This window comes from Oceanobacillus damuensis (assembly GCF_001618145.1).
Lineage (GTDB): Bacteria > Bacillota > Bacilli > Bacillales > Amphibacillaceae > Oceanobacillus > Oceanobacillus damuensis.
The window spans coordinates 230,687-288,357 of record NZ_LQNF01000003.1; the positions used below are offsets into that span (position 1 = coordinate 230,687).

General features: G+C 39.0%; 51 protein-coding genes and 1 pseudogene (1 of these 52 cut by a window edge). All 52 read left to right on the top strand.

The annotated features are described in order from the left end of the window. A protein-coding gene (locus A4245_RS04650; RefSeq protein WP_067726135.1) for a TetR/AcrR family transcriptional regulator crosses the window boundary here: on the top strand, positions 1-98 show its 3' end. 466 nt of this gene lie to the left of the window's left edge; only the last 98 of its 564 coding nucleotides appear in the window; its start codon lies off the left edge, out of view; it ends in the stop codon at positions 96-98. Positions 99-223: 125 nt separating this feature from the next. Then, on the top strand, positions 224-1,291 hold the full coding sequence (locus tag A4245_RS04655) for a phosphotransferase family protein (RefSeq protein ID WP_067726137.1): 1,068 nt from the start codon (positions 224-226) through the stop codon (positions 1,289-1,291). 4 nt (positions 1,292-1,295) lie between these two features. Beyond that, positions 1,296-2,030, top strand: coding sequence for a 2-phosphosulfolactate phosphatase (locus tag A4245_RS04660; RefSeq protein WP_234402346.1), 735 nt, complete (start codon positions 1,296-1,298; stop codon positions 2,028-2,030). Between the two features lie 39 nt (positions 2,031-2,069). Further along, positions 2,070-3,044: a quinone oxidoreductase family protein gene (locus tag A4245_RS04665; protein ID WP_067726139.1), complete on the top strand. Its 975-nt coding sequence runs from the start codon at positions 2,070-2,072 to the stop codon at positions 3,042-3,044. Positions 3,045-3,075: 31 nt separating this feature from the next. Beyond that, positions 3,076-4,731: a long-chain-fatty-acid--CoA ligase gene (locus tag A4245_RS04670; RefSeq protein ID WP_067726141.1), complete on the top strand. Its 1,656-nt coding sequence runs from the start codon at positions 3,076-3,078 to the stop codon at positions 4,729-4,731. A gap of 90 nt (positions 4,732-4,821) precedes the next feature. Continuing rightward, on the top strand, positions 4,822-6,423 hold the full coding sequence (locus tag A4245_RS04675) for a long-chain-fatty-acid--CoA ligase (protein ID WP_067726143.1): 1,602 nt from the start codon (positions 4,822-4,824) through the stop codon (positions 6,421-6,423). 28 nt (positions 6,424-6,451) lie between these two features. Next, a complete protein-coding gene (locus A4245_RS04680; RefSeq protein ID WP_067726145.1) occupies positions 6,452-7,336 on the top strand; it encodes a 3-hydroxyacyl-CoA dehydrogenase family protein in 885 nt (294 codons plus the stop codon). Then, positions 7,333-8,112 (top strand): enoyl-CoA hydratase, encoded by a 780-nt coding sequence (locus tag A4245_RS04685; RefSeq protein ID WP_067726147.1) that lies wholly within the window; start codon positions 7,333-7,335, stop codon positions 8,110-8,112. Before A4245_RS04680 ends, A4245_RS04685 begins: the two co-directional genes overlap by 4 nt. 84 nt (positions 8,113-8,196) lie before the next feature. Beyond that, positions 8,197-9,750 carry an acyl-CoA carboxylase subunit beta gene (locus A4245_RS04690; protein ID WP_067726149.1) on the top strand — a complete coding sequence of 518 codons (1,554 nt, stop codon included), beginning with the start codon at positions 8,197-8,199 and terminating at the stop codon, positions 9,748-9,750. A 16-nt stretch (positions 9,751-9,766) separates the two neighbouring features. Next, complete coding sequence (locus A4245_RS04695) at positions 9,767-11,497, top strand: AMP-binding protein (protein ID WP_084268670.1); 1,731 nt, start codon at positions 9,767-9,769, stop codon at positions 11,495-11,497. Positions 11,498-11,512: 15 nt separating this feature from the next. Beyond that, complete coding sequence (locus tag A4245_RS04700; RefSeq protein WP_067726152.1) at positions 11,513-11,722, top strand: acetyl-CoA carboxylase biotin carboxyl carrier protein subunit; 210 nt, start codon at positions 11,513-11,515, stop codon at positions 11,720-11,722. A 48-nt stretch (positions 11,723-11,770) separates the two neighbouring features. Then, on the top strand, positions 11,771-13,423 hold the full coding sequence (locus A4245_RS04705; RefSeq protein ID WP_234402347.1) for an AMP-binding protein: 1,653 nt from the start codon (positions 11,771-11,773) through the stop codon (positions 13,421-13,423). 71 nt (positions 13,424-13,494) lie between these two features. Then, positions 13,495-15,033 (top strand): acyl-CoA carboxylase subunit beta, encoded by a 1,539-nt coding sequence (locus A4245_RS04710; protein ID WP_067726156.1) that lies wholly within the window; start codon positions 13,495-13,497, stop codon positions 15,031-15,033. Positions 15,034-15,162: 129 nt separating this feature from the next. Next, positions 15,163-16,143: an NADPH:quinone oxidoreductase family protein gene (locus A4245_RS04715; protein ID WP_067726158.1), complete on the top strand. Its 981-nt coding sequence runs from the start codon at positions 15,163-15,165 to the stop codon at positions 16,141-16,143. Between the two features lie 109 nt (positions 16,144-16,252). Beyond that, the gene (locus tag A4245_RS04720) at positions 16,253-17,845 is read left to right on the top strand and encodes a long-chain-fatty-acid--CoA ligase (RefSeq protein WP_234402348.1); all 1,593 of its coding nucleotides are present in this window, start codon (positions 16,253-16,255) and stop codon (positions 17,843-17,845) included. A 39-nt stretch (positions 17,846-17,884) separates the two neighbouring features. Then, a complete protein-coding gene (locus A4245_RS04725) occupies positions 17,885-18,628 on the top strand; it encodes an SDR family NAD(P)-dependent oxidoreductase (RefSeq protein WP_067726162.1) in 744 nt (247 codons plus the stop codon). A gap of 62 nt (positions 18,629-18,690) precedes the next feature. Further along, on the top strand, positions 18,691-19,131 hold the full coding sequence (locus tag A4245_RS04730) for a hypothetical protein (RefSeq protein WP_067726164.1): 441 nt from the start codon (positions 18,691-18,693) through the stop codon (positions 19,129-19,131). 31 nt (positions 19,132-19,162) lie between these two features. After that, positions 19,163-19,399, top strand: a complete 237-nt coding sequence (locus A4245_RS04735; RefSeq protein WP_067726166.1) for a hypothetical protein — start codon at positions 19,163-19,165, stop codon at positions 19,397-19,399. 2 nt (positions 19,400-19,401) lie between these two features. Further along, positions 19,402-20,907 (top strand): sodium:solute symporter family protein, encoded by a 1,506-nt coding sequence (locus A4245_RS04740; protein ID WP_067726168.1) that lies wholly within the window; start codon positions 19,402-19,404, stop codon positions 20,905-20,907. Between the two features lie 36 nt (positions 20,908-20,943). Continuing rightward, complete coding sequence (locus A4245_RS04745) at positions 20,944-21,807, top strand: branched-chain amino acid ABC transporter permease (RefSeq protein WP_067726170.1); 864 nt, start codon at positions 20,944-20,946, stop codon at positions 21,805-21,807. Continuing rightward, positions 21,807-22,811 (top strand): branched-chain amino acid ABC transporter permease, encoded by a 1,005-nt coding sequence (locus A4245_RS04750; RefSeq protein WP_067726172.1) that lies wholly within the window; start codon positions 21,807-21,809, stop codon positions 22,809-22,811. The genes A4245_RS04745 and A4245_RS04750 overlap by 1 nt, the downstream gene beginning before the upstream one ends. After that, complete coding sequence (locus A4245_RS04755; RefSeq protein WP_067726174.1) at positions 22,811-23,587, top strand: ABC transporter ATP-binding protein; 777 nt, start codon at positions 22,811-22,813, stop codon at positions 23,585-23,587. Before A4245_RS04750 ends, A4245_RS04755 begins: the two co-directional genes overlap by 1 nt. After that, entirely contained in the window at positions 23,568-24,287 is a 720-nt protein-coding gene (locus tag A4245_RS04760; RefSeq protein ID WP_067726176.1) for an ABC transporter ATP-binding protein, read from the top strand. The genes A4245_RS04755 and A4245_RS04760 overlap by 20 nt, the downstream gene beginning before the upstream one ends. Positions 24,288-24,322: 35 nt before the next feature. Next, a complete protein-coding gene (locus A4245_RS04765; protein WP_084268672.1) occupies positions 24,323-25,561 on the top strand; it encodes an ABC transporter substrate-binding protein in 1,239 nt (412 codons plus the stop codon). A gap of 100 nt (positions 25,562-25,661) precedes the next feature. Then, positions 25,662-26,891 carry an ABC transporter substrate-binding protein gene (locus tag A4245_RS04770; protein ID WP_067726178.1) on the top strand — a complete coding sequence of 410 codons (1,230 nt, stop codon included), beginning with the start codon at positions 25,662-25,664 and terminating at the stop codon, positions 26,889-26,891. Positions 26,892-27,040: 149 nt separating this feature from the next. Further along, entirely contained in the window at positions 27,041-28,216 is a 1,176-nt protein-coding gene (locus tag A4245_RS04775) for an acyl-CoA dehydrogenase family protein (protein WP_067726179.1), read from the top strand. Between the two features lie 21 nt (positions 28,217-28,237). Continuing rightward, entirely contained in the window at positions 28,238-29,002 is a 765-nt protein-coding gene (locus A4245_RS04780; RefSeq protein ID WP_067726181.1) for an SDR family oxidoreductase, read from the top strand. A gap of 32 nt (positions 29,003-29,034) precedes the next feature. Continuing rightward, a complete protein-coding gene (locus A4245_RS04785; protein ID WP_067726183.1) occupies positions 29,035-29,484 on the top strand; it encodes a MaoC family dehydratase N-terminal domain-containing protein in 450 nt (149 codons plus the stop codon). Continuing rightward, on the top strand, positions 29,481-29,885 hold the full coding sequence (locus A4245_RS04790; protein ID WP_067726185.1) for a MaoC/PaaZ C-terminal domain-containing protein: 405 nt from the start codon (positions 29,481-29,483) through the stop codon (positions 29,883-29,885). The genes A4245_RS04785 and A4245_RS04790 overlap by 4 nt, the downstream gene beginning before the upstream one ends. Before the next feature lie 102 nt (positions 29,886-29,987). Beyond that, entirely contained in the window at positions 29,988-31,157 is a 1,170-nt protein-coding gene (locus A4245_RS04795; RefSeq protein WP_067726186.1) for a thiolase family protein, read from the top strand. Between the two features lie 113 nt (positions 31,158-31,270). Continuing rightward, on the top strand, positions 31,271-31,690 hold the full coding sequence (locus A4245_RS04800) for an acyl-CoA thioesterase (RefSeq protein WP_067726188.1): 420 nt from the start codon (positions 31,271-31,273) through the stop codon (positions 31,688-31,690). A 53-nt stretch (positions 31,691-31,743) separates the two neighbouring features. Further along, positions 31,744-32,559, top strand: coding sequence for an enoyl-CoA hydratase/isomerase family protein (locus A4245_RS04805; RefSeq protein ID WP_067726190.1), 816 nt, complete (start codon positions 31,744-31,746; stop codon positions 32,557-32,559). A 76-nt stretch (positions 32,560-32,635) separates the two neighbouring features. Then, positions 32,636-33,811, top strand: a complete 1,176-nt coding sequence (locus A4245_RS04810; RefSeq protein WP_067726302.1) for an iron-containing alcohol dehydrogenase — start codon at positions 32,636-32,638, stop codon at positions 33,809-33,811. Between the two features lie 15 nt (positions 33,812-33,826). Continuing rightward, the gene (locus A4245_RS04815; RefSeq protein ID WP_067726192.1) at positions 33,827-34,225 is read left to right on the top strand and encodes an acyl-CoA thioesterase; all 399 of its coding nucleotides are present in this window, start codon (positions 33,827-33,829) and stop codon (positions 34,223-34,225) included. Positions 34,226-34,308: 83 nt separating this feature from the next. Continuing rightward, positions 34,309-35,136 (top strand): MBL fold metallo-hydrolase, encoded by an 828-nt coding sequence (locus A4245_RS04820; RefSeq protein ID WP_234402349.1) that lies wholly within the window; start codon positions 34,309-34,311, stop codon positions 35,134-35,136. Between the two features lie 404 nt (positions 35,137-35,540). Further along, the gene (locus A4245_RS04825) at positions 35,541-36,134 is read left to right on the top strand and encodes a TetR/AcrR family transcriptional regulator (protein WP_067726194.1); all 594 of its coding nucleotides are present in this window, start codon (positions 35,541-35,543) and stop codon (positions 36,132-36,134) included. Between the two features lie 21 nt (positions 36,135-36,155). Continuing rightward, entirely contained in the window at positions 36,156-36,923 is a 768-nt protein-coding gene (locus A4245_RS04830) for a 3-hydroxyacyl-CoA dehydrogenase (protein WP_067726196.1), read from the top strand. Between the two features lie 19 nt (positions 36,924-36,942). Next, positions 36,943-38,094 carry a thiolase family protein gene (locus tag A4245_RS04835; RefSeq protein WP_067726198.1) on the top strand — a complete coding sequence of 384 codons (1,152 nt, stop codon included), beginning with the start codon at positions 36,943-36,945 and terminating at the stop codon, positions 38,092-38,094. A gap of 25 nt (positions 38,095-38,119) precedes the next feature. Next, positions 38,120-39,256: a CaiB/BaiF CoA transferase family protein gene (locus A4245_RS04840; protein ID WP_067726200.1), complete on the top strand. Its 1,137-nt coding sequence runs from the start codon at positions 38,120-38,122 to the stop codon at positions 39,254-39,256. Positions 39,257-39,380: 124 nt separating this feature from the next. Next, positions 39,381-40,361, top strand: a complete 981-nt coding sequence (locus A4245_RS04845; RefSeq protein ID WP_067726202.1) for an NAD(P)H-dependent flavin oxidoreductase — start codon at positions 39,381-39,383, stop codon at positions 40,359-40,361. A 21-nt stretch (positions 40,362-40,382) separates the two neighbouring features. Then, on the top strand, positions 40,383-41,159 hold the full coding sequence (locus A4245_RS04850) for an enoyl-CoA hydratase/isomerase family protein (RefSeq protein ID WP_067726204.1): 777 nt from the start codon (positions 40,383-40,385) through the stop codon (positions 41,157-41,159). A 31-nt stretch (positions 41,160-41,190) separates the two neighbouring features. Then, positions 41,191-42,357, top strand: a complete 1,167-nt coding sequence (locus A4245_RS04855) for an acyl-CoA dehydrogenase family protein (protein ID WP_067726205.1) — start codon at positions 41,191-41,193, stop codon at positions 42,355-42,357. Positions 42,358-42,403: 46 nt separating this feature from the next. Beyond that, positions 42,404-43,677, top strand: a pseudogene (locus A4245_RS04860) (AMP-binding protein). A 75-nt stretch (positions 43,678-43,752) separates the two neighbouring features. Further along, positions 43,753-44,691 carry an MBL fold metallo-hydrolase gene (locus tag A4245_RS04865; protein WP_067726306.1) on the top strand — a complete coding sequence of 313 codons (939 nt, stop codon included), beginning with the start codon at positions 43,753-43,755 and terminating at the stop codon, positions 44,689-44,691. 776 nt (positions 44,692-45,467) lie between these two features. After that, positions 45,468-46,304, top strand: coding sequence for an aldo/keto reductase (locus A4245_RS04870; protein ID WP_067726207.1), 837 nt, complete (start codon positions 45,468-45,470; stop codon positions 46,302-46,304). Positions 46,305-46,424: 120 nt separating this feature from the next. Continuing rightward, positions 46,425-47,555 carry a zinc-dependent alcohol dehydrogenase gene (locus A4245_RS04875; RefSeq protein ID WP_067726308.1) on the top strand — a complete coding sequence of 377 codons (1,131 nt, stop codon included), beginning with the start codon at positions 46,425-46,427 and terminating at the stop codon, positions 47,553-47,555. Positions 47,556-47,739: 184 nt separating this feature from the next. Then, a complete protein-coding gene (locus A4245_RS04880; protein ID WP_084268673.1) occupies positions 47,740-50,031 on the top strand; it encodes an outer membrane protein assembly factor BamB family protein in 2,292 nt (763 codons plus the stop codon). Positions 50,032-50,222: 191 nt separating this feature from the next. Beyond that, positions 50,223-50,666 (top strand): hypothetical protein, encoded by a 444-nt coding sequence (locus A4245_RS04885; protein ID WP_067726209.1) that lies wholly within the window; start codon positions 50,223-50,225, stop codon positions 50,664-50,666. A gap of 348 nt (positions 50,667-51,014) precedes the next feature. Further along, the gene (locus A4245_RS04890; RefSeq protein ID WP_157087657.1) at positions 51,015-52,070 is read left to right on the top strand and encodes a TRAP transporter substrate-binding protein; all 1,056 of its coding nucleotides are present in this window, start codon (positions 51,015-51,017) and stop codon (positions 52,068-52,070) included. Between the two features lie 42 nt (positions 52,071-52,112). Continuing rightward, positions 52,113-54,023 (top strand): TRAP transporter large permease, encoded by a 1,911-nt coding sequence (locus A4245_RS04895; protein WP_084268674.1) that lies wholly within the window; start codon positions 52,113-52,115, stop codon positions 54,021-54,023. 527 nt (positions 54,024-54,550) lie between these two features. Continuing rightward, positions 54,551-55,741: an iron-containing alcohol dehydrogenase gene (locus A4245_RS04900; RefSeq protein WP_067726213.1), complete on the top strand. Its 1,191-nt coding sequence runs from the start codon at positions 54,551-54,553 to the stop codon at positions 55,739-55,741. Positions 55,742-55,879: 138 nt separating this feature from the next. Continuing rightward, the gene (xsc, locus tag A4245_RS04905) at positions 55,880-57,652 is read left to right on the top strand and encodes a sulfoacetaldehyde acetyltransferase (RefSeq protein WP_067726215.1); all 1,773 of its coding nucleotides are present in this window, start codon (positions 55,880-55,882) and stop codon (positions 57,650-57,652) included. Positions 57,653-57,671: the final 19 nt, after the last annotated feature.

Below are 57,671 nucleotides of genomic sequence, written 5' to 3' on the forward strand. Positions count from 1 at the left end.
ACTGGAGTTATAATTGGTATAACCCAGAAGGTGTTGTATCGCCGAGTGAATTGGCAAAAATTTATACAAATATGATTTTAAATGGAATAGAAAACTAGATTATTATCTATACATAGGTAATAGTCTGGTATAAAGTTTCTGAATAAACATAAAATACCTACCGGTTAGTATTAGGTTTTTATATGTTATTAAAAGTATTTGTTACCACGAGAGGAGAAATTTAATGAAGTCTTCTTTTAATGACACAATTCATGTTAGAAAAGGTGAAGAGTTAAATAAGGACACCCTATCGAAATTTATTCGTGAAAACCTTCCTCAAATTCCACGTGGTAATTTAGAAATTAAGCAATTTGGTGCAGGACATTCCAATTTAACCTATTTACTGAAAATTGGGACTTGGGAGGCGGTATTGCGCCGTCCTCCCCTTGGTCCAGTTGCTCCAAAAGCCCACGATATGGAAAGGGAATTTAGAGTTTTGAAAAATATTCATCCTTTATATTCTACAGCACCAGAACCATATATTTTTCTAGATAATAAATCAGTCGTTGGCAGTAGCTTTTTTATTATGGAACGAAGAAAAGGAATTATCATTGATACAGACTTCCCACCATCAGTCACTTATACACCAGAAATAGGACGTAAACTTTCCCAAATTATGGTGGATAAATTAGTCGAATTACATCAAATAGACTACTCCAAAACAGACCTATTGAATATTTCTAAGCCTAAAGGATTTATGGAACGCCAAGTGGCGGGATGGACAAAACGGTATTACCTTTCCAAAACAGATGAAATTACAGGGGTCGATGAGTTAACAAAGTGGCTTGAAGAAAATGCCTCAACCTCTGAGGAACCAGCAATTATTCATTATGATTATAAGTTCAACAATGCCATGTTCGCGGAGGACTGCGGTGAAATGGTAGGCCTCTTTGATTGGGAGATGACAACGGTAGGAGACCCTCTTGCAGATCTTGGAGCAGCTTTAGGATATTGGCTTGAAGCCAGTGACCCAGAACCATTAAAGAATGGATTTGGAAAAGCACCAGTAACTATTCGAGATGGATTTTTTACTAGAGAGGAATTTATGCAGGAATATGCAAAGAAGAGTGGGAGAGATTTGTCTAACATCCATTTCTATCTAACCTTTGCGTATTTCAAGCTTGCTGTTATTTGCCAACAGATTTATTACAGGTTTAAGAGAGGACAGACACAAGACCAGCGATTTGCAAATTTGAATTCGTATGTTGAGAGTTTGATTCATCATGCATTGAATTATAGCAAAGGTGTGTGACACATTGAAAATTCATCTTTTACTGAAGAAAGAAGAAATTGATTCCATACAGATGGACCAAAATAAGATTGCCGTTGTCTTTGATGTCCTGCTAGCAACATCAACCATTACCGCTTGTCTCAATTTTGGAGCAAAATGTGTTATTCCAGTTATGGATGAAAAAGAGGCATTGTTAGAGGCAAAAAAATATCTCCCTGAGGAAATTGCATTAGTAGGTGAATATAATGGTCTCACGATTGGTGGTTTCCATAATCCAGCACCATCTTTTCTTAAAGATCATGTGGGAGGGAAAACAGTAATCCTTTCTACAACCAATGGGACGGTAGCTATTCGTAAATCATCATCGGCGAAGAAGGTCTATGCTGCTTCATTATTAAATGGCGAGGCAGTTAGTGAACATATTGCCAAAACTATTTCTAACGAGACGATAATTGTTGTTTGTTCCGGATCATCCAATCAATTTTGTATGGAAGATTTTTATGGTGCAGGGTATTTCATAAAGAAATTTACTGAATTGGTGAACGGGGGAAACGTAGAGTTAACAGATAGTGCGCAAGCTTCTATGTTATTCTATGAAAGCTTTTCTAATAGTGCCTACCAGATACTTGACCATACAAGGGTTGGAAAAATGTTAAATGCTTATGAATTACAGGAAGATATTCGTTTTGTAAGCCAACAGGGGATTATGACAATGATACCCCAATTTATCGATGGGAAATCTATTGCAGCAGGAAATTAAGAACATGATTATTGGTCGATTTAAGGAGGAGAATATGTCATGAGAGCAGTACAATTTAAAGAATATGGCGGTCCAGAAGTATTGGAAATGATAAATCCTGAAATACCGAGTATTGCAGAAAATGAGGTATTAATCAGCATAAAGGCGATTGGTGTAAATTATGCCGATACAGCGAGACGGGAAGGCGTTTATGTTGTACCTACTCCTTTACCTTATATTCCTGGGTCAGAGATTGCTGGCGAAATTGTGGATATAGGCAATAAGGTAAGGGGCTTCAAAAAAGGTGATAGAGTGATGGCACTTATTGAATCTGGCGGTTATGCAGATTCTGCTGTGATAAAAGCTAATCAGATTATTCCCGTTCCAGATGGAGTTACATTTGAACATGCCGTGGCTCTTCCACTACAAGGTTTAAGCGCTTACCACATTCTTAAAACAATGGGGAGACTGAACAAAGGGGAAACAGTGCTTGTACATGCGGCAGCTGGTGGTGTTGGTTTATTAGCTGTCCAGCTTGCCAAGTTGTTTGGAGCTGGAAAGGTTATCGCAACAGCGAGTACAACAGAGAAGTTGCAATTAGCGAAAGAAATGGGAGCGGACGATTTGGTTAATTATACAGAAGAAGGTTGGGAGAATAAAATACGAGAAATTACACAAGGGACTGGTGTAAATGTAGCGCTCGAGATGGCAGGTGGAGATGTCTTTCACAAGACGATAAACTGTCTAGCTCCTTTTGGTCGACTCGTCATTTATGGAGTTGCCAGCGGAGTTATGCCGAAATTTTATCCCTCGAAACTGATGAAAAGAAACCAATCCGTTATTGGATTTTTTCTTCCTCAAATTATGAAAGACTCAGTATTATATCAAACGAGTTTGAAAAAATTACTGAAATTTGCGGAACAAGGTGAAATTAAGACAACAATAGGAGGAACTTTTCCTTTAGAGGAAGCGGCTCATGTTCATCAAATTTTGCAGGGCAGGAAAACGACAGGGAAACTTATCTTAACTCCATAGAATAATAAATTTATATAAAGGAGAGGAGACCATGAAAAATACAAATCATTTCGAATATTGGCCGTCGAGATTACCTAAAAATTTAACTGTTCCAGAAACTACATTATATGAAAATCTGGAAATGTCAGTTAGGAAATATCCAGATAAAATAGCTTTCCACTATTATGGAGCATCCTATTCCTACAAGGAGTTCTTTAATGAGGTGGAACATCTTGCTGGTTATTTAGAAAAAGAATTGGATATTAAGGAAAAAGACAAGATTTTACTGTTCATGCAGAATTCTCCTCAGTTTATTATTAGTTTTTTTGCTATTTTACGGCTAAGAGCGGTTGTTGTACCAATCAATCCGATGAGCGTGGCGAAAGACTTGGAGTTTTATGTAAAAGACTGTGGTATTAATCAAGCAATAGTAGGCCAGGAATTATTTGAAAAAGTCATTCCACTAAAGAAAGAGGATCTATTAAAAAATATTATAGTGGCGTCTTATTCCGAATATATTAATGAAAGAAATTCACTGCTTGACATGCCATCAGTAGTTTCTGAACCTGTTAAGAGATTTTCGGAAGGAATTCCATGGGAGGTTGCATTGAATAGGGCACATCTAGCTTCTGCATACAAAGGAAAGAGTGATGATATGGCCGTAATTCCTTATACATCAGGAACTACTGGCCTACCTAAAGGATGTGTACATACCAATAGTACTGTTCAAGCAAATACCGTAGGAACTTACCATTGGATGAATTTGACAGCGAATACAGTTACTTTAACAACTTTGCCACTATTCCATGTAACTGGATTAGTACACAGTACACTATCCCCGATTTATGCAGGAAGCACACTGGTCATCATGACTCGTTGGGACCGTGAGTATGCAGCAAATGCGATAGAGGAATTTAGATGTACTCATTGGATCAATATCAGTACGATGTTAATTGACTTTTTATCCAATCCGAATCTTGAAAACTACGATATTTCATCCCTTGAAGCAATAGGTGGTGGAGGGGCACCACTTCCAGCGGCTGTAGGTGAAGACTTGTATGAACGAATAGGACTTCACTTTATCGAGGGTTATGGTTTATCAGAGACAATATCTCAGACACATTTTAATCCCCCCGACCGGGCAAAATTGCAATGTCTCGGGATACCTTCCTTTGATGTGGATGCAAGAATAATTGATACTGCAACAGGAAAAGAACTAGGGGTAAATCAAGAAGGTGAACTTATTGTCAATGGACCTCAAGTTTTTAAAGAGTATTACCGGCGTGAAGAAGACAATGAAAATGCACATATTGAATTAGATGGAAAGAGGTTCTTTAAAACAGGTGATATCGTCAAAATGGATGAGGAAGGATATTTCTTCATTGTCGATCGTTTAAAGCGGATGATCAATGCATCTGGTTTTAAAGTTTGGCCTACAGAAGTTGAATCTATTTTATACAAACATCCAGCAGTTCAACAGGCGTGTGTAGTAAGTGCACCAGACAAAAAACGTGGAGAAACGGTTAAGGCGTTTATTATTTTAAATGATAATTATAAAGGCAAAGTTAAAGTTCAAGACATTATTGAATGGTCTAAGGATCAAATGGCTGCTTATAAATATCCAAGAATAGTAGAGTTTAGAGATAGCTTCCCAACAACGAGTAGTGGAAAAATCCTGTGGAGAGCACTACAGAAAAATCGACAGTAAGTGTAAGGTCAGTTATTTATCCTATGTTTTATCTTTAAATTTGGGCAATATGATACGATATCTCAAAACTTCTCTAGGGGAGGAATCGTAATGAGAAAATGGTTGGAGTATTATCCGGAACATATCTCTAAGGAAATAACTATTCCTGATATATCTTTAGCTGATATGTTAAGAGAAACAGTCTCAAAGTATGGGGACAACAAAGCACTCTATTTTTTTGGAAAGGAAACGACCTATAAAGAGCTTGGTAATCTTGTTAATGCATTTACATCGGCCCTTCAGCAAAAAGGAATAAAAAAAGGTGATCGAGCGGCTATCATGTTGCCCAACTGTCCGCAGTATGTGATTAGTTACTACGGGATACTACAAGCTGGCGGAATTGTTACTCAATTAAATCCTATGCTTGTCGGTAAAGAATTGGAATATATATTAAACGACTCGGGAGCAGAGACCATTGTTATATATGAACCACTATTACCTGTACTGAATCAAGTAATCGATAATACTTCCGTGAAAAATGTGATTAAGGTAAATCTCGAGGGGCCAGATACAACAGACGATTTTGCTACGGGATTCCAATCCTTTTTAAAAAATATTAATAATAAGCCGGTCAGAGTTGAAAGCAATCCTAGTGAAGATATAGCTATTCTACAGTATACAGGTGGAACAACAGGACGCTCAAAAGGAGTAATGTTAACGCATCGCAATCTTTTAGCAAATATTAAGCAGTCATATGAATTTTTTCAAGATGCTATTGATATGGGGAAAGAAAGGTTTCTAAGTGTTATTCCATTATTCCATGTTTATGGAATGAGCTCGTGTATGAATCTATCGATTTATACAGCTGCAATGAATATTTTATTGCCTAGATTTGATGTGGATGAGGTCCTTGAAACTATTAAATCAGTTCAGCCAACTTCATTCCCTGGTGTACCTACAATGTATATTGCACTAATTAATCATCCTAAGGTGAGTGAGTATGGTCTCGATAGTATAGAAATTTGTAATAGTGGAAGCGCACCGATGCCAGTTGAAATTATGCGAGCCTTTGAAGAAAAAACTGGAGCGAAAATAGCAGAAGGCTATGGACTTTCCGAAAGTTCACCGACAACACACTGTAATCCGTTATTTGCTGCTAGGAAACCAGGCAGTGTTGGAATTGGTGTACCAAGCACAGATTATAAGATTGTGGATTTAAGTACTGGCGATAACGAGCTTCCTCCTGGTGAGGTGGGAGAGATTATTATTAAAGGTCCTCAAATAATGAAGGGTTATTGGAATATGCCTGATGAATCCGCCCAAACATTACGAAATGGTTGGCTTTATACTGGCGATATTGCCTATATGGATGAAGATGGCTACCTTTATATCGTGGATCGAAAGAAAGATCTGATAATAGCAAGTGGCTATAATGTTTATCCACGGGATGTCGAGGAGGTATTATACGAGCATCCGTCTATTCAAGAAGCAGTAGTTGTCGGAGTGCCAGATTCCTACCGAGGGGAAACGGTTAAAGCAGTTATTGTCTTAAAAGAAGGAAGTACGTGTACAGAAGAAGAATTGATTAATTATTGTAGGAAAAATCTTTCTGCATACAAAGTACCCCGTATTATTGAGTTCAGAAAGGAACTTCCAAAGACTGGTGTTGGGAAAATCCTTAGGAGGAAAATTCGTGAAGAATCCTCTAAATAAATCATAGGATTGAGGGAGGAAAATAGTGATGAATATAGATCAAGTTCAAAAGGTTGCTGTTTTAGGAGCAGGGTCCATGGGGCATCAAATATCTATGCTCTGTGCCCTAGGAGGTTATGAGACTTACTTACAGGATATTGACGGAAAGGCATTGGATAAAGCCAAATCAACATTGGAAAGCCGCATGAATGAGTGGGTGAAAAAGAACAAAATTACAGAGGATGAAAAAAATACTGCTTTCTCAAGATTACAACTTACAACAGATTTAGAAACAGCAGTTAGTGAAGCAGATCTAGTGATTGAGGCAGTAGTGGAGAAACTAGATGTGAAAAGAGAAATCTTTTCTAAACTAGAGAAATTAGCACCGAAGCATGCAGTCTTAGCAACAAATAGTTCAACAATTGTAAATTCCAAAATTGCAGATGTAACAACAAGACCAGAGAAAGTGATAAATATGCACTTTTTCTTTCCGCCACTGGTCATGGATTGCGTAGAAATAGTTAAAAGTGATCAGACATCCGATGAAACAGCCCAGGTGGCTATGGCCTTTTGTGAGCGTCTTGATCGAACCGGAGTCTTACTAGAAAAGGAAATTTATGGATTTATAGCTAATCGTTTGCTATTTGCTCTTTCAAATGAAGCTATTTACTTATATGAGAATGGCTATGCAGATTTTAAGGATATAGATTTGATTGCCAAAAAGGCTTTAAGCCATCCACTTGGCCCATTTGAATTGGCAGACCTTTCTGGAATTGATGTTGGTTACTATGCAAATCTACAACTCTATGAGGAAACAGGGGATTCGAAAGATAAACCAGCTAGGTCAATTGAAGAAAAAGTAAAACAAGGTAATCTTGGAAGAAAAACCGGTAGAGGTTGGTATGATTATACAAAAGGAGCAGTGATGAAATGACGAACCTAGTTTCTTGGGAAAAAGATGACGGAATTGCAGTCATCACAATCGACAATCCCCCATTAAATGTGCTTAATCAGCAAGTACAAAAAGAACTAAAAGTAATTACGACAGAGATTAAGGAAGATAAAGAAGTGGTAAGTGTACTATTAAGAACTGCCGGCAATAAAGCCTTTATGGCAGGAGCAGATATTAAGGAATTTCCGCAGATGATGAATAACCCCAATATGAAAGAAGAAGTCATGTTTATGCATGGCGTTCTAAATGACTTGGATAATTTACCGAAACCAACGATTGCTGTTCTAGATGGTCTTACTTTCGGTGGGGGATTAGAGCTTGCATTAACTTGTGATATTCGTATTGCCGAAGAAGATACACGGCTGGGATTTCCTGAAATTAAGCTAGGTCTATTCCCGGGTGGAGCAGGAACGCAACGACTTCCGCGGCTTATTGGGGAGGCAAAAGCAAAAGAAATGATGTATATAGGTGATCCAATAACCTCAAAAGAAGCTGAAAGAATTGGGTTAGTAAACCATGTAGTAGAAAATGGGGCTTCCTTTGAAAAAGCTATGAAAATGGCCAAACAGATTGCGGCGATGTCACTACCCGCGCTATCACTAATTAAGGAGGCAGTGGATAGAGGACTTGAAATGGAATTAAGCAAAGGGATAGAAAATGAGGCTGCCCTTTTTGAAGAGGTATTCCAAACGGAGGATATTAAAGAAGGGGTAGCGGCATTTATCGAAAAAAGAAAGCCACAATTTAAACATAATTAAAATGAATAGTCTAGTAGGATGATAAAATTTCTTCTTACTAGGGTTTAATCACCTTCCACTTAGTACGGGAGAGGAGGAATAGATGTGAGCTGGCAACCAGAAATTAATGAGTTAAGAAAAAGGGAAAAGTTAGCAAAGGAAATGGGTGGGGAGAAAAACGTAGAAAAGCACCGATCTAGAGGGAAATTAACCGTACGGGAAAGAATTAATCATCTCTTAGATAAGAACACATTTCATGAGAAGGGTGCAATTGCTGGAAAAGCGGAATATCAGGGAAATGAATTAAAGAACTTTACTCCAGCTAACTTCTTAATAGGAACAGGAGAGATTGATGGAAGAAAAGTTGTCATCGGCGCTGATGATTTCACTGTTCGAGGCGGGGCAGCAGATGGGGCTATCAAGGAAAAGCAAATATATTCGGAACAATTAGCGCATGATTTACAATTACCAATGGTTAGGCTTGTAGACGGAACAGGTGGGGGCGGTAGCGTGACATTTCTTGAAACAGAGGGTCACACTTATGTCCCGGTTAATCCTGCTTGGGATTACGTTGTTAGAAACATGGGGAGAGTTCCCGTTGTTGGAGCATGTTTAGGTTCTGTTGCTGGTTTAGGGGCTGCACGAGTTACTGCTTCACATTTTTCCGTCATGGTCGAAGAAATATCTCAACTGTTTGTCGCGGGACCTCAAATTGTTAATTTTGGTGTTGGTCAAAACCTGACGAAAGAAGAACTTGGCGGTACACAAGTCCACCGTTCAAGTGGAGCAATTGATAATATTGTAAAAACAGAGGACGAAGCTTTTGAACATATTAGGAAGTTTTTAACCTATCTTCCAAGTAATGTATTTCAATTGCCACCTGTAAATGATACAAATGATGACCGTAATAGAAGAGAAGATGAGCTGATTTCAGTTATTCCTAAAAACCGAAGAACACCATATAAAATACGTCCTATTCTAAAAATGATTTTTGATAAGAATTCAATTTTTGAGATGGGGCGTTACTTCGGTGGCGGAACAGTAACTGGATTCGCACGCTTAGATGGCCATCCTGTTGGTTTCCTAGCAAATGATTCGTATGTGGCTGGTGGGGGATTAACCGTAGAAAGCTGTGAAAAAATAGAGCGTTTTGTAGATTTATGTGAAACATTCCATTTACCGATTGTTAACCTAGTTGATCAACCAGGAATTTCAATCGGTCTTGCGGCTGAGAAGAGAGGAACAATTCGGAAAGGAGTTCGTGCCATCTCAGCTATCTATCAGGCAACCGTACCCATGATTGAAATTATCATGAGAAGGGTGTTTGGAGTTGGTGGTGCTGGAATGATTAATGGTCATGGATTGCACTTCAGATATGCTTGGCCATCTGGTGATTGGGGTTCCTTACCAGTTGAAGGGGGTATACAGGTAGCTTATAAACGGAAATTAGAAGCAAGTGATAATCCTCAGGCATTACTGGAGGAGTTAGCGGAACAGATGGAGAGTGTCCGTTCTCCACTAAGGACAGCAGAAGCATTTGGTATAGAAGAAATTATTGACCCAAGGGATACAAGACCACTTTTATGTGATTGGGTTGACGATGCATATAACCTATTACCTCAGCATCTAGGACCATCAAGACATACTATGCGGCCTTAAGAAAGAGGGGATTATAGTGGAAATAAAGCGTTTTGAAGAAACATTGGGTACGGAAGAAGAACTAGTTACCAAAAAACTAGAAAGATGGGCGGAAGCAATTGGAGATAAAACGTTTATCTATTATGGCGAGGAAAATCAGTCTATTTCATATCGGACATTCAATCAACTAGCAAATGCCTTTGCAAATAATTTAATAAAAAAGGGAATTAAAAAAGGAGATCGTATTTCTCTTTTCTTAAGGAATCCACTTGTTACTACTATTGCCATGTTTGGTGTATGGAAAGCAGGGGCTGTCTATTGTCCAATTAACTTTAATTATAAAGGGAGATTACTATCCTATCAAATTAATGATACACAGCCGAGTATGTTCATTACAGAAAGACAGATGGTTCCATTGTTAAATGATGTTCATTCTAAGTTGTTCCCTTTATCTGTAGTTGTATATGATCCAAAGAAAGGAGATCATGATTATCAACCAGAGCTAAAGGATGTGGAGTTACATGGGAAACTTCCCTCCGTATCGTTTGATGATATGGTTTCTGGTAATACAAAGAATCCAGAAGTCACTCTAAAATACTACGATAATGCAAACATTATTTACACTTCTGGCACAACAGGTAATGCAAAAGGAGTCGTTCAATCTTATCGATGGATTCACGGTTATACGTATATGTTCCGAGTATTTAATAAGCAAGAAGATATAATCTATAATGATTTACCAATGTATCATGTTGGGGGTGCGTTTGCATTGGTTGCTAGAGCTGCTTTTCTAGGTTGTACCGTTGCACTTTGGGATAAATTTAGTTCTAATGATTTTTGGAAAAGAATAAAAGTAAGCAAGGCATCGAATGCAATACTCTTAGATATTATGATTCCTTGGCTTATGAATAAAGAACCTAGTGAAAATGATCATGTAAATACATTAACACGTGTCCATATGCAACCACTTCCTAAGTATCATCATGAAGTAGCGAAAAGATTTGGCATTAATTTTGTTTCAGCTGGTTATGGACAAACGGAAGCGGGAGTTGGATTTGTCGGAATTATAGACGAATTAGAAGAAGGCCAAGGGACACCTAAAGGCCTGTTCAAAGGATTTACAAGGAAAGAGACATTAAAAATTTCCAATAAACTAGGGATTCCTTTCCAGAAAGGGAACCAAGATTTGGCCAAAGGATATATGGGTAAAGCAACAACATTTTATGAGGCCGCAGTTGTAAATGATTATGATGAAGAATGTGGTCCGAATGAGACTGGTCAGCTTGTCTTAAGGCCTCGCTATCCACATCTCCAACTCAATGAATATTTCAATACACCTAGAGCAACCGTAAATGCATTTAAGAACTTGTGGTTTCATACAGGAGATGCAGGCTATAAAGATGAACAAGAGAATTATTATTTTGTAGACCGGATGAAAGATGTAATTCGACATAAAGGAGAGAACATCTCTTCTTATCAAGTTGAAGATATGGTGAATCAACATAAAGATGTGAATGTATGTGCTGCTTTTCCAGTATTAGCAGCGCAAGGGGATGAAGATGATATTGTTGTATATGCAGTTGCTAATTCTGATGATCTACAAGTAGAGGACTTAAAAAAATGGACACAGGAAACTATGCCAAAATTTATGTGGCCTAAATATATTAAATTAATATCAGAGTTACCTCGAACCCCTACAAATAAAGTTGAAAAGTACAAATTAAAAGAGATGTTTCAAAACGAATTAATTGAAAAATCTAATTACTAAGGGAGTAGTTCTATAATGGAGATTAAAGCGAATATGGCAGGAAGTGTTTGGAAGGTATTAGTTAGTGTTGGTGATGAAATCAGCGTAGAACAGGATGTGGTTATTTTAGAGTCAATGAAAATGGAAATACCGATTGGAGCAGAGCAAGGTGGCAGGGTAAGTGAGGTTAAGATAAATGAAGGTGATTTTGTTAACGAGGGTGATATTTTAATTGTTGTTGACTAATTTGATATGAAACAAATAGATACTAATTATTTAAGGGAGGAGAAAAACGTGAAAACAATATTAAGGAAAAGCTGGCCAAAAGACCTTCCAGAAAAATTGGAATACCGTTTAGGTGAAAAACCTCTTCATGAATATTTAATTCAAAATGCAAGAGAACATCCAGATGAGCCAGGATATATATATTATGGAAATAATATTTCTTGGAAGCAATTAGTGGGTTATACACGTCGTCTTGCTAGTTGTCTTAAAAGTCAAGGCATTGGTAAGGGTGATCGAGTAGCACTGTATATGCAAAATTGTCCCCAATATTTGATAGGCCATTATGCCATACAAATGCTTGGTGCTGCCGTTGTCCCGCTAAATCCAATGTATAAGGCATCGGAACTAGATTATTTTATTACTGAGGCTGAAATTAAAGCGGTAATAGCTGGGCAAGAACTTTATCAAAATATCGAGACTATTAAAGATCAAACTCCGTCTCTTCAATTAATAGTTACAACTAATTATGCTGATTTTCTTCCTGATAATTTAACTCTTCCTATACCTAATGAATTAAAGACCGAAAAGAAATATATAGATAGCACATTTGATATGGAAAGAATGATTTACTCTACTGACCCGTTAATGGAAATAGAAGAAATCGATATATGGAATGATGTTGGGCTAATGGTTTTTACTTCTGGAACTACAGGTAGACCAAAAGCTGCTATGTTAACATATGGAAATGCGTTATTCAAAACTGCTGCCACAGTGCACGGATATCGATTGGAACAAGAGGATAATACCATAGCTAGCGCACCACTATGCCATATTGCCGGAATGGTAATGGGGGTCAATATTCCTGTGTATAGAGCGCTATCCTGTGTTCTTCTTACTCGTTTTGATCCTGGAGCAGCTATTCAAGCAATAGAAGATTATAAAATCAACAAATTATATACCGTTGCAACAATGAATGCGGCTATATTAAATTACCCTGGTATTGAGAAAAGAGACCTGTCTTCACTTGAGTTGAATTTTGCAACGAGTTTCGGAATGAAGGTAGACGAAAAGTTAGCAAGTGATTGGAAAGAGCTAACAAACGGTTGTGTTTTACTTGAAGCATCATATGGTTTGACTGAAACACATACATGCGACACCTTTATGCCTATCCAACAAATTAAATTTGGTTCATGCGGTATAGTCACGTATGATACAGAGCTTCGAATTGTTAATCCAGAAACAGAAGAATCCCTTCATCCTGGAGAGCAAGGGGAAATTGTCGTAAAGAATCCGGGTGTTTTTAAGGGATATTTAAATAGACCTGAAGCAACGGCGGAAACATTACACAATGGATGGGTATTCACAGGTGATATTGGTTCTATAGATGAAGATGGGTATTTATATTTCCATGGACGTGTAAAGGAAATGATTAAATCATCTGGTTTTAGTGTGTTTCCAGAAGATGTTGAAGCACTAATGAGTGAACACGAAGCTATATCCCAAGTTGCCTGTATTGGTGTTCCTGATTCGAAAAGAGAGGAAAGTGTCAAAGCATTTATCGTATTGAAACCTCCATACAAAGGGAAGGTTAGCGAGGATGAAATGATAGATTGGGCAAAAGAAAAAATGGCTGCTTATAAATATCCGCGTTCAGTGGAATTTATCGATAGTCTTCCAGCAACAAGCTCTGGAAAAGTACTGAGGAGACTTTTGAAAGAATAGATTTAAGATGACAGATTATAATTTATTTTAATCTAATGTACGTAATAGTCTTACAAAAGAGGAGATCAATCATGGAAAAGGATATCCAAGAATTATTAAAAAGAAAAGAAATGGCGAAATTTGGGGGAGGAAAGAATAAAATTAAACACCTGCATGAGCTAGGCTTTTATACTGCTAGGGAGAGAATAGATAAATTAGTGGATCAAGGCTCATTTTTAGAACTAGGTTTACTAGCACACTCAGATGAAGAAGGACAAGAACATAAAAGTGCTGGTGATGGTATTGTTACCGGACTTGGGAAAGTTAATGGACGTCCAATTGTTGTGCAGGCTGCAGATAAAACAGTTTTTGCTGGTACAGAGGGAAGGGTATATTTTCGAAAAACGAAGGCATTACATGATTATGCCGTAAAACGTGGTATTCCCTTGATTAATTTAATGGAGGGCGGCGGATTGCGTATGCCTGATGGAATGGGATCAGATGGAATTAGTCAAGTATTATTTCCACAAGAACTACTACTACATTGTCGGCAAGTTCCAATGATCACCTCCATCCTAGGAGATAGCTTTGGTGGTCCAACCTGGACAGCGGTATCATCAGACTTTGTTACACAAGTGAAGGGAACAACAATGGCTGTTGCTGGACCTAGGATGCTCGAAGTAGCGACAGGAGAAAAAGTATCAAATGAAGAACTGGGTGGATGGAATATCCATGCGGAGTACACAGGGCAGGCGGATGAGTTTTCTGAGAGCGAAGAGGATTCGATTGAAAAAATAAAGAGATTCCTTGAATATATGCCGCAGCACGCAGGGGAGGAGCCGAATTATAAAGAAACTAACGACGACCCATATCGCAGATTAGATAAAGTTGTAAATATCGTGCCTACCCGAAGAAAACGTGCCTACGATATGAAAAGGGTCATTGAATTAATCGTGGATGATGGGGACTTTTTTGAGATGAAACCGACTTATGGAAAGGCTCTTATCACCGTTTTATCTAGAATAAATGGAAGAGTAGTTGGAATAGTTGCTAATCAACCCATGCATTTTGCAGGCGCTGCTGGTGCCAAGGAATGTGAAAAAGCAACCGATTTCATTTGTTTATGTGACTCCTATAATATTCCGTTAATTTTTTTTCATGATATACCAGGATTCCGTGTGTCGAGTGATGCTGAAAAGCTTAAAATGCCAACAAAGATCATGATGTGGAATCAGGCGTTAGCACAATCTACTGTACCTAAAATTTCCGTAGTCATTCGAAAAAGTATTGGTGCAGCTTATGGTAATATGTGTGGACCGACAATGGGAGCGGATTTTGTTGTGGCATGGCCGATAGCTGAAATTAACTTTACAGGACCAGAAGTAGGTATCAATGTGGTATATGGCCGGGAGTTGGAAAACACAGAAAATATTAAGGAAGAACGTTCGGAATTATTAAAATCATGGGGATTTGATAGTTCGCCATATAAAGCGGCTGGTAAGTATTTGATTGATGATGTTATTGATCCAAGAGATACAAGAAAGTTTTTAAGTCAAACTTTAGAATATGCTTGTGCTAAAAATGGATCAATGAGTGAGAAAAACCTAGCAAATTGGCCAACAGGATTTTAGAAAAATAAATAAAACATGTATTGAATATTCGGAAAATATATTATATAATAAATTTACCTAACATACCGTACGTTTAGTATTTTAATTTAACGAAAAGATAAAATGGTGAATTTTATGGGAGGAATAAAGATGCGTAGCTGGAAAGTGACAAAATTAGGTGATCCTAAAGATGTATTGGAATTATTAGAAACGGAGCGACCAGAAGTAAAAGAGAATGAAGTGTTGATAGAGGTAGAAGCATCCTCGCTCAATTTCTTTGACATTTTACTGTGTCAGGGAAAATATCAGGAAAAACCCCCACTTCCATTTACACCTGGTGCAGAAATAGCTGGGGTTATTCGTGAAGTAGGGGATAATTCTATACTCAAAGTGGGGCAACGTGTAATTGCAACACCTCCACTTCCAAATGGAGGGTTATCTGAGTTTGTCAGTGTGTCAGAGGATACTGTCTATGTTATTCCAGATTCGATGTCTGCAAGTGAAGCTGCTGGAATGTTTATTACTTACCAAACATCCTATTATGCTTTATTCTACCGAAGCAAACTTCAAAAAGGAGAAGTTCTTGTAGTACATGCAGGTGCTGGCGGAGTAGGTTCTGCTGCCATACAGTTGGGTAAAGCAAAAGGAGCAACGGTTATTGCGACAGCAGGAGGTCCAGAGAAAATCAAGGTTTGTAAGGAATTAGGGGCGGATGTTGTTATTGATTATACCTCTGAAGATTTTGTATCTGTTGTTAAGAAAGAAACAGATGGACGGGGTGCTGATGTCATTTATGATCCAGTAGGAGGAGATATATTTGACCGTTCTCGTAAATGTATTGCTTTTGATGGACGTATTTTAGTAATTGGCTTTGCAGGAGGTCGTATTCCAGAAGCACCTGTTAATCATGCATTAGTTAAAAATTATTCCATAGTTGGTGTTCACTGGGGGTTGTTTGCTAGAAAGAACCCAGAGGAAGTAATAAAGATTCATAACGAGTTAGTTAGACTTTATAAAGAAGGATCTGTTCGTCCGTTGATTTATAAAGAGTATTATTTCGATGGAGTTCCAGACGCACTAGAGGTACTTGCAGATCGGAAAACGTATGGAAAGCTAATTGCGATCCCTTAAAGGACATATATGAAAGCCTTATAAAAAGTCAATGAAAAGGTGGAGATGTAGTCTGAACTCTAAAGAGAAAATATGGTTAAAATCCTATCCTGATGATGTAGATCCCAATTTGGAGATTAAGGAGAGGTCTTTAACTGAATTATTAGATGATGCAGTTAAGAAATTTGGTGAAGCAATCTCTCTTCAATTTGAAAATCACTCTTGGACCTATAAAGAGGTTCAACAGGTATCTGAAAAGTTAGCGGGTTGCCTTTTTCAACAGGGTTTCAAGAAGGGTGACCGATTATCCATTATGTTACCGAATTGTGCTCAATACGTTTTTTCTGTCTTTGGTGTTATCAGGTTAGGCGGAATCGTAGTTCAGACAAATCCCATGTATGTGGAAAGAGAAATTGATTATCAATTGAAAGATACAGAAGCTGAGTTTATGATCTGTCATGACACGGTTTATGAACGAGTAAAAAGAGTTCAAGATCAAACCTTACTAAAGAAAATAATCGTTGTACAGTTCAACGATAAAAAAAATATAAAACTTGATGTGAATGATATGTACTTTGATGATTTTTTAGAAACGTATCATTCCCCTCCACCAAAAGTGGAAATAAACCCAAACGAAGATATTGCAGTTCTTCAATATACAGGCGGTACAACTGGAAGGTCAAAAGGTGTCATATTAACTCATCAAAACTTTGTTAATCAAGCGGAGCTAGTCAATGAGTTTCTATTAAAAGAATTTGAATATGACCAAGATGCACACCGAGTGGTTATAAGTTTTTTGCCATTATTTCACATCTTTGGACTGGCAAGTGTAACAATGACGGGCTATCTATTTGGATATAAGCAAATCATCCTTCCACGTTTCGAAACAGAATCCGTATTGAATTTAATTAAGAAGGAACAACCTATATTCTTTTTTGGGGTACCAACTATGTTTACCTCGATGCTTAATTTTCCTAATGTTGAATCGTATGGGATAGAACATATTAAGGTGTTCTTTTGCGGCAGCTCTCCTATGCCGTTGGAAACATATAATAGTTTTAAAAAATTAATGGGAAAGAAAGCATATCTTTCAGATGGATATGGATTATCTGAAATGACTTCTGGAACTATTAGCAATCCCCATTCAAAAATGAAAATAGGTAGTGTTGGAGTACCTTTGCCATTAACAGAGGCTAAAATTGTTATTGAAACAGATAACGGGTTGGAAGAAGCCTCTTACAAAACGGAGGGCGAGATTATTGTCAGGGGTCCTCAAATGATGAAAGGGTACTGGAATAATCCTGAGGAGACGGGGATAGCATTACGAAATGGATGGCTGCATACAGGGGATATAGGTTATATGGATCAAGATGGGTACTTTTATATCGTTGATCGTATGAAGGATATGATTATTGCGGGCGGTTATAATGTTTACCCGCGAGAAATCGAGGAAGTAATCTATCAAATTCGACAAGTAAACGAAGTAATCGTAATAGGTATACCCGATGAATATAGAGGAGAAACAGTAAAAGCCTATATTACATTAAAGGAAAATCAAATAATAAAGGAAGAAGAAATTATTACTTTCTGTCGTAGTAATTTAGCAGCTTACAAAGTTCCAAGATTTATAGAATTTAGGGAGAATCTTCCGAAGTCTAGTGTTGGAAAACTTTTAAAACGAAAACTTAGGAATGAAGAATTATCAAATAAAAATATAACCTAGGTAATAGTTATTAGTTCAATATTGGAAAGGGTGGATGACATGCGTTTAGAAAATAAAGTAGCAATTATTACTGGCGGAGGAGGGGATATCGGTAGAGAAACGGCTATTCGATTCACAAATGAGGGAGCAAAGGTAGTTGTCGCAGATATTAGAGAAGAAGCCGCCCAACAAACGGTAGCAATCATACAGGAAAGTGGGGGGGAAGCAGAATATATTCGTTGTGACATGACAAACCCGGAAGAAGTAAAGAATATGGTGGAAATGGCAATAGATACATTTGGTAAACTCGATATTTTCTTTAATAATGCAGGGGTGAATAGTGTTGAAAAGAAACTGCCTGATGTTTCTTTAGAAGAATGGGAAAAAGTGATGGACATAAATATAAAAGGTGTCTTTCTTGGAATGAAATACGCTATTCCGAAAATGAAGTCCGGTAGCTCTATTATTAATACTGCAAGCATTGCTGGAATTAAAGGGCAGAAGCTTGTATCTGCTTATTCCGCATCTAAAAGCGGTGTGATTACATTAACAAAAACTGCTGCAACCGAATTCGGGCGAAAGAATATACGAGTGAATGCAATAGCACCGGGAATAACGGATACAACCATGGTAGAGGATTGGAAGAAAACAGATAAGTGGCCCATACTTTCTACTGCGAATGCTTTAAGAAGGATTGGAAAACCAGAAGAAATAGCAAATGCTGTTGTATTTCTTGCATCAGATGAGGCATCTTTTATAACTGGGGAAACCCTTGTCATTGATGGTGGTACATTAAACCTTTAATAAACTCAACTGATTCTTAAATGGTTTTTAAATGGTTTAATGAAAGGAGAGAATTGAATTCAGTGTTAAACAAAAAATGGGAAGTATATGCAAATCTATCCCAAAATGAAGCTTTTCAAACATTTAAACAGATCTTAGAAAAACAGAGAATTCCTTTTGAAGTAGAAAAAGCTTCACCGAATTTTATGTATGATTCTAACAATGAACAGTATATTATTAAAACAGAAAATTTTGTAATTAATGTAATCTATGTTTCTGCTGATCCACTAACACGTATTTTCGCATCGTTGCTAGGGACAGCCAAAAACTTTAATGGCATTACTTTTTTATCAATTAGATATCACAAAAGAACTAGTGTAAAGCTAGTAACCGTTCTAAAGGAATTTGTTAGTATAAGCACTAATGTACCTTGGAATATTACAGCGTATCCACGTTTTAGATTTGCAGTATTGCTCCAATCTATTACAAAACTAAAGTGGAAGCGTTTTCTAGGTAATCACTAATAAAGTTTTACAAACATCGGAGGTTATAGTGATGGAAAAAAATAAGAACTGGTTTAAAATGCCAAAGAAAGACGCAATCTTTCTTATCGGTATTGTTTTATACGTACTTATGTTTTTTCTGCCTTGGACTTACGAAATTAAAATACTAGGTGTATCTCTACTTGCCTGGGGTGGGGCGTTACTATTCTTACTTGCTCCAATAACAGGAATTATATTAACCCTGGTAAATGCCCATACAGAAAATAACCAAGGAACTAGGGGGCTGTAATTTTGAGGGCTACTGAGATTTCAATAATTATTGTTTATATTTTATTGTGTATCTTGTTAGGTTTCTGGGCACAAAAGAAAATTTCTTCTTCTAATTCCGAAATAGATAATTATTATGCAGCAGGTAGAAATATAGGTACGGTAGCAAATTCGCTGGCAATCCTTGCAGCATTAGGAAGTGGCGGTTCTTTCATGGCAGGTCCAGGTTCAGTATGGCAACTAGGAATTCCTTTTTTATCCTGGATGACTGTAGGTTCTATTGTAGGTTTTGCCTTGGCAAGTATTTTGGTAGCAAAACCACTCAGAAATTCAAAAAAGGTTACGGTTACAGAGTTTCTCACTGACCGATATGATGGAAGTAAGGCGATTAAAATCGCCGTACCCATTGTCATTATAATGGGATCAGGGATGTATTTAATGTCCCAGATGAAGGCAGGGGGATTGATAACATCATATGTCACTGGCCTGTCCTATGAATGGGGATTGGTTATCATTGCCTTGGTATTTATTTTATACGTTTCCATGGGTGGAATGCTTGCGGTTACGTGGACCAATTTGGTTCAAGGGTTTTTAATGATTCTAATTACACTAACTTTACTTTGCGCTAGTCTAATCCATTTACCAACTGCATGGGGAGACTTTATTAAAGAAACTACCGTTCAAAACTCGAATCTAGGAACAGTGGGTTCAACCGTTCCAATAGCAGGCTATTTAGGAGCATTTGTTACTTGGGCAACAGCTGTATGTATAACCCCACATCTCGTAATGCGGATCTTTACTTCTACTAACGCCAGGTCTGCAAAATTATCACTTAATATTAGTATGTTAATCTACGGGATTTTAATGCTAGGACTAGTATTTTTTATAACCCCCTATATTGGAACGCTCGAAGAAACATTATTACAGAGTCATGCTTCAGATATGTGGTTATTATTAATAGCGGAGAGCTTTTTCGGACCAATTATGATGGGAATAATTGCTGCTGGAATCATGGCTGCTGTCATGTCATCAACTGATTCACTATTACTTGCTATTAGTAGTGCTGTGGCATATGACTTGTATAAAGGTGTTATTAATACAAAGGCCGATCAAAAGAAAACCTTGTGGGTGTCTATGGTCGTAACTTGGTTCATCGGACTTGTAGTAATGCTATTAACATTAAACCCCCCACAATATTTGGTGGTGCTTTATACAGGCGCAGTTGGTTTTATGGTAGCAGCGCTATTTAGTTCAATGGTCTTAGGTATTTGGTGGAAACATGCTAATGTACAAGGAGCCATTACTAGCATTTTGGTTGGCGGAATTAGTTTTTTAATTTCCTTTTTTATTTTTGATATGCCTTATAATTCGGAAATATTAATTGCACTTCCACTTTCATTTCTAACGATGATTACTGTCTCTTTTTATACGGAGAGACCATCAAAAGAAATACTGAAAAAAATGGAAAACTATCATTCTAATAAGGCCGAAGAAGGTATAAGTAATGAGAGTATAAAGAAAGTAACTTAATTTAAAAATAGGTATAAAAAAAAAGGAGGGAAAATAATGGATTTATTTCTCCAACAATTATTAAATGGGCTTTCAAATGGTAGCGTTTACAGTTTGGTGGCTTTAGGTTTGACAATGGTATTTGGTATTCTACACGTACCTAACTTCGCCCATGGGGCATTTTATATGATTGGTGCATACGTTTCTTTAACAATCATGTCGTTGTTTGGGATACCATACTGGATTGCAATGCTGATTTCTATGTTTGCAATCGCTTTACTTGCAGTTATTTCTGAGCGTCTGATCTATCATCCTTTAAGAAATGCTGCAGGGTTACATCAAATGATGGGTGCTATAGGGATTTTGTTGTTTTTAGTAGCCTTTGCACAAGTTGTATGGGGACCAAACTATCAGCAAATGTCTAGCCCATATAATGGAGCAATTAGTATTTTTGGAACAACATTTACACAGCAAAGAATAATTGTCATTATTGCGACCGTGATTATTATGCTTATCCTTCATTTCTTCCTGACAAAAACCATGATTGGTTCAGCAATCATAGCCATGGCACAGAATAGAGAAGGAGCCTACTTAGTTGGAATAAATGCCAATATGGTCGTCATGTTAACTTTTGCAATTTCAGGCATATTAGCTGCAGCTGCTGCTACACTTGCTTCACCTATCAATTTGGTTTTCCCAGGCATGGGTGATTTAGTTATTATGAAGGCCTTTGTTATTATCATTATCGGTGGAATGGGAAGTATTCCAGGAGCTATCATAGCTGGTTACCTTTTGGGAATTGTTGAGAGCTTTGGGGCAACTTATATTTCAGGTGATTATAAAGATGTTATAGCGTTTGCTTTACTCGTGATTATTTTGACCGTGAAACCAACAGGATTATTCACAAGGAGGGCATATTAATGAAAGGTTTTCTAACTAAAAGAAACGGTATATTGCTAGTTCTGATCATCGCTCTTTTATTACCTTTTATTGTGCCAAATGAATATGTGTTGCATGTGATGGCTCTAGTATGTATATGGTCAATCAGTGTCTATGGAATTAATATTTTTACAGGATTTACAGGGAATTTATCGCTCGCACATATTGGTTTTTTTGCAATTGGAGCATATACGCTTGGGATATTGACAGTGAAAGCTGATTGGAACTTTTGGCTAGCTCTACTTGCAGCGGGTGTCCTATCCATAGTTTTAGGAATACTAGTAGGACTAATCTCACTTCGAACAAGTGGACATTTTTTCACCATTTTTACGATGTGTGTTGGCTATATTATTTATTTAGTCATAGATAAATGGGATACTCTAACTGGTGGGGTGCGAGGGTTAATTGGAATCCCAAACCCATCACGAATTGGACCAATTACGTTTGATAGTTTGACATCCCATTATTATCTACTTCTATGTTTCTTAATTTTAACTATTTTTATTACGAAACGAATTGTTTCTTCTCTCCTAGGACGTACATTCATCGCCATTCGAAATAGTGAAGAACTTGCACAGACGATTGGAATTTCCACAAAGAAAAATCGGTTATTATCATTTGTTATCTCCTGTTTTTTTGCAGCATTTGCAGGGGCGTTATATGCATCTTTTGTTCGTTTTATTGGCCCTGAAGTTGGAGCGATTTTTCTCGGCTTCGAAATGCTAATCTATCTTGTTATAGGGGGCCTTGGAACCCTCACCGGGCCAGTTATTGGAACGATACTTATTGTAACGTTAACCCAGTCGTTGCAGTTTTTACAGGAATATAAAATGCTTATTTTCGGTCCTATTTTGCTGTTGATTGTTATCTTCTATCCCCAGGGAATTGCTGGTGCAATAAATAAATTAACCAACAAGTGGAAAGCAAAAAGGACAAAAGACAACAAAGTGAAAGAACAGCAAACGACTATTAAGGAGGTTGGATAATGGTCCTAGAAATTGGAAAGTTGACAAAAGCGTTTGGTGGATTAACTGCAGTAAATGGTGTTGATTTGAATGTGAAAGAAGGACATATTCAAGCTGTTATCGGCCCGAATGGAGCAGGGAAATCAACATTCTTTAATCTGATTAGTGGCTTTTATCCACCTACAGCAGGAATTATTACCTTTGACGGAAAAGATATAACCAAAATGCCACCTAATAAAATTGCTAAGCTTGGCATTGCAAGAACTTTTCAAACAACAAACCTTTTTGAAGATGCAACTGTTTTAGATAATGTCATTATTGGCAATCGCTTAAGAACTAAATCAGGCCTTTTTGATGCAATATTAAGAACAAAAAGGGAGAGGACAGAAGAAAAAGAAAGTATAGAGAAGGCTTATAAAGCTTTAGAATTTGTGGAGATAACTGATTTAGCAGACGAACCAATTGGAAGTATTACACAAGAACAGAAGAAAAGGGTTGCTTTTGCATTGGCACTTGCTACAGATCCTAAGCTTGTACTCTTGGATGAGCCTGCTGCGGGTATTAATCCGGGTGAAACAGATGGATTAGCTGCACTCATAAAAAAGATGACAGACAATGGGCTTACTGTATGTCTTATAGAACATAAGATGTCTATGATTATGTCACTAGCAGATCGGATTATGGTATTGAATCAAGGAAAAAGAATTGCTGAAGGAACACCTGAAGAAATACAGAATAATCCAGTTGTTATTGAAGCATATTTGGGGAGTGAAGAAAATGAGCCAATTAAAGTTTAAGATAACTGATATGTCTGTAAATTATGGACCTTTTACTGCTCTACAGGGTATTAATATAGATGTCAAACAGAGTGAACTAGTTGTTTTACTGGGGGCAAACGGCGCAGGGAAAAGTACCATCTTCCGTGCTATTAGCGGGTTGAACAAGCCAAGTAAGGGAGAAATTAAATTTAGTGAAAAAAAAGTAAATGGCATGTCACCAGATAAACTAGTTAAACTCGGAATTGTACAATGTGCAGAAGGAAGAAAACTATTTCCTGAGATGACTATATCTGAAAATCTTAGGATGGGAGGGTTTGTACATCGGAAAAACAAGAAAGAATTAAAGACAATGATGGAGCATGTTTATGAATTATTTCCAATTTTAAAAGACAAAAAAGACGATCACGCGGGTTCAATGAGTGGTGGTCAGCAGCAAATGCTAGCAATTGGAAGAGCATTAATGTCAAGGCCAAAATTACTTATGCTTGATGAACCATCTTTAGGTCTTGCTCCGTTAATTGTTAAGCAAATGTTTGAAATCATTCAACGAATTAATAAAGAGGGTACTACTATTTTACTAGCAGAACAAAATGCAAGTGCAGCTTTAAAAATTGCTGATAGGGGTTATGTTATTGAAAATGGCCAAATTGTTGTAACGGGTAGTAGTGATCAACTATTAAATAATGAAGAAATTCGTAAGGCTTATATTGGTGCATAAATAGTTTAAGTTTGAGTATTTAGGGAGGATATAAAATGGGAAAATTGAAAAGCCTTTTAATACTGGGAATACTACTGTTATTAACTATTGGTTTAATAGCCTGTGTCGATGTTTCATCAAGTGATCCTGCTGAGAGAGAAGCTAGTGAAACAGAGGAAGTAAATGCAGTGACTCCAGAAGTAAATGATGGAGAAGAAATAGTCCAAATTGGTTACAGTGGACCATTAAGTGGTGCTGCAGCACAATATGGGGCAAACGTAATAAATGGACTAGAAATGGCAGCAGATGAAATAAATGAAACAGGCTTTGAAGTCGGCGGGAAAACATATAAATTGGAAATTATTAAATTGGATGATAAATATTTACCGAATGAAACGGGTGTCAACGTGAAAAGAATGGTTTCCGAAAATGACCCAGTAGCTGTTTGGATCCCACACAGTGGAGGTGTTTTTGCAACACAAGTATTTAATGAACAAGATGATTTTATTATCATGGCTCAAACGAGTGAACCTAGAATGTACGAGCAAGGTAACGAATTAATGATAGGAGTTTCACCTCAATACAACATCTGGCCTGTAACATTTAGCGAATATATGTTAGCTAACTTTGGAGATAGGATGGCCCTTCTGCCAACTAATTCACAATACGGTAAAGATTGGTTAAACGTAATTAAGCCAGCTTGGGAGGAATTAGGTGGAGAAATTGTATATGAGAGTGAAATTGACTTCGCAAAAGAAACGGATTACTTTACGATTATGACGAATGCTTTAAACCAAAAACCTGATGTACTCTTTGTAGGAGGGCCTTCTGAACCAACAGCTCTTGTTATAAAGCAAGCAAAGGAATTAGGGTTCGAGGGTGGTTTTATGATCATGGATCAGGCGAAGATGGAAGAAATGTCAGGATTTCTAGGTGGCTATGATTTGCTTGAAGGCTCTATTGGTGCTCTTCCTATTGATCAGCAAATTAACAATCCAGCAAGTGTCGATTTTGTAAAAAAATATACAGAACGTTTTGATGAACAATTTGCTACGGCTGATTCTTCTTTAAGTTACCAAAGTTTGTATGTATTAGTAGAAGCTATGAAAGCGGCTGGTACAGTTGAGGATAAAAAGGCAATTATGGAAGCGGCGAATGAAGGTATTCAAAATTTGCCAGAGGAAAAAATGGTACTTCCTTTAAAAGAGATAAGTGATGTTGGAAGTCTTCAATGGGTATTTGATGCGGCAGCTGTTAAAGATGGGGAAGTTATCCCCGTCCCACTTGGAGAATAAGCAAGGAATACAATCATCCACTATACAGAGGAAATAATCTGTAGCTATAAGTTAGAATTTTAAAGTAACACTTTTAAATTAAGTTTCAAAGGAGGTAAAAATGAGGATTCTCAAAACTACTTATCTGAACGGGATTCTACTATTACTTGCTTTTGTATTAATAGCTTGTGTAGATGTATCGTCAACTGATTCAGTCGATGAGGAGAGTAAAGAAGCAGTAGAAAATGTAGAAACTCCAGAATTAAATGAAGGGGAAGAGACTGTCGAGATAGGTTATAGTGGCCCATTAAGTGGCCCAGCAGCTCAATATGGAATAAACGTAATGAATGGACTAGAAATGGCAGCTAACGAAATTAATAAAAATGGTTTTGAAGTCAATGGTACAACGTACAAACTTGAAATTGTTGCATTAGATGATAAATACTTACCAAATGAAACGGGGGTGAATGTGAAGAGAATGGTTTCTGAAAATGATCCTGTCGCAGTTTGGATCCCACACAGTGGGGGAGTTTTTGCTACTCAAGAGTTTAATGAACAAGATGATTTCATTATCATGGCCTATACGAGTGAACCAAGGCAGTATGAGCAAGGAAATCAGTTAATGATAGGCATCCCACCTCAATACAAAGTTTGGTCAGAACCATTTAGTCAATATGTAATGGATAATTTTGGTGGGAAAATGGCTCTTCTTCCTACAAACTCACAGTATGGTAAGGATTGGTCTGAATCAATCGTTCCTGTCTGGGAAGAAATGGGCGGGGAAATTGTCTATGAAACTGAAATTGATTTTGCAAAGGAAACCGATTATTTTACCATTATGACTAACGCATTAAACCAAAAACCAGATGTTCTTTTTGTAGGTGGCCCTTCAGAACCTACTGCGCTTGTTATAAAACAAGCGAAGGAATTAGGATTTGAAGGTGGATTTATGATTATGGATCAGGCGAAGTTAGAAGAAATGTCTGGATTTTTAGGAAGCTATGATTTGCTTAATGGCTCAATTGGCTCTCTTCCTATCGAAAACTTTGATAGTGATTCAAGTGATGCATTTGTAGAAACCTATAAAAATAATTATGGTGAACCGTATGCAACTTCTGAGTCTGCATTAAATTATCAGAGTGTATACGTTTTGGTAGAAGCAATGAAAGCTGCAGGTACAGTTAGTGACCGAAAAGCAATTATGGAAGCTGTGAATACAGGCATTAAAAATATGCCAGAGGATAAATTGGTCCTTCCACTTAAAGAAATAGACGAGGTTGGGAGTCTTCAATGGGAATTTGATGCTGGTATTGTTGAAGATGGAGAAGTTGAAATATATCCAGTAGAGTAACTATTTAGTCAATTTGTTAATTATTAAAGGAAAATTTAAACTAGTCTAGAATATATATAATGGAGAAGGGGTAAATTTTTCTTTAAATTTTATATTCAACATACTTACTAGTTAGTATGGAGCAATAAAAAAGAAGAGGAGTGGACCAAATGCATTTACGTCTAACAGATGAACAAAAAATGGTACAAGAAACAATCCGCAAGTTTGTAGAAAAAGAATTAATCCCTTTAGAAAATGAAGTTCTTCGTAATGAAAGAGAAGGAAAGCCGAGCCTATCTAAAGAAAAATTAAAAGAGCTTCAATTGAAAGCAAAAAAAGCTGGATTTTGGGGTATCAATACCCCTGCTGAATATGGTGGTGCAGATATTGGTCAAATGATGCTGGCAATTGTACAAATAGAAGTTTCAAAGACTTTTGTGCCGTTTCAATTTGGTGGAATTGCAGATAATATTCTATATTATGGAAATGAAGAACAGAAAAAGCAATATTTAATTCCTACAATTAATGGAGATAAAAAGTCGTGCTTTGCTATGACAGAGCCTGGAGCAGGATCTGATACAAGAGGAATAACAACGACTGCTGTGAAGGATGGAAATGAATGGGTAATAAATGGTGAAAAGACATTTATTACGGGTGGAAATGAAGCGGACTTTGTAATGGTTATGGCTGTGACAGATAAAGAAAAACATCAACGTACGGGAACAGATGGTGTTACATGCTTCATTGTTGATCGAGAGATGGGATGGAAATCAGAGTATATTCATACAATGGGAGAATGGGGTCCTGCAGGATTAGTATTTGATAATGTACGTGTTCCGGAGGAGAACATTCTGGGAGAAGTGGATGGCGGTTACCAGCTTGGCTTAGAATGGATTGGCTTTGCTAGATGGGTTGTTGGTGCTACTGCTGTAGGCGCAGCGGAACGACTACTTCAAATGGCAATTGATTATTCGAAAGAAAGGGAAACATTTGGTAGACCAATTGCTGACAGACAGGCAATTCAATGGCAAATTGCTGACTCGGCAGTTGAAATTGAAGCTGCGAAATGGCTTGTATTAAATGCGACATTTACTCTTGATCAAGGAGAAGATAACCGTCATTTAGCATCAATGGCAAAGCTATATGGAGCGAATATGGGTAATAATGTGGTAGATCGTGTTCTTCAGATACATGGTGGAATGGGGTATACAAGGGAACTACCAATTGAACGGTGGTATCGTGAAGCGAGATTATGGAGGATTTACGATGGTACGGATGAAATTCAACGTTTAATTATTTCTAGAAACCTATTAAAGGGTCATGTTAAAGTGGGCCAATTTATCTGAAAATGAGGGAGGAAATATTTTATGGCAGGTAGATTTGATGGAAGAGTTGCTTTTATTACAGGTGGAAGTCGAGGAATAGGTAGAGGGATTGCACAAGCATTTGCTGAAGAAGGGGCTAAGGTAGGAATCATTGATATTAATGAAGAGGCTTTAGTTAAGACGACTAGGGAATTAGAGGAACAAGGTTATGAAGTTTTTTCTAAAGTCGCAAATGTTGTTGATGCAGACGAAGTAGAGACTGCGATGAAAGAGTTTGTTACAACATTTGGTTCGCTTGATATCCTAGTCAATAATGCTGGAATCATTCGTGATAATTTATTATTTAAGATGACTGATAATGACTGGCAACAAGTAATGGATGTTCATCTGAAAGGAACATTTCATGCTTCTCGTGCAGCTCAAAAATATATGGTAGACAAAAATTATGGACGTATCATAAATATTTCATCTACATCTGCCTTAGGAAATCGTGGGCAGGCGAATTACGCAACAGCTAAAGCTGGGTTACAGGGATTGACTAAAACTCTTGCCATTGAACTTGGGAAATTTGGAATTACGGTAAATGCAGTAGCACCAGGATTTATTGAGACAGAAATGACGAAAGAAACGGCTGAACGAATCGGTATTTCCTTTGAAGAAATGGTGAAAATGAGCGTTGAAACAATTCCTGTGGCTAGAAGTGGAAAGCCTGCTGATATTGCGAATGCAGTAGCTTTTTTTGCAGATGAACGGTCTTCATTTGTCAATGGCCAGGTAATTTATGTGGCTGGCGGTCCAAAAGATTAAATCTATGAACTTGAAAAGGGAGAGGTGTGTATATGTTTAAAGATGCAATTGGAAAAAAGTCCAAAAAAGTCAAAAATACTGTTGAAAGAGGAGCAGTTAAAAAATTTGCAGAAGCCATTGGTGACGTACATCCTATTTTTGTTGATGAAGAATATGGCAATCAATCGAGATACGGTCGAAATATTGCACCGCCAACGTTTCCGCGAGTTTTCGATTACGGAGAGATAGAAGACTTTTACTTACCTAATATTGGACTTATTCACGGAGAGCAAATCTATCATTATGAAAGGCCAATACTGGTAGGTGAAGAGATTTATTGTTATACCGAAGTTGTTGATTATTATGAGAAAACAGGAAATATGGGGCTCCTTGGGTTTGTAATATTAAAAGGATATGGTGAGGATGCGGAAGGAAAAAACATATATACAGAAAAGCAATCTGCGATTATATCAGAGGCAGTAAGAAAGGAACTGGTCAGATGAATAGCATAGTTGATTTACAAATTGATGATTCGTTGGAAGAGATTACGCTTAACCCAGTTTCTAGAATTGATTTAATTAAATATGCAGGTGCGTCTGGGGATTTTAATCCTATTCATACAATCGATGCAGAAGCAACAAAAGCTGGACTACCAGGTATTATTGCTCATGGAATGTGGACAATGGGGAACTTGGCAAAATTGTTTACTCCTTATTTAGAAGAAGGATTTATTCAAGATTATAAGATTCGTTTTGCGGGGATGGTTTTTCTGGAAGATGTTATTACACTTAAAGCTAGATTACAGGAAGAGAATGAAGAATTACTTGATTTTACAGTAGCGGCAGTGAACCAAAATGGAAAAGAAGTAATTAAAGGGGCTATCACATTTAAAAAGTATGTATAAACCAAGCCCTACTGATTTTCTTATACTTGGTCACTTAGATATAAATCAACAGAGAAACTTTTATAGATTAAAAAGTAAAAAATCATAGAAGGAGAGTATGTAATGAAAAGGGATGCAGTTATCGTATCAGCTGTTCGAACGCCTATAGCAAGACAAGGAGGGGCTTTGGCAACTGTTCCAGCACATGTTTTTGGAGCGGAAGTAATTAAAGAAGCTGTTAAGCGGGCAGGTATTGATCCGCAATCCATCGATGATGTGATTTTTGGAAATGTACTGAGCGGTGGTGGGAACATTGCTAGGTTAACAGCCTTACAAACGGGATTATCAATAGAGTTACCTGGTCTTACAATTGATCGTCAGTGCGGTTCTGGAATTAATGCCATTAATTTAGCAGCACAAGCAATTAAAGCGGGTGATGGTGATATTTACATTGCTGGTGGTACAGAGAGTATGAGCCGTGCACCATATCTAATGGATCGTGCTGAAAGAGCATATAGTTCAATACCTCCAAAGTTTCGGGGATCTCAACTCTCACCAAAAGAAATAGGTGATCCACCAATGGGAATTACGGCAGAAAATTTGGCGAGCAAATATGAAATCAGCAGAGAAGAACAGGATGAGTTTTCACTAAGAAGCCAACAAAGAATGGTAACAGCGATGGAAGAAGGTCGCTTTGAAGAACAAATCGTACCAATAAGCGTTCCAGTTCGAAAAGGAGAACCGATTGTTTTTAAAGCCGATGAACATCCTCGTCCAGAGACGACAATCGAAGGGCTATCTAAATTGCAACCGGCTTTTCTAAAGGGTGGTACGGTAACAGCAGGGAGTAGTTCTGGATTAAATGATGCTGCGTCTGCCCTTGTGATTATGTCTAGGGAAAAAGCAGAAGAATTAGGTATTCAGCCATGGGCAACCATTCGCGCTTCAGCAGTTGCTGGTGTAGATCCTAATATTATGGGGATAGGTCCTGTACCTGCGACCAAGAAGGCTATAGAAAAGTCTGGTCTTAAACTAAATGAGATAGACATTATTGAACTAAATGAGGCCTTCGCTGCACAAGTAATTGCCTGTGATAGGGAGCTTAATCTAGATTCAGAAAAATTAAACGTCAATGGAGGTGCCATTTCACATGGTCATCCACTAGGTGCTACAGGAGCAATACTTGCAACAAAAGCAATCTATGAATTAAGACGTTCAAATGGGAAATATGCACTTATCACTGCCTGTATTGGTGGAGGACAGGGTATTGCAACGATTATCGAAGCGGAGTAGGTGTATTGATAGATAGGCATTAAAGAGATTATTCTATCCCACTTGAATATTAGAATACTGTTTTTCATTCAAGTGGGGTTTTTAGAAAATCAACTTAATATAAGGAGGTTACCATGACAACATCGTTTGATATAGAGGTATTTGTTCGATTCGCAGAAACAGATGCAGCTGGCCATATAAATAATACAAGTTATTTTTTATATCTCGAGGAAGCTCGGACAAAATTTTTCTATGAAGTAGGAATTGGGAAGACAAATAAACCTTCTATCATTAATTTCATTTTAGCTTCTACAAAGTGTGATTATGTATCACAAGCTTTTGCCGGTCAAATTTTAAAAGTTACAACTACTGTCACAAACATTGGTACAAAAAGTTTTACAGTTGATCATGTGATTACTACGGATATGGACCAAGTAGTTGCGCGTGCAACAGCTACACTAGTTTGCTTTAACTATGCTGAGCAACGAACAGAACCCATTCCAGATCTGATCCGGAATAATCTTGAAAAAAATTTTACCAAAATAAACGGATAGTATATCCATTTGGAGAGCTACCCTTAATTAGTATATTTAAAAGGAGAATGACAATGAGAAATAATCAAAGTGAAGATTTAATTATTACAAGAAATGAAGGTTTGATGCATCTTACCCTAAATCGACCGGATAGTTTAAATGCTTTTAGTCCAGAAATGATTATAGATCTAAAAAATGCGCTTAAACTGGCTAAAAATGACAAAACAATTCGTGTAGTCATCCTATCAGGTGCTGGACGTTCATTCAGTTCTGGCGGAGATGTGAAGACTATGGGGAAAAAAGAACCGTTAGAAGCTTATGATCATATTGGGGAATTAAATGAATTAATTTTATTGATGAGGGACTTAGAAAAGCCAATTATCGCGGCTGTACATGGATTTGCGGCAGGAGCTGGATTTAATTTGGCTTTAGCTTGTGATATTATACTGGCTGCAGAAAATAGTAAGTTTGCTTTAAGCTTCTCAAAAGTGGGATTAATATCCGATGGTGGAGGGCTATATTTCTTACCGAGGCTACTGGGCCCATATCGTGCTAAAGAGTTATTATTCAGTGCAGAGCCAATTACTGTTGAAGAAGCACATGCTTTAGGTATTGTTAACCATATCTATCCATTAGATGATTTTCAAGATAAGGTAGATGAATTTGCTAACAAATTAGCTTCAGGACCTTCCATTGCGTATGGATTTATAAAAAAGATTACTGATCAATCTTTTAATTCGACACTAGACGAAATTCTTGAACAGGAACGTATTACACAAGCAACCATCATTTCTACCGAAGATCATGAGGAAGGTGTACAGGCTTTCAAAGAAAAGCGACAACCTAATTTTGGTAAAACAATAGCGAAAAGCGTAAACACGAACCATTAAGAGAAAATTTTACCTCTACCCCTCTTTTTTGGAGGGGGTTTGTTTTAGCAATCTATAATGAAAGGAAATGTTATTGATGTACCAATTTATTTCCCCAATCAAAATCTATTACGGTGAAGAATCTTTAAATAACTTAGATAAGATTTTATTAGATTTAAAAGTTCAACATGTTTTCTTACTTACGGATCCAATATTAAAAAGTCTAGGTGTAATCACTCCTATACTTGAACGGTTGAGTAAATTAAATATAAAAGTCGAAATCTCTATAGATACAGAGCCAGAGCCGTCACTGCTGGTGGGGAATGTAATCTTAGAAAAGGTAAAAGAAAGTGAAGCAGAGATAGTTATTGGCATTGGTGGCGGGAGTACATTAGATTTGGCTAAAGCAGCATCGGTACTTGCAGACAATGAGGGAGTCATAGAAGATTATTTAAATTTGACTGGTGAAAGGAAATTAATTGGTAAAGGCTTGCCGAAGATTTTAATACCCACAACAGCCGGTACAGGATCTGAAGTAACGGATATTGCTGTATTTTCACTGGAAGATACGAAAGATGTTATTGCTCATGATTATTTGTTGGCGGATTATACAATCATTGATCCAGTCTTAACCTATACACTACCACCTAAAGTAACAGCAGCAAGTGGTATTGATGCGTTAACACATGCAATCGAGGCTTATACCTCGGCAAATGCAAGCCCATTAACCGACATTTTAGCATTAGATGCTATAGGAAGAATCACGAAACATATTCGAACTGCTGTAAGGGATAGTAGTGATAAAGAGGCAAGGGAACAAATGGCTTTTGGAAGTTTGCTAGCTGGTATGAGTTTTTATAATGCAGGTGTGGCAGGAGTACATGGACTGGCATATCCACTAGGTGGGTTATTTAAAATCCCCCACGGAGAATCAAATGCTGTTTTACTTGCTTATGTGTATGATTATATTTGGCCATCATGTTTAGTTAAGATAAAGGAAATAGCAGAGGCTTTTCAGCTTCCAACCGATGGAAAAACAAATAATGAGATAGCTATTACAGTAGTTAAAAGCTTAAGAGATTTGGTAAAGGATGTAGGACTACCGACAACGATCAAAGAATATAAAATCAATGAAGAGAATATTGACCGTTTAACAACTAATGCACTTAAACAAACAAGATTGTTGCAACGAAGTCCGGAAATTTTAAATTCACGAGCAATAAAAGGAATATACAGAAATGCTTATGAAGGGAAATTGACTAATCATAAATGAAAAGGAAGGATATATATGTTTAAAACTATCATAGAACCACGTGTTTCGGAAACGGATGGAGTAGGTCATATTAACAATACAATTGTTCCTGTCTGGTTAGAGGCAGGCAGGAATAAGATCTTTAAATTATTTAACCCGGACCACAGCTTTGAAGATTGGAAAATGATTATATTGAACACGAATATCGATTATGTCCATCAAATTTATTACGGAGAAAATGTGGAAATTCGGACAGGGGTAAAGAAGCTTGGAAATACAAGTTTACAACTATATGAAGAGATTTGGCAAAATAATATATTATGTGTAAAAGCTACAACAATTTATGTTAATTTTAATTTGCATAAGAAGGTTTCAGTACCTATTCCAAAAGTAATTAGAACAAAATTAGAAAAACACATCCACAATGTCAAATGATTTTCCAAGGGTATCTTAACTTTTCTTAATAAACAGAAATCTCTAAAGACTGAAAACTCGTAACAAAATAGTGAAGGGAATGAATGATCATTATTCAATTTCAAGAGATGGAAGATGTTACATGTGTCAAGACACAGGTGATTAGGTCTGATAGAAAAGGGAACCCCGTGTACCTTTTTTTAGTAGATGGGATGCTGATTGATACTGGACAACAAAGTCTTGAAAGTGAAATTATATCCTTTTATAAAGAACATCCAGAAAAGATAAAACTCGCTGCACTAACACATAGCCATGAGGATCACTCAGGGACAGCAGCATGGTTACAAGAAAAACTTGAGATTCCAATCTATGTTCATCCGAGTGGCATACAAGTTTGTCAAAAAAGGAGCCCCTACCCAAAATACCGGCAAGTCACTTGGGGGATTCGAAAAGAATTTAATCCTTTACCACTTGAAAATAAAATAAAGTCATTAAATACGGAGTGGGAAGTGATATACACACCAGGTCATGCGGATGACCATGTTGCTTTTTACCATGAGCAAACCGGTCGTATGTTTACTGGTGATCTTTTTGTTTCGCCGAAGACAAAAGTAATTATGGATACAGAATCGATCCCCATGACAATGGATTCAATAAGAAAACTTCTAACCTATGATTTTAAATCCATATATTGCTCACATGCAGGTTATTTTGAAAATGGTAAGAGAAAATTAAAACAAAAGCTAGAACATTTGGAGCGTTTATATAGTGAAGTGGAAATATTGTATCAGGAAGGCTATTCTATTGACGAAATAAATAAAAGCTTATTTCCAAAAGTATACCCAATTGTAGATTTTTCTAATGGTGAATGGGATTCACGACATATTGTATCGTCGATTATTTCAGAAATCAATAAAGAATCTTTTTTATAATTATGATAAAGAGTCTTTTTATTCCGCGATTCAAATTTGAATCATTAATCAATTATAAATACGAATATTTCAATCGAATTCTTCAATTGTTATTTAATTTAACTATAATTGCTGCTGTCCTACTGCAGGATTATTGTTTGGGGAACAATATCTCTAACAATATTAGTAATTTTCAAGGTTTATAATTAATCTAGTAGGTGGAAATTTACTACTTCTCTTCTTGTTATCCTAGCTCCATTATTGGGAATGGGGGAGCATACCATTTGAACACAGGTGATTCTTGCTGTATTTCAAGTGAATCTTATCTCCGAAATTTTTACCTCCCCTACTTGACATTCAAAAACCTACCCCATAGAATAAATGTAACCGATTTCAAAATAATGCGAAGATTAGGAGGTGTCCCCTTGTCTTTACGAGAAAAAAAGACAGCAAAGAAAAAAGAAGAGATTATTAGCACTGCAGTAAGCATCATAGCCGAAAAAGGCTACCAGCGAACGACAATGGAAGACATTGCCTCACGACTCCTCATGACAAAAGGATCCGTTTATTACTACTTCAAAGATAAACAGGATCTGCTTTTTCAAAGCCATCAATTGCTGCTCGAACGCAGTATTGAAAACATACATGACATCCAACAACTAGACATACCCATAACAGAAAAACTAAAGCAATCAATGATTGCGCATATTGATCATTTAATTAGCGAAAAATCAGGTTTCGAGTTAATGCTCAAGCCGGAGCAGTATTTTTCTGATTATCAATTGCAGGAGATTCAAAAGCTCCGGGAAGACTACAGTCGTTGTTTTGATCAGCTAATCGCTGAAGGTATCGGGACAGGTATTTTCGTATCATTGGATAAAAAAATCGTCCGCAATCTAGTTCTTGGGGCAATGAACTGGATTACTCAATGGTATTCATTGGATGGAAAACTTGGGAAAGAAGAGATGTCCGAAACGATTTCTGACTATTTAATGCGTATTCTTATCAAAAAAAAATGAAAAAGGATTAAGGTGAAATCTATGAATCTGGAAAACTGTATTGCGGTTATTACAGGCGGGGCTTCCGGACTGGGAGAAGCAACTGCCAGAAAGATTGTTGCCAGCGGGGGAAAAGCAGTATTGCTCGATCTGAACGAAGAAAGAGGGAATAGCATAGCTGAAGAGCTCGGTGAAAATGCAATCTACCTCAAAACCGATGTTACAGATGAACAAAGTGTAGAGCATACGCTTAATGAGGAAATTCATTCATTTGGCAAAATTAACACGGTCGTTAACTGTGCTGGTATTGCCATAGCAGAAAAGACTTACGGCAAAAAGGGCACCCACCAATTAACTTCCTTCTCCAAAGTAATCCAAATTAATTTAATCGGTACTTTCAATGTCATCCGTCTTGCAGCTGAAAAAATGGCCGCAAATGAACCGAATGCTAGTGAAGAGCGGGGCATAATCATCAATACAGCATCCGTCGCCGCCTTCGAAGGGCAAATTGGCCAGGTAGCATACAGTGCCTCCAAAGGCGGCGTTGCAGCCATGACCTTGCCGATTGCACGAGACCTTGCTCCACTAGGGATAAGGGTAATGGCCATCGCACCTGGTGTTTTTATGACACCGATGTTTGACACACTTCCGGAAAAAGCCCAGGAAGAATTAGGGAAGATGACACCATTTCCATCGAGGCTCGGTAAACCCGAGGAATATGCACAGTTAGTCCAAAGTATTATCGAAAACCCAATGCTTAATGGCGAGACAATTCGGCTTGATGGCGCAATTCGCATGCAGCCTAAATAATAAGGAAGGAAGTGTGTATATGAGAGAAGCGGTAATTGTTGAAGCAGTAAGGACGCCGGTAGGAAAACGAAATGGGGCATTGAGCGAAATCCGTGCGGAAGACTTGGCAGCTAAACCTTTGGAAGAAGTAATTAAGCGAGCGGGGATTTCGGCAGAGCTTGTTGAGGATGTCATTATGGGATGTGTAACGCAAACTGGGGAACAGGCTTTTGATATTGGCAGACAAGCGGCTTTGATTGCAGGATATCCCGTGGAAGTTCCGGGGACAACTATTGACCGGCAGTGCGGGTCAAGCCAGCAGGCAGTCCATTTTGCTGCACAGGCGATTATAAGCGGAGATATGGATGTGGTTGTTGCAGCTGGGATTGAAAATATGTCTCGTGTGCCAATGGGGTCAAATCAGCAGGGTGTAAAGCTGAGTAAGGCACTGACTACGAAATACGAAATCATTAATCAGGGACTCTCTGCGGATCGAATAGCCATTAAATGGGGAATCAGCAGGGAGGAAATGGATGCTTTCGCTATTCAAAGTCATGAGAAAGCGATTGTCGCGAGAAGCAATGGACATTTCGAAAAAGAAATAATGCCCTTGAATATCACGCGTGCTGATGGGACGCAAGCGATCATTAAAGAAGATGAAGGTCCCCGTGAGAATTCCTCCATGGAAAAGCTTGCAAGTCTAAAGCCTGCGTTTAAAGAGGATGGAACAATTACAGCGGGAAATGCGAGCCAAATCAGTGATGGAGCTGCAGCTATTCTTCTTATGTCACGCGAGAAAGCGGCAGAGCTCGGATTGAAACCGAGATTTCGGGTACTTGCAAGAACCGTGTTAGGGTCGGATCCGACGTTAATGCTGACAGGGCCAATTCCTGCAACAGAGAAAGTATTGAAGAAAGCAGGACTGAAACTTGATGATATCGATGTCTTCGAAGTAAATGAAGCATTTGCTTCGGTAGCAATTGCCTGGCTAAAAGAAACAGGTGCAGACCCGGATAAGCTCAATCCAAATGGTGGGGCAATCGCGCTCGGGCATCCCCTGGGTGCAAGCGGTGCGAGGCTGATGGTAACGATGATGCATGAGCTGGAGCGGACTGGTGGCCGGTATGGATTACAGACAATGTGTGAGGGGCATGGCATGGCCAATGCTACCATTGTCGAAAGATTGGACTGATCCATTCCGGAAAGGAGATACATCCATGCCATTACATTCAATTCGTGTGCTTGATCTTACCCGGTTACTCCCAGGTCCATACTGTACCATGATGCTTGCAGACTTTGGTGCGGAAGTGATCAAGGTGGAAGATCCTGTTGCAGGAGACTATTTAAGAGATTTCCAGCCGAAGACCGATGAGGACAGTGCATTTTTTCATTCTTTGAACAGAAACAAAAAAAGTATTTGTCTGGATTTGAAATCTGAAAAAGATCGAAAGCATTTTCTGATGCTCGTCGAAACTGCTGATGTAGTCGTTGAATCCTTCCGTCCTGGAGTCATGGAAAGGCTCGGTTTGGACTATGAAAACTTGAAAGACATCAATCCTGGAATCATCTATTGTGCGATAACTGGATACGGGCAAACAGGTCCGTACAAGGATAAACCTGGGCATGATATCAACTTTTTAAGTGATGCAGGCTTGCTGCATGTGATGGGAGAAAAAGATGGTAAGCCAGTGATTCCTGCAACGCAAATTGCAGATATCGGCGGCGGGGCTTATCCGGCCTTGACGGGTATCCTATTGGCATTGCTGGAACGTGGAAAATCAGGCAAAGGACAGTTTGTCGATGTTGCCATGCTTGATGGCGTTGTTTCCTGGATGCATATGCTTTTGCCAAGTTTTTTTGCTGGGCAAGATGTAAATCGCGGGGAAGAACTGCTCAATGGTGGATTTGCATGTTATCAAGTATACGAGACGAAAGATCAGCGGCACCTTTCAATGGGAGGAATCGAACCTAAATTCTGGGAAGCTTTTTGTGAAGGAATCGGGCGTACGGAGTTTATTCCTCTTTTGAATAAGCCGTTACATGTCCAAGAACAATTAATAGAACAAATCGGAGAAATTATTGCCGGCAAAACACTGGAAGAATGGCTGAAGATTTTTTCTGGAAAAGATGCATGTGTCTCCGCAGTTCAGACATTGGATGAGGCAGCAAAAGACCCTCAAATCATGGCAAGAGAAATGATTCAATCGGTTCAGCATCCACAATTGGGAAATATGAAACAGATTGGAATACCAATTAAGCTATCCGAATCACCAGGGAGAATTATAACGCATGCTCCAAAACGTGGGGAACATACGAATGAGATTCTTAGAGAAATTGGTGCAGTAAAAACTTAAAAGAAATTAATCCGTCAATAAATATCAGATTTTTTAAAATAGATAATCAGATAGGATTCTTAAAAACATTGATAAATAAGGTAGATTCTATTTTAAATCCAAGCCAAAAAGGAGTTTTAACCAAATGCAACTAAATGATCTAAAACGAAAGCTCACATTGCCCGTCATCATGGCGCCGATGTTTCTCATATCGAATCCGAAAATGGTAATCAGTGCTTGCGAATCCGGCATTATTGGTTCTTTTCCAGCTCTCAATGCCCGGACAAGGGAAACACTTGATGAGTGGATGGGTGAAATCAACACCGTGCTGGAACAAAAACGAATGGAAAACCCAGAAAGTGAGATTGCACCCTGGGCAATTAATTTTATAAGCCATAAATCAAATAAACGATTTTTTGAAGATCTGGAACTAATCCAAAAACATCAGCCTCCGGTTGTCATTACATCCCTGGGTGATCCAAGTCCTGTCGTTGAGATCGTCCATGAATATGGTGGGGTTGTGTTGTCGGATGTCATTAATACGAAATTTGCCAAAAAAGCATTGGAGAAAGGAAGCGATGGCCTCATTCTTGTTGCAAATGGTGCAGGTGGTCATGGAGGGACACTTAACCCGATTGCTTTTGTGCACGAAATAAGAAGCTTTTTCAATGGTCCGATAGTACTTGCAGGGGCGATGTCAAGGGGAGAGGATATTCTTGCGGCAGAGATTTTAGGGGCGGATTTTGCGTATATGGGTACACATTTCATCGCTGCAAAAGAGAGTGGAGCGAGTAAGGAATATATTGAAACGACCATTAAGTCAACCATTGATGACATTATCTACACGCCAGCATTTAGCGGCATTCCTGCCAATTACCTTATACCCAGTATCGTGAAGGCAGGTCTGGATCCCGACCATCTGCCTCAGAAAGGAAAGGTTGACTTTTCTGAGCTTGGAAACCCGGATATTCGTGCATGGAAGGATATATGGGGTGCAGGTCAGGGAGTCGGTGGAATCAAGAAATCCCAGTCTGTTGCAGAAATTACGAAAGAGCTGCTCGAACAGTATCGCACTGCACAGGGAAAAGTGGCAACAAAATATAAAGAGCTGACAAACAGCAAATAGATCAAAAAGTGAGGTGGCAGCATGTCGGAAGTTGTAAAGGTAAGAAAAGAAAATAAGATTGCCTATATTTCCATGAACAGGCCCGATAAGCGCAATGCACTATCCGTTGAGATGGCAAACCAACTATTGGATGCATTAAAAGATGCCAATCAGGATGAAGAGGTAAAAGCAATCATCCTTTCTGGAGAAGGAAAGGCTTTTTCTGCAGGCGGGGATTTGGAAACTTTGAACAGCCTGAACAATACAGCAGAAATTATGAAATATATGAAGCAGGCACTCGAGGTTATTCAGTCTATCAGAAAAAGCGATAAATATGTAATCAGTGCAGTCCATGGATTTGCGGCAGGAGCTGGATTCAGTATTGCGATTGCTGCTGACTTTGTCGTTGCTGAAACAAATGCAAAATTTGTCTGCAGCTTTACGAATGTAGGGATCATTCCTGATCTCGGACTTGTCAAGGCACTGTCGGAAAAACTGCCTTCAGCGATTGCCAAGGAATGGATTTCTTCCGGAAAACCAGTTTCCGCACAGGAGGCGTATGAAAGAGGTATCGTCAATAGAGTGATTGATGGTGACCTGTTGGAAGGAGCAGCAGATTTTGCCCAATTTATTGTGGATGGTCCACCACTGGCAAATCAGTTTGTAAAACAGTTGGTCAATCATTCTGATGAACTCACCTTTGATACGAATGATATGCAGGAAACTGCTGTACAGACGCTGCTTCTTCAAACGGAAGACAATCGAGAAGGAATCCGCGCATTTTTTGAGAAAAGAAAACCAGCTTTTAAAGGAAGGTAGACTACAACCTCAAACAGAAAGGAGGCGGGCAATGGCACAAGTAAAAAATACAACCGGGGATTCAGAAGAAATCGCGTTACTCAGAAAAAGTGTTCAGGAGTTTTGCAGAAAAGAAGTAGCTGATCACTATGCAGCATGGGAAAAACAAGGAAATATTCCAAGAGAAATGTGGAATAAGCTTGGGGAGCAAGGATTTTTATTGCCTGAAGTTCCGGAGCAACATGGCGGTCTGGCTACGAACTTTTTATATTCGACAACGATTATTGAGGAGTTCAGCAGACTTGGATTCAATTCTATTGCTGCAAATCTATCTGTTCATGATACGATTATTGCTCAGTATCTACTTAACTATGGAACGGAAAAGCAGAAAACGTATTACCTGCCTAAAATGGTTACAGGGGAACTTGTTGGGGCGATCGCAATGACGGAGCCCGCTGCGGGAAGTGATTTGCAGGGGATTAAAACAACCGCCATTTATAATGAAGCAACATCTTCTTATGTATTGAATGGATCGAAAACATTTATAACGAATGGCCAGCATTGTGATTTTGCCATCGTAGTTGCCAAAACAGATTTAGATGTAAAGCCTTCAAGGGGTACGACCTTGTTTCTCGTTGACGTTCCTGTTGAAGGGTTTGAACGTGGGACTAATTTAGAGAAAATAGGTCTGCATTCCTGTGATACCTCCGAGTTGTTTTTTGATGATGTACACGTCTATAAAAATGCCATTTTGGGAGAAAAAAACCAAGGCTTTAAAATTCTTATGAGCGAACTTCCGAGGGAAAGGCTGATTGTAGCAAACAGTGCAGTTGCATCGATGGAAGGCGTTTTGGAAAAGACCGTCCAATATGCAAAGGAGCGGGAACTTTTTGGTACGACGCTCGATACGTTTCAGAACACAAGATTTGTGCTGGCAGAGATGAAAACGAAGGCACGCGTGCATCGTTCTTTTGCAAATGAATGTACAGCGCTGTTGATCGCAGATGAGCTGGATTCAGTTACAGCAAGTATGGCGAAATTGAGTTGTACAGAGGCACAGGGCGAAGTGATAGACAAATGTCTGCAGCTTTTTGGCGGTTATGGCTATATGACGGAATATCCGGTAGCAAGAGCATATGCAGATGCAAGAGTACAGCGTATTTACGGGGGAACATCTGAAGTGATGAAACTGATCATCAGCAAGGATATGTTTTCCTAACCATAGCTAGTTGAAAACCTTCTATAAAATAAAAGGAGCTGGTAACATGTTTTCACCACTAACCCCCTTAGATTGGAAACGCCGTGCAATCAAATATTATCCAGAAAAAACGGCTGTCATTGATGGAGACAAGGAATTTACGTACAAAGAATTTGGTGATCGTACAGACAGGCTATCCGCTGCATTACTAGAAGCTGGTATCGAGCAAGGCGACCATGTGGCAGTCATGCTTCCGAATACACATTACATGCTCGAATGCTTTTATGGAATCTGTCAACTGGGGGCAGTCATGGTACCGTTGAATTACCGACTGACTGCAAAAGACCTGGAATATATTATCAATCACAGTGATGCAAAAATGTTGATTGTAGATGAGGAATTCACGAAACCAATCGAAGAAATTCAAAATAACCTATCACTCGATGAAATCATTGTAGTTCATGTAGATGGTCAGGAAACCTCGTTAACCGGTATAGAATACGAAAATTTTCTCGAAAAGGTTCCTGAAGATTATAAGCTTCCTGAGGTTGAATTTGATGAGAACGACCTTTTGACACTTAACTATACGAGTGGTACGACATCCAATCCGCCGGTTCACCACCAGCGGCAGCACTTATCGGAAAAGCACAGGATATTCTTGGGCTGAATATGATTCATGTTTACGGGCTGACGGAAACTTCACCTTTTATTTTATATAATGAATGGAAGAAAGAATTTGACTCCCAATCTGCCGAGGAACAGGCAACAATCAAGGCAAGACAAGGAATAGAACTTGCCTTTAATGGAGAGACAAAGGTCATCCACCAGGACGGGGAAGAGGTACGCTGGAATGGTGAGGAACTGGGGGAAATCATAACCCGCGGGAATGTTGTCATGAAGGGATATTATAAAGATCCTGATAAAACGAATGCCGCAATCAGGGATGGGTGGTTCTACACTGGGGATCTTGCAGTGACACATCCGGACGGGTTTATCGAAATACGCGACCGCGCAAAAGATTTGATCATTTCAGGCGGGGAAAATATTTCTTCTACAGAAGTAGAGGGGGTCCTGTACAAACATCCTGCTGTTTTAGAGGTTGCAGTCATTGCTATCCCCGATGAAAAATGGGGAGAGGTTCCGCTTGCTATCATTGTCCTCCATGCTGATGCGCAGCTTACCGAAGAGGAAGTTATTCGATACTGTCGTGACAATATGGCCCATTTTAAAGCACCAAAGGCGGTAACATTTGTGGAAGAACTTCCGAAAACAGCTACAGGTAAGCTGCAAAAATACCGTTTGCGTGAAATGTTCTGGGAAGGCTCAAAAAAGGTTAATTAGACAAAAGATATGCTGCGGCTTATAAGAACCAATCAGCATGCCTTTTTCAAAAAAAGAATTGGATGTGAATTTATCTTGCTGGATGAATACGGACTTAAAGTAGTTACGCTCGATCTCCCCTTCCGACTGAATCACGTTAACTGTTTCATTGCAGAAGGGGAAGATGGAGTACAGGTTATTGATGCTGGTCTTCATAATGAGCCTACAATCAGAAGATGGGAAAAAGAACTCGATGGAAAAAAGGTAACTGATATTCTGATTACCCACTACCATCCGGATCATTTTGGATATGCAGGTGCGTTGCAGGAAAAAACCGGTGCTAACGTTTGGATGACAAAAATCGATGCTGAAGCAGGGCTTGACGCTTGGCAAAACAAATTTTTAAATGAACTGACAGATAACTATCAACTGGCGGGTATTCCAGAAGATAAAGCAACTAAAATGATTTCCAATACAAGGGAGTTCGTGCCATTGGTTACACCATATCCAAAGGTGAATCATTATTTGGAGGAAGGTGATTTCATTCCAATTGGCAAGTACGAGTACGAGATCATCCATACTCCGGGTCATTCAGATGGATTGGTAACGTTCTATAACAAGGAAAAAGATATACTGCTTTCTACCGACCATATTCTTCCGAAAATAACACCGAATATTTCCTATTGGTTTCACGGTGAACCGAATCCATTGAAAAACTATCTGAACTCCTTGGACAAAATAAAAAAGCTGGATGCCGAACTCGTCGTACCATCTCATGGAAAGCCTTTTTATGGCGCAAACAAGCGGATTGAAGAGATAAAAGCACATCACAAGGAACGCCTGGAAGCACTGCTTGAAGGAATCAAAGGCGGCCGCACTGTCCATGAAGCTTCGGAAAAGCTGTTCAACAAAATCCTGACGATACATGAAATGCGATTTGCCATCGGAGAAACCCTTGCCCATTTGGAATACTTGCGCTTGGAAGGTCAATGTAAACGCGAACTGGTGGACGGGAAATATCGATATTTTACCTGATTTAACTTTCTTACCAATAAAATAAGTTCAAACGTTTAGCTGGTTGAAACTTAGAAAGCTACTAATAAACACTTTGCTAGATTGAAAAAATAAGGCTGGTTTTCGTAATTTTGTTGCCCTATGAGCGTCTCATTTTCTGTAAACTCCGAAGTAACTTAGTCTTATTCCCGGAGATATATGCTTCTCCCGCCGTCCGGGCTCGCTCTGGGCAGTCGCGCACCTTAGGGCACGGCCTCAGCCCCGAAGAGAAAACCACTCTTCTGGTCTTCGGAGACGTGCTTTTCTGCAGGACAAGGAACGCTTCGTCAGCGTCTGCACCTTCGTAAGAGAATTGGTTTATATTTTCGAGGAGTCGACTATCCGCCGCTCACCCGTACTGGTAAATTCGTATAATTAGATTTTGTTATTTAGTATGCAGTTTATTAACAGCAAACTTAACCAGCTCGGGGAAATACACGGAGACTCCAACGGGAGGAAAGGCATAGGTGAGACACTGAAATGCGTTAGCATGAAGGGGCTCACCAGCCGCCCGTGGAAAGCGCAGTGTATTTCCCCGAGCGGTCGTCGAAGCCACTTGTCTTAGCTTACGTCGCATTTTATATCAACTAGGATAAAAAAACAATAAAGTTATCTAAAAGAGCCCTGAGCTACTCAAGGCTCTTTTTTCAAGCCGATTGAAAATTTTTAATAGAACCCGCCTTTCAAACTCGGACATTCCTTTAAACACAGAACTCAAAGGTATATGATAGAAGAAAAATAACTTGGAGGAATCTCAAATGATCACACACCTGCAAGATACAGTCACACTGAACAACGGAATCAAAATGCCTGGATTCGGTCTTGGTGTTTACAAGGTTGAAAACGGCCAAACGGTTATAAATGCAGTTAAAACAGCAATTGAGCATGGGTACAGAAGTGTTGATACAGCTTCCTTTTATGATAATGAAGAAGGCGTTGGGCAAGGAATAAGGGAAACAGGCATCTCTCGCGAAGAGATTTTTATAACGTCAAAAGTATGGAATGAGGAACAGGGATACGAGAGCACGCTGAAAGCTTTTGACCGGAGTTTGGAGAAACTGGGTACAGATTATCTTGACCTGTATTTGATTCATTGGCCGGTTAAAGGTAAATATAAAGAAACATGGCGGGCGATGGAAGAGCTTTATGCGGATGGCAAGGTTCGTGCGATTGGTGTCAGTAATTTCCATCTGCATCATTTGCAGGATCTGATGCAGGACAGCAAGATTAAACCGGCCATCGATCAGGTAGAATACCATCCACATTTATCGCAGCCCGAGTTACGGGAGTTTTGTGAGATGGAAAATATTCAACTGGAAGCATGGTCACCATTAAAGCGAGGCAAGTTATTGGATGAGCCTACTTTAAGGAGGATTGCTGAAAAACACGGTAAATCTATTGCACAGGTTATCCTGCGCTGGGATATTCAGAACAATGTCGTAACGATTCCAAAGTCAGTTACAGATAAACGCATTATTGAAAATGCCGATATCTTTGATTTCATCCTGAAAGATGTGGAGATGGAAGAAATTAATTCGCTCAATATCAATGACCGCACAGGGACCAATCCGGACAGCTATGACTTGCAGGATTAATCAATTGAATGTTTTCACTCTATTTTGCAGCAGTGAGCATCCCAGAAAACGATGTACATGTTTTATTTTTCGAAACAAAGGGCAAAGAAAAGTAAAAATATGTTAAGGGATGTGAACATCATGCTAGCTGTAACAAACCAAGGAAAAAACAAAGTGGAAGTGAAAGACGTAAAGGCACCAAAGATCGAAAAAGATACAGATATGATCGTTAGGATAACTACGACTGCTATATGTGGTTCTGATTTGCATTTATATAGAAGCACGATACCACTCAGCAAAGATTATGTAATTGGTCATGAGCCAATGGGAATTGTTGAAGAAGTCGGGCCCGGGGTAAAAACAGTAAAAAAAGGGGATCGGGTTGTCATCCCTTTTAATGTAAGCTGCGGGGAATGCCACTTCTGTCAAAACCAGATGGAAAGTCAATGTGACAATGCCAATCCGCATCAAGACACGGGAGCATACTTCGGATACTCGGAAATGTTTGGAAATTACCCTGGCGGACAAGCAGAATACTTACGGGTACCATATGCTGACTTCACTTCCTTTGTCGTTCCGGAAAGCAGTGAACTTGACGATGAAAATCTGCTTTTCCTTTCAGATGTAGTGCCGACTGCATATTGGAGCGTGGAGAACAGCGGGGTAAAAAAAGGAGATACTGTCATCATCCTTGGTTCAGGTCCAATTGGTCTAATGACACAGAAATTTGCATGGCTTAAAGGAGCAAACCGTGTCATCGCGGTTGATCATAATGAACACCGCCTGTCACATGCGGAGAAAACGAATAAAGTGGAAACGTATAATTTTAAAGAATTTAAGGATATCGGAAAGCATCTTCATGAAATTACAAAAGGTGGAGCAGAAGTTGTGATTGACTGTGTAGGAATGGATGGAGATGTAACCGTGAAGGAGCATCTCAAAACGCTGACCGGTCAGGTTGGTTCCATTGATCCAATCATCACTGCAGCCCATTCGGTCAAAAAATTTGGTACAATCCAATTGACTGGTGTATATGGCTCACCGGCCACAGCATATCCACTGCAGTCGATCTTTTCACGAAACGTTACAGTGAAATCAGGTCAGGCACCAGTCATTCATTATATGCCAGAACTGTATAACATGGTTGAAGAAGGTGTATTCAATCCTACTGATATCATCACACACAGAGAAAGCCTGAGCAATGCGGCACATGCCTATGATATTTTTAATGCACAGGAAGACAATTGCATAAAAGTAGTTTTGAAACCATAGATCATCTTCATAGAAGAATGGCGCTCCTTTTCCAGGGGCGTCATTTTTTTGAAAGAAAATCTATAAAATTTAAAAAGCTATACCATACTGAACCAAAAACGAGCATACACTATTAACAGGCTCATTAATGAGAGAACTATTTCGACAAGGGGGGAGCCTATTATAAAAAACAGGGGGGATTTTTTTGAATGGGCATAAATTAGTCTGGGCGGTTGCAGTATTTTCTTTCTTAATTATTGTTTTTACTATAGCTTGGGAATTAGCGAGGGATAATGAAGAGTCTGTTTTAACGGAGCCAGATATTGAAACGGAAGAAAATGCAGAGATAGAAGAATCAGAAGAGTCAGAGGAAGCAGAAGGAGCGGAGGAAGTAGACTCCGAGGAAGAGACTGCTGACGTTGAAACAGATGCATTTGTTAAACAGCATAAACCTTATGATTATGCTGTCGCGCCTGCTTTTACGGCAGAAGAATTGAAAGCGCATCCAAAAGATAACTGGCTGACGAATGGTGGGAACTTGTCTAACCAGCGTTATTCGCCATTAGATCAAGTCAATACCTCCAATATTGGGGATCTAAAAGGGGAATGGGTTGCCAATTTAGGTTCCGGTATTGATTTTAAGTATTCGGGCGAGGCTTCTCCAGTAGTATACGACGGGGTTATGTATGTAATCACTGGGGCAAATGATGTGCTGGCACTGGATGCTGTCACCGGAGAAACGATTTGGGAATACCGTCCGCATATTACTGACAAGTTAACCACCGTATGCTGTGGGTGGACTAGTAGAGGAGTAGCGCTTGGAGAGGGATTGGTATTTGTTGGTCTGCTTGATGCAAGGCTTGTCGCCCTCGATCAAACGACTGGGGAAGTAGTGTGGGAGACGGTTGTTGATGATTGGAGAAAGGGGTACACAATAACAAATGCGCCACTTTACTATGACGGAAAAGTATATACTGGTGTTTCCGGCGGTGAATATGGGATCAGGGGCAGAATCACTGCTTTTGATGCAGAAATCGGCCGTGAATTATGGCGTTTCTATACCGTTCCTGGACCTGGTGAGTTAGGGCATGAGACATGGCCACAGGATAACAAAGCGTGGCTGTCTGGCGGGGCCCCTGTATGGCAGACGCCTGCAGTTGATCCGGAGCTCGGACTGATGTATTTTTCAACGGGAAATACTGCACCGGATTTGGATGGAAGCAACCGGGAAGGGGATAACTTGTTTGCTGACTCGATTGTAGCTTTGGATGTGGAAACCGGAGAGTATAAATGGCATTTTCAGCAGGTTCATCATGACATATGGGATTTGGATTCACCTAACCCGATTATTCTCTTTGATGTCGAAATAGATGGTGAAATGCGTAAAGGACTCGGCCAGGCAGGAAAAACCGGATGGATCTACTTCCTTGACCGGACAAATGGAGAACCATTGATTGGTATTGAAGAAACACCTGTACCGCAGGATGAGCGGCAAAAAACGTCGCCGACCCAGCCGATTCCTAAAGGAGACGCATTTGTTCCGCAGACTATTACACCGGAAGATATCGAACGTGATCTATCGGATGAATTTGCAGGAGAATATGGAGGGATATTTACACCATTCTGGGAAGAGCCGATTACATTAAAACCATCACCATTTGGCGGGGCGAACTGGCCAGCATCGTCCTACAATCCTGAAACTGAATATTTCTATGTGCTGGGAACTGACTCTTATATGGCATATACAAGGAGTGATGAAGAGTTTGATCCGGATGCCATTGAAGAAGGACATACTTGGATTGGAAGTATCATGGCTCCAGTAACCGATGCACCTGTAAGGGGAACAGTAACAGCGATGGATGTAAAGACGAATACGATCGCCTGGCAGCAGGAATGGGACGCGATGGCATATAGTGGCACAATGACGACGAAAGGAAATCTCTTGTTTGTAGGACACAATGATGGCAGGTTTATCGCATATGATGCAACGACTGGGGAGCAGCTTTGGGAATTTATGACAGATGCAGGAGTAAATGCTCCTCCGATATCCTATGAAATAGACGGAAAGCAGTATATAACCGTCTTTGCGGCAGGTAATTCTCTGGCAGGAAGCAAGCATGGAGATTCTGTATGGACGTTTTCTTTGGAAGGAACCATTGAGACGGTGGATGATGTAATCAAAAGCGGCGCTGAAGAAACAACAGATGAAGAAGAGGATGAATCAGCTGAGGGTGCTGCATCGCTGGAAGGGCAGACTGCAAGTGGCCTTGAAATCTATGAAAGTAACTGTCTTGCATGTCATGGAACTGAAGGAGTAAATGGACATAACGGTCCAAATCTTCAGGCGAGTAATATAGCTCCAGACAAGCAAGCAGTCATGGCGAGAATAAAAGAGGGCGGAGAATCGATGCCATCTTTTGAAGGTACACTCACAGACCAGGAAATTGATGACGTTGCCGCTTATATTAGTGAGATAGTCGCAAATCTGGGTGACTAGAATAATATTGATGCAGGAGGCTATTATCCTGCATCAATTTTTTTTTGCAAGTAAGGCATTTTCCCAAAGGCATGGCGCATGCCAAGTTTTCTAAAACAAAGTATGCATGTTCAGGGTTTTAATTTAAGATGATATAGCTTACAATCTAGATTGGAATTCATTTTGCCAGATTACGAGGAGAATATATAATCATGAAGCGATTCATTACCATTACCATTCTAGTTTTACTCCCTGTCCTGTTTTTGAGCGGCTGTTTGAACCCCTCCGTTGTTACAGTGGTTGAAAGAGCCTATGAAGCAGCTTTGATGGAAAATGATGCACTGCTCGAGACCTTTTTTTCGGAAGAATATCTTGCTGAGCATCCATTGGACGAGTTGTCGATTGAGATGGCCGAGGATGTACGAAACAGACAGGGGACGAAGCTGATGAACATGAAAGAGCATCGAGGTCATTTAAATCCGGAAATTGTGAAACTGCTTGATGATGAATATGCAGGAGAATGGAACTTTGTCGCTGTACAAACAGATGACGAGACAATCATGACATGGATTGTGCAAAAAGGGGAAAGCAAGTATTCTATTGTAGACGGTAAGAAGATGAATGCGGATGTATATCTTGAGGAAGTTCTAAAATAATGTTTTTTTATCGCAAAAAGGGTTAGGCTAACAATATCGGTAATATTCTCAAGTCTATTCCCTAAAAGTCTTAATATTTACAAATTATTTCCAGTAAACGAAACTAATTGACACTAGTCTTTTTCTGTTTTATTATGTACACCTAGTATATTTTTACCATATTTTTAAACTGCTTTATATGTAATTCCGTATGTATTCCACATGATACCTTTGGCGTATCATTTAAATTCCCTTGAAAAAAGAATAGGTTTTCCCACCATTTCAACTATCCCTGGGTTTATCAAAATCAGAATTTTCAATTAAATATCGCTGTATTTGGCGTTTTAAAATCAGATGAGGAGGGCTAATATGACCCTAAAAAAGAGTATAACACCAATTATTATTGGATTAATTTTTATAAGTCTTGTGTTACTGGGAAATTCGGCATTAAACAAAGGAGTTGACGCCGATGATTCCGATACAATTCATTTACGTCTTGGCCAGGTTAAAGCAGCATCTCATGCAGTGTCGTTGGGTATAGATAAGTTTGCGGAATTAGTTGAGGAAAAATCAAATGGTGAAATCGTTATTGAAACATTTCATGATGGACTGATTGGTAATGATCGTGAGGTAATAGAAAGTGCCCAAATGGGAAGCATTGAGCTTGCCAGTTCATCGACACCGAACATGACCAGTTTTACGAATTATTTTACCGCCTGGGATCTTCCTTACATTTTTGAAACGAAGGAAGAAGTATATACGGCTATTGATGGAAAGCCTGGCGACATCGTACGTGAGCAAATGGAGAATAATGGATTTAAAGTTATATTTTTCCCGGATTATGGTTACAGGCAGATCGTAAATAATGAACGGCCTATAAGGGTTCCCGAAGATATGGAAGGGTTAAAAATCAGAACGACCAATTCAAGAATCGAACAGGCCGATTTTATTCAATATGGTTCAAACCCGACACCTGTAGCATGGTCGGAAGTTTTCACGGCTCTTCAGCAAGGAACGGTTGAGGGAGAAGGAAACAGCTATTCCTTACTTTGGGATTCGAAGCATCAGGAAGTATTGGATTATGCGACAGAAGTAAACTATAACTATAGTTCAGATATTGTTGTCATGAATTTGGAATTTTTTAATGATCTGTCTGAGGAACACCAGCAGATCATCATGGAAGCTGGAGCGGAAGCAACAGAATGGCAGCGTGTGATTGCAAATGAAAATGATGAAAAAGCGAAACAGGATTTTATAGATTATGGCATCGAAGTATATGAGCCGACCGAAGAGGAAATGCGAGAATGGAAACAAGTGGTGGAACCGGTATGGGATCAGTTTGTAGTTGAAGGAATTGCAGATCCGGAATACGTCGACATTATCCTGGATACGTTAGGTAAAACAAAGGAAGACATTTTTGAGTAACCATTTCCCGACAAGCGATTTTATGATTAGGAGGATGAAAAAATGACACAGGATACAACTATAGGTAGCAACACCAACCATGATAAACCTCCAACAGATAATGGGAGTGCGCAAAAACGTATTTGGAAATTTCTAGATCATCGATTTGAAGAAATATTAGTAGTTGCAGGATTTGCCATTTTTATCCTTTTAATTAATCTTCAGGTTATCAACCGGTACGTTTTAACATTCGTTGAAGTCGGAAACCTTACGACCTGGACGGAAGAAATTGCACGATACATTTTTATATTTGTATCGTTTCTCGGAGCAAGTCTGGCAATTAAAAAACGGGAAAGTATCCGGGTGAATATTATTGTCGACCGCTTTCCGGAGCATATCCGAAATGCGATCGATGCAGCGAATAGTGTGTTTATGCTCTATTTCAGTTTTATCATGGTCACTTATGGATATGAGTTAATCAGTTTTCAGATGGAAACGAATCAGGTCACTCCTGCATTAGGGATACCAATGGCTGCCGCGTATAGCGCCATTCCAATTGGGTTTCTTCTGATGGGCCTGCGTCTGATTCAGACTTTGATTGAAGATATTAAAGGAATGACAGCAAAGGATGGCTTATTGACTGCGGGTATATCGCTATTGTTTATTTTGCCAGCTGTATTATTTAGGGATGGCAGTATTACATTACTGTTATTTGGTTACTTCATTTTATTTATTGTTTTTGGTATGCAGATCGCATTTGCGCTTGGGATTAGTACACTGGCTACTGTACTTGCTACAGATGCAATTCCAGTCGACTTTTTCCCGCAAACAGCATTTACGAGCATCGATAATTTCCCAATCATGGCTGTACCTTTCTTTATTGCAGCCGGAATCATAATGGGAAATAGTGGTATTATCCAAAAATTATTGAAGCTATCGGATGAATTATTAGGGTTTCTTCCTGGTGGGCTTGCATTGGTTGCCATAGTTACAAGTATGTTTTTCTCGGCAATCAGCGGATCTGGTCCAGCAACGGTTGCAGCAATCGGTACACTGCTTATACCTGCAATGATCAAACAGGGTTATAATCCAGGATTTTCAGCAGCTGTTGTAGCAGCCGCGGGTACGATTGGAATAATTATTCCACCAAGTAACCCCCTTGTTATTTACGGGGTTGTTGGGCAACAGTCGATTACTGAACTATTCATGGCAGGCATTGTTCCTGGAATTCTGACAGGACTAGGACTTGTAGTGGTCACCTTTATTATCTCGAAGAAACATGGGTGGAGAGGTGACAAAGAGTCATTTAGCATGATAGGGACACTGCAAGCAGCGTGGGATGCAAAATATGGCTTAATGGTTCCTGTAATTATTTTAGGTGGTATTTACGGTGGAATAATGACTCCGACTGAAGCTGCCGCAGTTGCAGCAGCTTACGGATTGGTTATTGGTGTATTTGTCTATAAGGATCTTGACTTGAAAGGTGTATATAAGAGTCTTTCTGCAGCTGGTGTAACGTCCGCTGTTATCATCCTTTTGATTGTTATGGCAAATATCTTCGGCCGTTTGATTACACTGGAACAAGTAGCAGAGACTGTTGCTAACTTCGTGTTGTCCATCAGTGAAAATAAAATTGTTATCCTGCTGCTATTGAATGTATTCCTGTTACTCGTAGGTCTCGTGCTGGAAGCATTGGCAGCAATCGTAATTTTAACTCCGATTCTTTTGCCAATGGCGATGGAGCTTGGAGTCGATCCGATCCATTTCGGTATCATTATGATCATCAACCTTGCTATTGGCCTGATAACACCGCCAGTTGGTGTTAACCTCTTCGTATCGGCCGGGGTTATGAAAATGAAAATAGAGGAAGTCATTAAGGGCATTATTCCTCTGTTAATCACGATGATCATCATTCTGTTAGTAATAACGTATATTCCAGAAATCAGTATGTTTTTTGTGGAATTGACACGTTAAGACTAAAGGGAAATTCGGCTGTCATGATTAAAAATAAATGATTTCAAGATAAGGAAGCTTTAACAAAGAAAAATCCGAACTGATTCGAATTCTGAATCATGGTTCGGATTTTTTTTAATAACCAAAACACTTTTGTTCCAGCCTTATTTTTTTAAGGTTTGTCAGGACAGGGAGTTAAAAGGTTTTAATATCTGTATTGACTCTTCCAGCGACTTTGTTAGAAATACTAATAGCTATAATTTACAGAAGTTATTGACTACTATCGTCCCTTCTAGAGCTGGTTTACCGATCAAATGGATAGATTCAATTTATGTTTCACTATTGATTTGAAACTTCTGTAAATTCCTTCTAAAATAAATATTGGGACCAATAAAACAAGCGTTGCATTTCAAGCTGTATAACTTGTCAACCTGCATAAGTGCTAAGACTGTCACCGAAAGGCTTAATGTCAACCAAGTTTTCTAAGAAAGAGTGATCTACTGTAGTTAATTTTTTAAAAACTTCAACATTTATAAGGAGGTTAACGTATGTCATCAACGTATTTGCCAAGGCGAATAGAGGCAGGTCCTGACAGTCTCGAAAAATTGGGAGAGGTTGCAATGGAAAACGGTATTTCTAACCTTTTTGTTGTTATTGATGCGTTCCTTGTCTCTCCTGATCTTCAATACGCTCAGAAAATAAGAGATATCATTTTAAAAGAAGAGTTAGTGGTTTCTTTCTTCTCTGATTACAAGGGAGAGCCAACGACAGACCATTTGGATGCAGCATTGGTTCAATTGCATGCATCCAATGCAGATGGTGTCGTGGCTATAGGTGGAGGAAGTGCAATTGATATTGCGAAAGCTGTTTCTTTATTCGCAGTGAACTCAGAATTAGACTGGGGTGATATTCCAAAACAAAAGAGATTGAAAAGGCTGCCATTATTGGCTGTTCCGACAACAGCAGGGACTGGATCTGAAGCAACAAAGGTAATGGTGATCAAGAACATGGAAACAGAGGTCAAGATGAATCCAGGCCATAAAGATTTAATACCGGACGCAGCAATTTTGGACCCTGTTTTGACTAAAAGTCTGCCAAAACATTTTACTGCCTATACAGGATTAGATGCGCTTGCACATGCTATGGAGGCATATATTTCAAAACGATCCAGCAATACGACAGATAGCTATGCACTAAATGCCATCCAGAAGATAGGGAAATCATTGCCAATAGCATATGGAAATGGTCAGGATATAGAAGCGCGGGAAGAGATGTTGCTAGCCAGTTGTTATGCAGGAATAGCCTTTTCGAATGCTTCTACTAATCTAGCACATGCCGCCGGCCGGCCATTGGGTGCCCGCTTTCATATTCCACATGGTTTAAGTGTTGCACTGCTATTGCCGTTTGTAGTTGAATTCGGTTTGGAGATTGCTGAAGAAAGATATGCAAGGATTGCTATAGGCTTAGGTGAAGAAGATTTAGATGATCGTAAACTATTGGCAGCTAAAACTTTGAAATTGACAGAATACTATAATGATAAATTTTCTATATGGAAAGACGGTTTACGATATATAAATTTACAGGAGTTTAAAGAAAATATTCCACTGCTGGTAGAAGATGCTCTCAGTGGAAATGGTATCGCTACAAATCCTAAAGTGCCAACAGGTTCTGATATTGAACAAATTTTCAATGCACTTTTGAAGAAATTAATGGAGACAGCCATGATAGAAGCAGTTTAAATCGTTATCTGAACTGGTACGGACGTCACGATTAATATTTTAGGAGGTGGTCAGTTCGAAAACTAGTTACCTACATTGATTGGTAATTAAAGAAAACGTACAGCATTGCAAAAAATATTATTTAGGAGGAATTAATAAATGGCACAGTACACAGAGGTAAAAAATCAGGTTAATCAGAAGGTGAAAATGACTCCAAGTGAAGCAATTGTTGAAACATTGGTAGCAGAAAATGTGAAGGAAGTTTATGGGATAGTAGGGTCAGCTTTTATGGACATGCTTGATTTATTTCCGACGGCTGGCATACGTTTTCTTCCCGTAAGACATGAGCAAAGCGCTGCCCACATGGCCGATGGATACGCCCGGGTGTCAGGGACAGCAGGAGTGGTTATCGGCCAGAACGGGCCAGGGATAACAAATATGGTCACTTCCGTAGCAGCAGCGAATCAGGCACATACACCAATTGTTGTTATTTCCCCTTCTGCTGGAACTCCAACAATTGGCTGGGATGGATTCCAGGAGGCAAACCAAGTCTCAATTTTTCAGGATATTACCAAAGAAACGGTACGCGTTACTCATAAAAGCCGCGTAGCTGAATGTTTGAGAACGGCATTCCGAATTGCCTATGCAGAAAGAGGGGCTGTTCTTTATGATATACCACGGGATTTGTTTTACGGAGAACTAGAAGACCATATTTTAAAGCCTTATCAATATCGAGTTGACTCTAGGGGAAGTGGCGATCCTGCATCAATCCAGCAAGCAGTTACACTACTTGAAGACGCAAATAATCCTGTAATTATTTCAGGACGCGGTGTTGTCGATAGTGATGGTGTAGAGGCTGTCAGGGAAATAGCGGAACATTTAACTGCTCCTGTTGCTGTATCCTATATGCATAATGATGCCTTCCCAGCTGACCATCCGCTTTCAGTGGGACCAATTGGATATATGGGATCGAAAGCAGCGATGCACTCTTTACAAAAGGCGGATGTCGTTTTAGCTATCGGAACACGTTTATCCGTTTTCGGTACATTACCATGCTACGATATAGATTATTTTCCAAAGAATGCTAAAATTATTCAAATCGATATTAATCCCCGTAATATTGCACGTACGCATCCGGTAGCGGTAGGTATAATTGGTGATGCGAAATTGACAAGCGATGAAATTATTAAACAATTACACTCAGAAATGCCGAACCGTAAAAAAAATCAGATTTTAATTGAAGAGGTCAGCAAATTAAAGAGTGATTGGGAGCAAGAGTTGGTTAATCTTGCTATGGTAGATGGGAATCCAATCAATCCACGTCGAGCATTGTTGGAATTAACAAAGGCGTTACCTGAAAATACGATTATCTCTACAGATATAGGGAATGTTTCTTCCACAGCCAATGCCTATTTAAAGTTTAACCAATCCAGAAGACATATTGCAGCATTAACTTTTGGTAATACTGGATTCGCTTATCCAGCCGCTCTAGGAGCACAGCTGGCAGAACCGAATACCCCGGTAGCAGCAATCATTGGTGACGGGGCATGGGGAATGAGCTTACATGAGGTAAGTACTGCAGTTGAACAAAATATACCTGTCATTGCATGTGTCTTTAATAATAGATCATGGGCTGCAGAAAAGAAAAATCAGGTGGACTATTACGACAATCGATTTGTAGGTTCTGACATTGAAGCTCCAGATTTTGCGGAAGTTGCAAAATCTATGGGGGCACAAGGCTACACCGTTGAAAATCCCGAGGAGATTGCAGCTGTTATAAAAGAAGTGTTGGAATTGCGCAAACCAGCAGTACTGAATATCTATGTAGATGGCACACAGCTCGCACCACCTTTCCGTAGAGATGCGCTACAGATGCCAACACGTTTCATGGATAAATATAAACACTTGGATCATAATTCTTGGAAAAAGTAGAAACAGAAAACTCCCGGAC

What these genes read in the sequence shown, in the direction of transcription:
- A4245_RS04655 (WP_067726137.1), top strand. Translation starts at nt 224, where the DNA reads ATGAAGTCTTCTTTTAATGACACAATTCATGTTAGAAAAGGTGAAGAG.
- A4245_RS04665 (WP_067726139.1), top strand. Translation starts at nt 2,070, where the DNA reads ATGAGAGCAGTACAATTTAAAGAATATGGCGGTCCAGAAGTATTGGAA.
- A4245_RS04670 (WP_067726141.1), top strand. Translation starts at nt 3,076, where the DNA reads ATGAAAAATACAAATCATTTCGAATATTGGCCGTCGAGATTACCTAAA.
- A4245_RS04675 (WP_067726143.1), top strand. Translation starts at nt 4,822, where the DNA reads ATGAGAAAATGGTTGGAGTATTATCCGGAACATATCTCTAAGGAAATA.
- A4245_RS04680 (WP_067726145.1), top strand. Translation starts at nt 6,452, where the DNA reads ATGAATATAGATCAAGTTCAAAAGGTTGCTGTTTTAGGAGCAGGGTCC.
- A4245_RS04685 (WP_067726147.1), top strand. Translation starts at nt 7,333, where the DNA reads ATGACGAACCTAGTTTCTTGGGAAAAAGATGACGGAATTGCAGTCATC.
- A4245_RS04700 (WP_067726152.1), top strand. Translation starts at nt 11,513, where the DNA reads ATGGAGATTAAAGCGAATATGGCAGGAAGTGTTTGGAAGGTATTAGTT.
- A4245_RS04710 (WP_067726156.1), top strand. Translation starts at nt 13,495, where the DNA reads ATGGAAAAGGATATCCAAGAATTATTAAAAAGAAAAGAAATGGCGAAA.
- A4245_RS04715 (WP_067726158.1), top strand. Translation starts at nt 15,163, where the DNA reads ATGCGTAGCTGGAAAGTGACAAAATTAGGTGATCCTAAAGATGTATTG.
- A4245_RS04725 (WP_067726162.1), top strand. Translation starts at nt 17,885, where the DNA reads ATGCGTTTAGAAAATAAAGTAGCAATTATTACTGGCGGAGGAGGGGAT.
- A4245_RS04735 (WP_067726166.1), top strand. Translation starts at nt 19,163, where the DNA reads ATGGAAAAAAATAAGAACTGGTTTAAAATGCCAAAGAAAGACGCAATC.
- A4245_RS04745 (WP_067726170.1), top strand. Translation starts at nt 20,944, where the DNA reads ATGGATTTATTTCTCCAACAATTATTAAATGGGCTTTCAAATGGTAGC.
- A4245_RS04750 (WP_067726172.1), top strand. Translation starts at nt 21,807, where the DNA reads ATGAAAGGTTTTCTAACTAAAAGAAACGGTATATTGCTAGTTCTGATC.
- A4245_RS04755 (WP_067726174.1), top strand. Translation starts at nt 22,811, where the DNA reads ATGGTCCTAGAAATTGGAAAGTTGACAAAAGCGTTTGGTGGATTAACT.
- A4245_RS04760 (WP_067726176.1), top strand. Translation starts at nt 23,568, where the DNA reads ATGAGCCAATTAAAGTTTAAGATAACTGATATGTCTGTAAATTATGGA.
- A4245_RS04765 (WP_084268672.1), top strand. Translation starts at nt 24,323, where the DNA reads ATGGGAAAATTGAAAAGCCTTTTAATACTGGGAATACTACTGTTATTA.
- A4245_RS04770 (WP_067726178.1), top strand. Translation starts at nt 25,662, where the DNA reads ATGAGGATTCTCAAAACTACTTATCTGAACGGGATTCTACTATTACTT.
- A4245_RS04775 (WP_067726179.1), top strand. Translation starts at nt 27,041, where the DNA reads ATGCATTTACGTCTAACAGATGAACAAAAAATGGTACAAGAAACAATC.
- A4245_RS04780 (WP_067726181.1), top strand. Translation starts at nt 28,238, where the DNA reads ATGGCAGGTAGATTTGATGGAAGAGTTGCTTTTATTACAGGTGGAAGT.
- A4245_RS04785 (WP_067726183.1), top strand. Translation starts at nt 29,035, where the DNA reads ATGTTTAAAGATGCAATTGGAAAAAAGTCCAAAAAAGTCAAAAATACT.
- A4245_RS04790 (WP_067726185.1), top strand. Translation starts at nt 29,481, where the DNA reads ATGAATAGCATAGTTGATTTACAAATTGATGATTCGTTGGAAGAGATT.
- A4245_RS04795 (WP_067726186.1), top strand. Translation starts at nt 29,988, where the DNA reads ATGAAAAGGGATGCAGTTATCGTATCAGCTGTTCGAACGCCTATAGCA.
- A4245_RS04800 (WP_067726188.1), top strand. Translation starts at nt 31,271, where the DNA reads ATGACAACATCGTTTGATATAGAGGTATTTGTTCGATTCGCAGAAACA.
- A4245_RS04805 (WP_067726190.1), top strand. Translation starts at nt 31,744, where the DNA reads ATGAGAAATAATCAAAGTGAAGATTTAATTATTACAAGAAATGAAGGT.
- A4245_RS04810 (WP_067726302.1), top strand. Translation starts at nt 32,636, where the DNA reads ATGTACCAATTTATTTCCCCAATCAAAATCTATTACGGTGAAGAATCT.
- A4245_RS04815 (WP_067726192.1), top strand. Translation starts at nt 33,827, where the DNA reads ATGTTTAAAACTATCATAGAACCACGTGTTTCGGAAACGGATGGAGTA.
- A4245_RS04820 (WP_234402349.1), top strand. Translation starts at nt 34,309, where the DNA reads ATGATCATTATTCAATTTCAAGAGATGGAAGATGTTACATGTGTCAAG.
- A4245_RS04830 (WP_067726196.1), top strand. Translation starts at nt 36,156, where the DNA reads ATGAATCTGGAAAACTGTATTGCGGTTATTACAGGCGGGGCTTCCGGA.
- A4245_RS04835 (WP_067726198.1), top strand. Translation starts at nt 36,943, where the DNA reads ATGAGAGAAGCGGTAATTGTTGAAGCAGTAAGGACGCCGGTAGGAAAA.
- A4245_RS04840 (WP_067726200.1), top strand. Translation starts at nt 38,120, where the DNA reads ATGCCATTACATTCAATTCGTGTGCTTGATCTTACCCGGTTACTCCCA.
- A4245_RS04845 (WP_067726202.1), top strand. Translation starts at nt 39,381, where the DNA reads ATGCAACTAAATGATCTAAAACGAAAGCTCACATTGCCCGTCATCATG.
- A4245_RS04850 (WP_067726204.1), top strand. Translation starts at nt 40,383, where the DNA reads ATGTCGGAAGTTGTAAAGGTAAGAAAAGAAAATAAGATTGCCTATATT.
- A4245_RS04855 (WP_067726205.1), top strand. Translation starts at nt 41,191, where the DNA reads ATGGCACAAGTAAAAAATACAACCGGGGATTCAGAAGAAATCGCGTTA.
- A4245_RS04870 (WP_067726207.1), top strand. Translation starts at nt 45,468, where the DNA reads ATGATCACACACCTGCAAGATACAGTCACACTGAACAACGGAATCAAA.
- A4245_RS04875 (WP_067726308.1), top strand. Translation starts at nt 46,425, where the DNA reads ATGCTAGCTGTAACAAACCAAGGAAAAAACAAAGTGGAAGTGAAAGAC.
- A4245_RS04885 (WP_067726209.1), top strand. Translation starts at nt 50,223, where the DNA reads ATGAAGCGATTCATTACCATTACCATTCTAGTTTTACTCCCTGTCCTG.
- A4245_RS04890 (WP_157087657.1), top strand. Translation starts at nt 51,015, where the DNA reads ATGACCCTAAAAAAGAGTATAACACCAATTATTATTGGATTAATTTTT.
- A4245_RS04895 (WP_084268674.1), top strand. Translation starts at nt 52,113, where the DNA reads ATGACACAGGATACAACTATAGGTAGCAACACCAACCATGATAAACCT.
- A4245_RS04900 (WP_067726213.1), top strand. Translation starts at nt 54,551, where the DNA reads ATGTCATCAACGTATTTGCCAAGGCGAATAGAGGCAGGTCCTGACAGT.
- xsc (WP_067726215.1), top strand. Translation starts at nt 55,880, where the DNA reads ATGGCACAGTACACAGAGGTAAAAAATCAGGTTAATCAGAAGGTGAAA.